General features: G+C 43.7%; 50 protein-coding genes, 1 pseudogene and 1 riboswitch (2 of these 52 only partly in view). Of the genes and pseudogenes, 11 read left to right on the forward strand and 40 right to left on the reverse strand.

Translation table 11 applies throughout. The features are described 5' to 3' along the window. The 13 genes from ACK8P5_RS20760 to ACK8P5_RS20820 all read right to left on the reverse strand — a co-directional run. A protein-coding gene (locus ACK8P5_RS20760; RefSeq protein ID WP_422658143.1) for an ABC transporter substrate-binding protein crosses the window boundary here: on the reverse strand, positions 1-965 show its 5' portion. Its footprint begins 37 nt before the window's first position; 965 of the gene's 1002 nt are visible here — the first part of the coding sequence; the start codon lies at positions 963-965; its stop codon lies off the left edge, out of view. 244 nt (positions 966-1209) lie between these two features. Next, positions 1210-1420, reverse strand: a riboswitch (cobalamin riboswitch). Between the two features lie 83 nt (positions 1421-1503). Next, positions 1504-2097, reverse strand: a complete 594-nt coding sequence (locus tag ACK8P5_RS20765) for a histidine phosphatase family protein (RefSeq protein ID WP_422658144.1) — start codon at positions 2095-2097, stop codon at positions 1504-1506. Beyond that, positions 2088-3065 (reverse strand): adenosylcobinamide-phosphate synthase CbiB, encoded by a 978-nt coding sequence (gene cbiB, locus ACK8P5_RS20770; protein ID WP_422658145.1) that lies wholly within the window; start codon positions 3063-3065, stop codon positions 2088-2090. Before cbiB ends, ACK8P5_RS20765 begins: the two co-directional genes overlap by 10 nt. Continuing rightward, entirely contained in the window at positions 3062-3784 is a 723-nt protein-coding gene (locus ACK8P5_RS20775) for an adenosylcobinamide amidohydrolase (RefSeq protein WP_422658146.1), read from the reverse strand. The genes cbiB and ACK8P5_RS20775 overlap by 4 nt, the downstream gene beginning before the upstream one ends. Before the next feature lie 16 nt (positions 3785-3800). Then, positions 3801-4892 (reverse strand): threonine-phosphate decarboxylase CobD, encoded by a 1092-nt coding sequence (gene cobD / locus ACK8P5_RS20780; RefSeq protein ID WP_422658147.1) that lies wholly within the window; start codon positions 4890-4892, stop codon positions 3801-3803. Positions 4893-5081: 189 nt separating this feature from the next. Next, a complete protein-coding gene (locus tag ACK8P5_RS20785; protein ID WP_422658148.1) occupies positions 5082-5243 on the reverse strand; it encodes a hypothetical protein in 162 nt (53 codons plus the stop codon). A 184-nt stretch (positions 5244-5427) separates the two neighbouring features. After that, a complete protein-coding gene (locus tag ACK8P5_RS20790) occupies positions 5428-7113 on the reverse strand; it encodes a methyl-accepting chemotaxis protein (protein ID WP_422658149.1) in 1686 nt (561 codons plus the stop codon). Between the two features lie 302 nt (positions 7114-7415). Then, a complete protein-coding gene (locus ACK8P5_RS20795) occupies positions 7416-9443 on the reverse strand; it encodes a glycosyl hydrolase family 18 protein (RefSeq protein ID WP_422661531.1) in 2028 nt (675 codons plus the stop codon). Between the two features lie 313 nt (positions 9444-9756). Beyond that, positions 9757-11307 (reverse strand): hydantoinase/oxoprolinase N-terminal domain-containing protein, encoded by a 1551-nt coding sequence (locus ACK8P5_RS20800; protein ID WP_422658150.1) that lies wholly within the window; start codon positions 11305-11307, stop codon positions 9757-9759. Continuing rightward, on the reverse strand, positions 11300-12403 hold the full coding sequence (locus tag ACK8P5_RS20805) for a DUF917 domain-containing protein (RefSeq protein WP_422658151.1): 1104 nt from the start codon (positions 12401-12403) through the stop codon (positions 11300-11302). The genes ACK8P5_RS20800 and ACK8P5_RS20805 overlap by 8 nt, the downstream gene beginning before the upstream one ends. After that, the gene (locus tag ACK8P5_RS20810) at positions 12400-13668 is read right to left on the reverse strand and encodes a cytosine permease (RefSeq protein WP_422658152.1); all 1269 of its coding nucleotides are present in this window, start codon (positions 13666-13668) and stop codon (positions 12400-12402) included. The genes ACK8P5_RS20805 and ACK8P5_RS20810 overlap by 4 nt, the downstream gene beginning before the upstream one ends. 125 nt (positions 13669-13793) lie before the next feature. Beyond that, a complete protein-coding gene (locus ACK8P5_RS20815) occupies positions 13794-15380 on the reverse strand; it encodes a PucR family transcriptional regulator (RefSeq protein WP_422658153.1) in 1587 nt (528 codons plus the stop codon). Positions 15381-15556: 176 nt separating this feature from the next. Further along, positions 15557-16678, reverse strand: a complete 1122-nt coding sequence (locus ACK8P5_RS20820; protein ID WP_422658154.1) for an FAD-dependent monooxygenase — start codon at positions 16676-16678, stop codon at positions 15557-15559. Positions 16679-16971: 293 nt separating this feature from the next. On the opposite strand from ACK8P5_RS20820, the gene ACK8P5_RS20825 reads away from it, so the two are divergent. Continuing rightward, positions 16972-17946: a copper amine oxidase N-terminal domain-containing protein gene (locus tag ACK8P5_RS20825; protein WP_422658155.1), complete on the forward strand. Its 975-nt coding sequence runs from the start codon at positions 16972-16974 to the stop codon at positions 17944-17946. Positions 17947-18016: 70 nt separating this feature from the next. Then, positions 18017-18244 (forward strand): hypothetical protein, encoded by a 228-nt coding sequence (locus ACK8P5_RS20830; RefSeq protein ID WP_422658156.1) that lies wholly within the window; start codon positions 18017-18019, stop codon positions 18242-18244. 67 nt (positions 18245-18311) lie between these two features. Here ACK8P5_RS20830 and ACK8P5_RS20835 read toward each other — a convergent pair whose 3' ends face one another. The 9 genes from ACK8P5_RS20835 to ACK8P5_RS20875 all read right to left on the reverse strand — a co-directional run bounded on the left by ACK8P5_RS20835 (position 18312) and on the right by ACK8P5_RS20875 (position 26812). Beyond that, the gene (locus ACK8P5_RS20835) at positions 18312-19292 is read right to left on the reverse strand and encodes a GNAT family N-acetyltransferase (RefSeq protein WP_422658157.1); all 981 of its coding nucleotides are present in this window, start codon (positions 19290-19292) and stop codon (positions 18312-18314) included. Positions 19293-19881: 589 nt separating this feature from the next. Next, positions 19882-21066 carry a DUF5780 domain-containing protein gene (locus ACK8P5_RS20840; protein ID WP_422658158.1) on the reverse strand — a complete coding sequence of 395 codons (1185 nt, stop codon included), beginning with the start codon at positions 21064-21066 and terminating at the stop codon, positions 19882-19884. 431 nt (positions 21067-21497) lie between these two features. Next, on the reverse strand, positions 21498-23126 hold the full coding sequence (gene groL / locus ACK8P5_RS20845) for a chaperonin GroEL (RefSeq protein WP_422658159.1): 1629 nt from the start codon (positions 23124-23126) through the stop codon (positions 21498-21500). A gap of 60 nt (positions 23127-23186) precedes the next feature. After that, positions 23187-23468 (reverse strand): co-chaperone GroES, encoded by a 282-nt coding sequence (groES, locus tag ACK8P5_RS20850; protein WP_054956559.1) that lies wholly within the window; start codon positions 23466-23468, stop codon positions 23187-23189. Between the two features lie 316 nt (positions 23469-23784). Next, positions 23785-24555: a twin-arginine translocase subunit TatC gene (gene tatC, locus ACK8P5_RS20855; RefSeq protein WP_422658160.1), complete on the reverse strand. Its 771-nt coding sequence runs from the start codon at positions 24553-24555 to the stop codon at positions 23785-23787. A gap of 167 nt (positions 24556-24722) precedes the next feature. Next, positions 24723-24950, reverse strand: coding sequence for a twin-arginine translocase TatA/TatE family subunit (gene tatA / locus ACK8P5_RS20860; RefSeq protein WP_422658161.1), 228 nt, complete (start codon positions 24948-24950; stop codon positions 24723-24725). Positions 24951-25150: 200 nt separating this feature from the next. Further along, positions 25151-25636 (reverse strand): MogA/MoaB family molybdenum cofactor biosynthesis protein, encoded by a 486-nt coding sequence (locus ACK8P5_RS20865; RefSeq protein ID WP_379244424.1) that lies wholly within the window; start codon positions 25634-25636, stop codon positions 25151-25153. Positions 25637-25706: 70 nt separating this feature from the next. Further along, the gene (gene moaC, locus ACK8P5_RS20870; RefSeq protein ID WP_422658162.1) at positions 25707-26183 is read right to left on the reverse strand and encodes a cyclic pyranopterin monophosphate synthase MoaC; all 477 of its coding nucleotides are present in this window, start codon (positions 26181-26183) and stop codon (positions 25707-25709) included. 14 nt (positions 26184-26197) lie between these two features. Beyond that, on the reverse strand, positions 26198-26812 hold the full coding sequence (locus ACK8P5_RS20875; RefSeq protein WP_422661532.1) for a 5-formyltetrahydrofolate cyclo-ligase: 615 nt from the start codon (positions 26810-26812) through the stop codon (positions 26198-26200). A gap of 186 nt (positions 26813-26998) precedes the next feature. Between ACK8P5_RS20875 and ACK8P5_RS20880 the strand changes: the two genes are divergently transcribed. After that, a complete protein-coding gene (locus tag ACK8P5_RS20880) occupies positions 26999-28951 on the forward strand; it encodes an ABC-F family ATP-binding cassette domain-containing protein (RefSeq protein WP_422658163.1) in 1953 nt (650 codons plus the stop codon). Positions 28952-29387: 436 nt separating this feature from the next. Here ACK8P5_RS20880 and ACK8P5_RS20885 read toward each other — a convergent pair. The 7 genes from ACK8P5_RS20885 to ACK8P5_RS20915 form a co-directional block, all read right to left on the reverse strand. Then, a protein-coding gene (locus tag ACK8P5_RS20885) for an IS3 family transposase (protein WP_422658164.1) occupies positions 29388-30544 on the reverse strand; the annotation gives its coding sequence in 2 pieces (ribosomal slippage) (positions 29388-30271 and positions 30271-30544; 1158 coding nt in all). 140 nt (positions 30545-30684) lie between these two features. After that, on the reverse strand, positions 30685-31731 hold the full coding sequence (gene tsaD, locus ACK8P5_RS20890) for a tRNA (adenosine(37)-N6)-threonylcarbamoyltransferase complex transferase subunit TsaD (protein WP_422658165.1): 1047 nt from the start codon (positions 31729-31731) through the stop codon (positions 30685-30687). Then, complete coding sequence (gene rimI, locus ACK8P5_RS20895) at positions 31728-32252, reverse strand: ribosomal protein S18-alanine N-acetyltransferase (RefSeq protein WP_422658166.1); 525 nt, start codon at positions 32250-32252, stop codon at positions 31728-31730. Before rimI ends, tsaD begins: the two co-directional genes overlap by 4 nt. Before the next feature lie 19 nt (positions 32253-32271). Continuing rightward, positions 32272-33054, reverse strand: a complete 783-nt coding sequence (gene tsaB, locus ACK8P5_RS20900; RefSeq protein WP_422658167.1) for a tRNA (adenosine(37)-N6)-threonylcarbamoyltransferase complex dimerization subunit type 1 TsaB — start codon at positions 33052-33054, stop codon at positions 32272-32274. Further along, the gene (gene tsaE / locus ACK8P5_RS20905) at positions 33047-33538 is read right to left on the reverse strand and encodes a tRNA (adenosine(37)-N6)-threonylcarbamoyltransferase complex ATPase subunit type 1 TsaE (protein WP_422658168.1); all 492 of its coding nucleotides are present in this window, start codon (positions 33536-33538) and stop codon (positions 33047-33049) included. The genes tsaB and tsaE overlap by 8 nt, the downstream gene beginning before the upstream one ends. Before the next feature lie 222 nt (positions 33539-33760). Continuing rightward, complete coding sequence (locus ACK8P5_RS20910) at positions 33761-33943, reverse strand: H-type small acid-soluble spore protein (RefSeq protein WP_422658169.1); 183 nt, start codon at positions 33941-33943, stop codon at positions 33761-33763. Positions 33944-33946: 3 nt separating this feature from the next. After that, entirely contained in the window at positions 33947-34246 is a 300-nt protein-coding gene (locus ACK8P5_RS20915; protein WP_422658170.1) for a hypothetical protein, read from the reverse strand. A gap of 147 nt (positions 34247-34393) precedes the next feature. Here ACK8P5_RS20915 and ACK8P5_RS20920 point away from each other — a divergent pair, with 147 nt between their 5' ends. Genes ACK8P5_RS20920 through ligD form a run of 3 tightly spaced genes read left to right on the forward strand, consistent with a single transcriptional unit; the run spans position 34394 to position 37133 of the window. After that, the gene (locus ACK8P5_RS20920) at positions 34394-35323 is read left to right on the forward strand and encodes a Ku protein (protein WP_422658171.1); all 930 of its coding nucleotides are present in this window, start codon (positions 34394-34396) and stop codon (positions 35321-35323) included. A 2-nt stretch (positions 35324-35325) separates the two neighbouring features. Next, positions 35326-36237, forward strand: a complete 912-nt coding sequence (locus ACK8P5_RS20925) for a DNA ligase (RefSeq protein WP_422658172.1) — start codon at positions 35326-35328, stop codon at positions 36235-36237. Then, positions 36237-37133 (forward strand): non-homologous end-joining DNA ligase, encoded by an 897-nt coding sequence (ligD, locus tag ACK8P5_RS20930; RefSeq protein ID WP_422658173.1) that lies wholly within the window; start codon positions 36237-36239, stop codon positions 37131-37133. The genes ACK8P5_RS20925 and ligD overlap by 1 nt, the downstream gene beginning before the upstream one ends. Before the next feature lie 76 nt (positions 37134-37209). On the opposite strand, the gene ACK8P5_RS20935 is transcribed toward ligD, so the two are convergent. Beyond that, on the reverse strand, positions 37210-38100 hold the full coding sequence (locus ACK8P5_RS20935) for a YitT family protein (RefSeq protein ID WP_422661533.1): 891 nt from the start codon (positions 38098-38100) through the stop codon (positions 37210-37212). A 160-nt stretch (positions 38101-38260) separates the two neighbouring features. Beyond that, positions 38261-39691, reverse strand: coding sequence for a cardiolipin synthase (gene cls, locus ACK8P5_RS20940; RefSeq protein WP_422658174.1), 1431 nt, complete (start codon positions 39689-39691; stop codon positions 38261-38263). A 223-nt stretch (positions 39692-39914) separates the two neighbouring features. On the opposite strand from cls, the gene ACK8P5_RS20945 reads away from it, so the two are divergent. Both ACK8P5_RS20945 and ACK8P5_RS20950 read left to right on the forward strand, forming a co-directional pair. Next, complete coding sequence (locus ACK8P5_RS20945; RefSeq protein ID WP_422658175.1) at positions 39915-40886, forward strand: M23 family metallopeptidase; 972 nt, start codon at positions 39915-39917, stop codon at positions 40884-40886. Positions 40887-40912: 26 nt separating this feature from the next. Then, on the forward strand, positions 40913-41332 hold the full coding sequence (locus ACK8P5_RS20950) for a bactofilin family protein (RefSeq protein ID WP_422658176.1): 420 nt from the start codon (positions 40913-40915) through the stop codon (positions 41330-41332). 119 nt (positions 41333-41451) lie between these two features. Here ACK8P5_RS20950 and ACK8P5_RS20955 read toward each other — a convergent pair whose 3' ends face one another. Both ACK8P5_RS20955 and ACK8P5_RS20960 read right to left on the reverse strand, forming a co-directional pair. Then, a complete protein-coding gene (locus tag ACK8P5_RS20955) occupies positions 41452-42225 on the reverse strand; it encodes an ABC transporter permease (RefSeq protein WP_422658177.1) in 774 nt (257 codons plus the stop codon). Then, a complete protein-coding gene (locus tag ACK8P5_RS20960) occupies positions 42218-43129 on the reverse strand; it encodes an ABC transporter ATP-binding protein (protein ID WP_422658178.1) in 912 nt (303 codons plus the stop codon). The genes ACK8P5_RS20955 and ACK8P5_RS20960 overlap by 8 nt, the downstream gene beginning before the upstream one ends. Positions 43130-43691: 562 nt before the next feature. Between ACK8P5_RS20960 and ACK8P5_RS20965 the strand changes: the two are divergent. Then, positions 43692-43886 (forward strand): annotated as a pseudogene (locus ACK8P5_RS20965) (helix-turn-helix domain-containing protein); the annotation flags it as partial. 159 nt (positions 43887-44045) lie between these two features. Here the strand turns inward: ACK8P5_RS20965 and ACK8P5_RS20970 are convergent. Together ACK8P5_RS20970 and ACK8P5_RS20975 are read right to left on the reverse strand one after the other, a co-directional pair. Then, on the reverse strand, positions 44046-44975 hold the full coding sequence (locus ACK8P5_RS20970) for an LCP family protein (protein ID WP_422658179.1): 930 nt from the start codon (positions 44973-44975) through the stop codon (positions 44046-44048). 243 nt (positions 44976-45218) lie between these two features. Beyond that, positions 45219-45644 carry a hypothetical protein gene (locus ACK8P5_RS20975; protein ID WP_422658180.1) on the reverse strand — a complete coding sequence of 142 codons (426 nt, stop codon included), beginning with the start codon at positions 45642-45644 and terminating at the stop codon, positions 45219-45221. Between the two features lie 208 nt (positions 45645-45852). Here ACK8P5_RS20975 and ACK8P5_RS20980 point away from each other — a divergent pair, with 208 nt between their 5' ends. After that, positions 45853-46221: a helix-turn-helix domain-containing protein gene (locus ACK8P5_RS20980; RefSeq protein WP_422658181.1), complete on the forward strand. Its 369-nt coding sequence runs from the start codon at positions 45853-45855 to the stop codon at positions 46219-46221. A 497-nt stretch (positions 46222-46718) separates the two neighbouring features. Here the strand turns inward: ACK8P5_RS20980 and gltB are convergent, their stop codons facing one another. The 3 genes from gltB to ACK8P5_RS20995 form a co-directional block, all read right to left on the reverse strand. Continuing rightward, complete coding sequence (gene gltB / locus ACK8P5_RS20985; protein ID WP_422658182.1) at positions 46719-51320, reverse strand: glutamate synthase large subunit; 4602 nt, start codon at positions 51318-51320, stop codon at positions 46719-46721. A gap of 339 nt (positions 51321-51659) precedes the next feature. Next, positions 51660-53927 (reverse strand): YhgE/Pip family protein, encoded by a 2268-nt coding sequence (locus ACK8P5_RS20990; RefSeq protein ID WP_422658183.1) that lies wholly within the window; start codon positions 53925-53927, stop codon positions 51660-51662. A gap of 287 nt (positions 53928-54214) precedes the next feature. Beyond that, positions 54215-54814 (reverse strand): TetR/AcrR family transcriptional regulator, encoded by a 600-nt coding sequence (locus ACK8P5_RS20995; RefSeq protein WP_422658184.1) that lies wholly within the window; start codon positions 54812-54814, stop codon positions 54215-54217. A gap of 393 nt (positions 54815-55207) precedes the next feature. Between ACK8P5_RS20995 and ACK8P5_RS21000 the strand changes: the two genes are divergently transcribed. After that, positions 55208-56374, forward strand: coding sequence for an MGDG synthase family glycosyltransferase (locus ACK8P5_RS21000; RefSeq protein ID WP_422661534.1), 1167 nt, complete (start codon positions 55208-55210; stop codon positions 56372-56374). Between the two features lie 127 nt (positions 56375-56501). Here the strand turns inward: ACK8P5_RS21000 and ACK8P5_RS21005 are convergent, their stop codons facing one another. Beyond that, positions 56502-57185: a metal-dependent hydrolase gene (locus tag ACK8P5_RS21005; RefSeq protein WP_422658185.1), complete on the reverse strand. Its 684-nt coding sequence runs from the start codon at positions 57183-57185 to the stop codon at positions 56502-56504. A gap of 43 nt (positions 57186-57228) precedes the next feature. After that, positions 57229-57671 carry the 3' portion of a cell wall hydrolase gene (locus tag ACK8P5_RS21010; RefSeq protein ID WP_422658186.1) on the reverse strand. It continues 448 nt past the right edge of the window, so 443 of the gene's 891 nt are visible here — the last part of the coding sequence; the start codon falls outside the window, past its right edge; the stop codon is at positions 57229-57231.

The following is a 57671-nucleotide window of genomic DNA, read 5'->3' on the forward strand; positions in this document are numbered from 1 at the left end:
ATTTCCTTAAGACCTTCCGTTACACGTGGTCCTGGACGACTTACTAGGTTATCATCAAGACCATAAATCGCTTCATTCTTCACAGCTGTAATTTGATCCCAACCACTACGTGCTTTAATGATTTGGTCCAAAGTTTCCTTTGTTTCCTCATTCACAACGTTCTTGGAGAACAAGATGACATCCGGATTATCTTTAATGATCTTCTCTTCACTAATTTCATTCCATCCCACCGTATCCGCAGCGACGTTAACACCGCCTGCTAAGGTGATCAGCTCATCCATAAACTCTCCACTACCTACTGTCCAGCCTTGGGAGAACTCGATATATACTTTTTTCTTCTGCTCAGGTGTAAGTGACTTTACAGCTTCCGTTACTTCTTCACGATCCTGCTTGATTTTGTCCACGACTGTCTTAGCTTGTTCTTGATGATCTGTGATCAGACCAAAAGCTTCAATATTAGCAATAACATCATCTACAGTTTTCGGATCTGTCTTGTAAATCGTAATTCCTAGATCACGCAAATGCTGAGCTGCTTCTGCACTCATAGAGATTCCTGTTACTACGAGATCAGGTGAAGCGGCAATAATAGCTTCTTCGTTCGGATTATATAGACCACCCATTTTCGGTTTCGTTGTAGCCGCTTCTGGATAATCATCGAAATCCGATACACCAATAACTTCTTCGTCGAGTCCGATTGCAAACAACGTTTCAGTCTCCGCAGGCGAGATCGATATAATCTTCTTCGGTGCTTCTTTAAATGTAAGGGACTCTCCAGTAGCATCCTTAACGGTTAAAGGGTACTCCGTCTTGAGCGTCGTTCCTTCATCAGCCGGTGGAGTTACTTGTTCTGTTGGTGTAGGGTCCGTTGCTGGTTTCGGCTCCTCATTACTGCCACAAGCCGCGAGCGCTAGTACCATTATGATCGCTAGTGCGCCTGTAGTCCAATTCTTCCATAACTGTTTCATTGTTATTTCTCTCCCCTATCTTCTTTCGAAGTATGTTTGGTGAGATGCATCTTGTAATTTCAATGAACCCTCATTTTACGAAGTCTATGCAACAAAAAAAACCTGATCTTCTCATAATTAAGAAAGAATCAGGGATTACGTCTTAAGGACTTATAGTCAGTTGATGACCATCTGTTCCACAGGCATAGTACCGAGTCATACCACAGTACTTCCACAAGCCAAACGTAATCCTTTCCTCGAAGGACTGTCGTACGCTTATAAGGCAGGTCTCCTGACTCACAGGTAATCGATATTCTCACCTTCCCATTCTACTTAGGCGCAGAACAGTGGTACATCGAGAATATCCCTGTTTCACAGTGGCGGGACCGTGTCGGAATTTCACCAACTTCCCTTTTAACTAGGAACAGAAGCACTTTACTTGGCTCTAATCCTAGACCTTATAAGTTCATATTCATTTAGATACAAGCCTTACCTCTCAACTCATGATTATAGGTTACATATGAGTAGCTTACAACCCTTTGTAACGGATATTGAAGGCTTAACCACGGCTCCCGATCCATGTCTCATCCACATGTTTGAGTTTTAGAATGAGCTGGCTTCCAGGCTCAGCTGTATAATCCCAGAACGATGAACCCGGTATAGTCATCGCTGCAATCTGCCTAATCACGCCTCCATGTGTGACGATAAGTATCCGATTGTTCTCATTATCATTGCCCATATCATGAGCTAGACTATCTAAAAATTCTGCTATTCGTTTCTGAAAATGCTCCCACGATTCACCTCCCGGCGGTGTCACAGACTGAGGATCATCCAACCAATGCCGATACAGGGGTATATGTTTCAACTGATCGTAGGTGAGACCCTCCCACGCTCCGAAATCCATTTCTCGTAACCGCTTATCGAAGACTACCTGTTCGGTTGAAGACGTATACACCTGTTCTAATGTTTCCCGGCATCGCTTTAAGTCACTACAGAATATTTGACGAAATATCATTCCTTCAAGTTCTTCCCTCAATGGTAAAAGCGCAGTCAGCGATTCTTGAAGCAGTCCGATATCGGTGTGACCTAAATAGCGTTTCTCCTTATTCCACTGTGTGGCACCGTGACGAATACATACCAGTTCTAACTCCATAATGCTCCACCTACTAGCCCAAAGATCATTAAACTTAGTAATAAAAATAGTATTGATGCAGTCAACATCAATCGATTGGTTATCAGAATATCATTCTTATTCATTGGACGTGTATACTCGCCCATGTAAGCTCGAAAAGATACGACACCATGATATACATTCTCGCCCCCAAGACGAATTCCTAAAGCTCCAGCTACAGCTGATTCTGGAAATCCACTGTTGGGACTCGGATGAAGACGTGCGTCATGCCTAATCGTTCGGTACGACCGTCTGTAATCAAGGCGGTGCATCCAGCTACTAACAACGAGCAGTAATGCCGTTATTCGTGCTGGAATGAAGTTGGCGATATCATCTAATCGTGCAGAAGCCCAGCCCAAATGGAGATATTTATCATTCTTGTATCCAACCATAGAATCCAGGGTGTTTACTGCACGATAGGCCATAGCAAGCGGAGCTCCTCCGATCAGTGCGTAAAATAGTGGGGATACGATGGCATCTACAATATTTTCCGCGACCGTCTCAACGGTTCCCCGAACGATTTCAGGTTCATCCAAGTGTGCTGTATCCCGTCCAACAATCATACCGAGTGCTTGCCGTGCGGCAGGTAAATCCCCCTGTTTCAGATGGTTAAATACGCCCATTCCTGCATCCCGCAGTCCTTTCGTAGCAATCGTTGTTGCGATCAACACAACCTCGGCTAAAATGGCAAGCCACGGATGAATGAAATACAAGCCCTTAAGTAGCGCCCAAGTAATAAGCAGCGAACCTCCCACAATCATGACTGGGAACAGGATCCCTGCTTTTTTCAGATGGCCTGGTTTAGTGAAGCGACTACGAATCCACTTCTCCAATCGCTTAATTGCATGCCCCATGCCAATCACGGGATGAGGAATCCATCTTGGATCTCCAATGATGAGATCTAACAGGTATGCCGCACAGAGGATGAATACAATGGTCCATTCCATCATGATCGCCTCACTCCCGGAGCCTTGAAGCTTTCCAGTACGGTTCCATACACGGTGCGTCCAATAGCAGCTCCGAGATCTGTAGCTGTTCCGCAGTATCTATGCTCGGCTGGATAAGCATTCGACTGACTAACTCCTAGCACGATTGAATCTGTCGTTGTCCCTGTCGCAATTAGACCATTCTCTGCATCACGTATGCCGAGATCCGAAAGGGCAGCCGTCTTCGCTTCAACAGCCGTAATAATGGCGTTCACCATCGCTGCTTGAGTCATTCTTGCATCAATGACTAACATGATGTTTATCGTTCCAGGCTGATACATCGGGTATGTGGTCCGCGCAGAACCAGCACGTGCACCGTTGGATACTCCAGCTGTCGTACAGCAAAATACGGAAGCATCTTTATCTGTTTCTTCAAGAACAGCTGCATATTCCAAGCGAACGGCTGTCAGTAAGCCTGCCGTTGATTGCAGGGAATAGTCCCATTCATGAAACAGTTGTCTTATATCTTGTTCCGGATTACTACAGTTGTACAATCGATCCACATATATATTAGCGATCCGATCAATCTTCCCCATACCTCCACCGTGTATAGCACTACTAAGACCATCTAGAAGGGTGGGAGCCTGAAGTTGTAAATGACGTTCATGCTTGGTCAAGATTAATCCGGGACAAGCCACAGATCTATATTCCATTTTGTCATTATTCAAAAAAGGTGTTGTCATGATAAAACTCCTATTCTCAACCTACATTCTTGAGTACATGCTCTATTTCGGTTAGAAATATTCGATTAGCTTCCGCATCTTTAACAGCAATTCGAACATGGTTATCTCCAAGTCCTGGATACATCGCGCAGCTTCTAATTAATATACCTCGCCGTCCAAGCTCTTGCTGCATGTCAATTGCCCGCCAAGATTCAGGGAGCTTCACCAACAAGAAATTAGCTTCTCCTGGACTGACCTCACACCCCAGTGCACTTAGCCCTTGGATTAAGCGTACACGTTGCTCCGTAATGAGCTCCATCGTACCCAGTTCAAATTCCTTATCACAATTTAGTGCCGCCTCACCCGCTAACAGTGCTAGACCATTCACACTCCATGTTACCTGCTTTCCAGTCATGAATTTAATGATATCAGGATGGGCTATCGTATAGCCTAATCTCAGACCTGGTATCGCATAAAACTTCGTCATCGACCTTACCAGTATCGTTCGCGGATAGTTATACAGTTCCGTTAATAAAGACGCCTGTTGCTCTTCTGGAATAAAGTCTATGAAAGCTTCATCGATAACAAGATAGGTATGTGATTGTTCAGCCTGTTCAGCTAACAGGCGAAGCTCTTCTAGTCGGTATTGTACGCCGTTTGGATTGTTAGGTTGCCCGAGAAACACCAGATCCACTTGCTGCATAAGCTCCCCAATGTCCTCTACCGTCGCCTTCCAATCCAGTTCTGGTCTACCGCGTACCGATTGTACTTCGATATCAAACTGTTCCGATAGTTGGCGATATTCAGAGAAGCAAGGTTCTACAATGCCCACCGTTTGAGGATACAGTCCCAGAAGAATGAGAGACATACACTCAGCTGCACCATTGCCTACACAAATGTGTTCTTCACGAATTCCCAGTTTATGTCCTAGAATCTGCTTAAATTGACGGTGTCCGGGATCTGGATAACGAATAATTGAGGATAACGCTTGTCCCAATTGCTCAAGCACTTGTTTAGGTGGCCCAAGCGGATTAATATTGGCACTGAAGTCGAGGAATTGGCTCTCTGCTATTCCATATGTCTCTGCTGCCGTTTCTAAATCTCCCCCGTGACCATAACGTTCTAACATACCGATTACGCTCCTGACTTAATGAATTCAATGATGCTATTATCGCGCTGAAGCTTCGAATGCGTCAATGAGAAGTCATAAATGAGCATAGAAAAAAAGCTTCCCTGTTCCTGACTTATAGGAAGCTTAGTTTTATTGTAAACACTTGATTCACTCGCTGAAAGGGTAATCGCAGCATTCCTGATTACTCTATCCACTGCTTACAAATTGGACTACTCCGACCGTAACCAATAACAAAAATATAGCTAATACAATAATAAGCAAGATTTTCAATACATTCATACCATTAGATCGATTCTCAAGCTGCTCTATTCGCTCTTTAAGTTCTTGCACTTCCCTCTCTTGTCCCATGTAATCCTCCTTAGATTCACATTGTTACCTCTTAAGATCCTCCATTTATATGGAGCACACACAGCAAATATACCATATATATCCACGTGTTGGATTCTACTAGTGGTCTCTATCACATGAATTAAGGATATAAAAGAAGCTTCCCAGCTAAAGCTTGTGGGAAGCTTCTAAGTTATGTATGCTACTACAACTTAAATCTACTAATTGTTTCTTGTAACTCAAGAGCCATGCTACTTAGGGACGCTGCTGCTGCGGAAACCTCTTCCATTGAGGCATTTTGCTCTTCGGCGGAGGCTGCAACGTTCTGCGTATTCGCAGCTGACTGCTGCGAGGTATTCGCGATGTCTTCCATCATGCCTACCATACTCTCGGAACTTGTACTCACGCGATCTATGATCTCTGCCACTTCCTGAGATTCTACAGCAATATGTTCTACAGAAAGCGCAATATCACGGAATGTTTCCCCCGTTAGATGTACCCTCCTGATCCCTTCATTGACGACAGAGGCTCCTTCCTTCATTGAGACCACTGCGGTATCAGATATCATCTGAATTTCTTGGATTAACCCCTGAATGTGTTCTGCTGCTTCATTCGAGCTTGAAGCTAGTTTTCTTACCTCTGCTGCGACAACAGCAAAGCCTTTCCCCTGTTCTCCAGCCCTCGCCGCTTCAATACCTGCATTCAGCGACAGTAAATTCGTCTGTTTCGCAATATCTGTAATCAAGTTAACGATTTGACCAATCTCTCTTGATTTTTCCCCCAGCTCATTAATAACTCCGGTTGTCCCGTCTACTGCCTGCTGTAAGACATTCATCTGTTCTACAGTATCCTTCACGACTTGATTTCCAGAATTGGCTTTATCATTAGCTGCTGTTGTTAATTGGGTCATCGATCGAATCGACTTCGCCGCTTGATTCATTTTATTTGAAATTTGACCTGCAGCTTCGGCAGCTTCCATTGAGCTCGAAACTTGCTTCTCTGCTCCTGCTGCCACTTCCTGTATCGCTATATTAATTTGCTCTGTTGCTTTACTTGTCTCCTCAGCGCCAGCAAATAGTTCCTCAGAGGTTGCTGCGACTTGTGACGTATTTAATCCCACATGGCCAATCAAGTCTTGTAAGTTCTTCTTCATCAAATTGAAGGACTGCGCCAGCTTTCCAATCTCATCGCGGTTTTTCACTTTTATATCTTCTTCATTCAATACACCTGATGCAATCGCCTCAGCAGCCTTGGACAACAACCCCATAGGTCTTGATATCATCCTAGAGACGATCACACTAATCACGGTAGCCATGATGAGGGCCGCCACACTTAGACTTATGATCATTCGATTCACCGAATGAACAAGTTTTGAATTCTCTACGCTTCCTTCGTTCATACTTTCGATCTGGGCAGATACCAATTTCTCTGCCATCCCTCGTATTTCCCTCGCCAAAGGTGCTGCCTCTTCTGTTGCTACTCGCATCGCTCCATTAGGGAGGCTATAGATTAAACCCTCCACTTGTGCAACCTTAGTACTAAACTGCTGATTTAACGCGGTTATCTGTTTCATCATTTCAATATGTTCTGGGAGGTGTATCAAATCATTGGTTTCCTTAATGGACTTCTCCATCCCGGAGGTGGCTTCCTTTAAAGATTCATAAGCCCCTTCTTCCTTCAGTAACATGGCGCGTAGAAAACTAATTTCCTGAGATGCGGAGTTTTGTATATCCTTAGCATAAGACAAAATAAGTGCTCTTCGATTAAGCAAGTCAGAGTAGGAGGAATCAAGCCTATCAATTTGAGAATAAGTGATGTAGCTAACGATCCCTAGTAATAAGGAAATACATAAAAACCCCGCTCCTATTTTTTTGCCCACTGAATTAATCATGCTGTCCACTCTCCTGAGATGAAATCAATATTGTAGTAATCCTTAAATAATATCGACATTTCATCTTACAAATTTTAGGTCTTCTTATAGACACTTCAAAATACACTTTATCGTTGTGAAAGATCATTATTTTCGGTCGTCAAGCTGGTATCAAATCAGCCGAATTTGTAAGAGCATAATAGTTAGCAATAGCCAACTAGATCAGCATACAGTAAACGCTTGGACGTATATTAGTCCAAGCGTTTTTTTACTGAGCTGACACTCTTTATACATTACATGACTGCCCAAGCGAATTTATCATCTTAATGTGGTAGGTCTGTGTTTACAATGGTTTGTAAGGTTCTGTTTCTATCCGCATTTAATTCCCAGAACATTGCACCGCGCAGCCCTTTCGACTTGATAAACTCATTCTTCAGATGAATCGATTCTTCATCATCGTAAGAAATAAAAATTTTGGTAGATGGATTATATAGGAATGGGGTCTTCGTCACACTGTTCCAGTACCGGGTATATCCTTTACCACCCACAGTATACTTACCTGTGGAATCAGCCGATAGCAGACCAGTATCTTGCATAAAGGCAAAGTCATAGGTCGATCCAGCGGAGCCTCCCGTCGCTTCACCAGTACAACTTTGATACAATCCGTTATTATTAGGACCTGCATTGCACCCTTTCCAGCCATAACCATAGAATGGTTCTCCAACAACTATCTTTTGGGCTGGGATACCTTTGTTTAAGTAGTTGGTGACTGTGGAACTAAGGCTGAATTGGCTGTTGCCATTCGGATTAGCTGGGTCATGATAAAGCGGTGCTTCGGCAGCACTCGTTGCATCCCACGGCCCGTAGTAATCGTAGGCCATGATGTTAATCCAGTCTAAATACTGCGAAGCATTCAATAACCAATTATTTGTACCGCCTGCATCCGCAAGAAAACTCGAATTCGCGCTTGAAGCAATCGTAATATAGTAGTTTTTACCGTCTTGTTGTCCGGCTGTATCTAGCGCCTGGCGAAGTGTCTGCAGAAGCAGGATATAATTCGCTTTATCAGCGTTACGTTGACATGTTTGACCGGCTGCACAAGGCACACCAATACTGTTCGGATATTCCCAGTCAATATCAATTCCATCGAATTGATATTGGCGCAGGAAATTGACAGCAGAGGTAGCGAAATTACCTCTTGTTACAGGGTCATTGGCCAGATTAGAGATCTGGTTAGACCACGTCCACCCTCCCACAGCAGCGAACAACTTAAGATTAGGATTCGTATTCTTTAATTGTCTTATCGCAGCCAGTTGGTTATACCCGCCATCTGCTGTACCATCTACATAGGGATCTCCAAGCACGATGGAACCGTTCGGTGCATTACTTGCACTTCCGTCGCCATTTTGACAAGTCCAGGTATTTGGATTCGGTGAGCTTGGAGAAGGATTACCGTGTCTGCCGTTCCAGCAAACATCAAGGAAAGAATAGTTAATAGCTGTTACTTTGGTCGTATCGATTTTATCTGCCGTAAAAGAAGGGGAGTCGTAGGTAGTCCAGCTTGGAAAGTAACCAACGATTTCGTATTGGGGTGTGTTTTGATTCTGGGGATTTGTTGTCACTTGGAGCGCCTGACTAGCTGCTGAAATATTACCTGCTGCATCTTTGGCTTTCACTGTAAAAGTATAAGTCGTATTCGCCGTCAATCCTGTGACGGTATAAGAAGTTGTATTCGACGAACCAGCGAGCGTCGTGTCATTATAGATCTGGTACCCTGTTACGCCGATGTTATCTGTTGAAGCCGTCCAGCTTAGAGATATTGAACTTGTAGTTATGGTAGATGCTGTTATATTACCTGGCGCTGTTGGTGGTACTGTATCTGAAGCGATCGCACTAGTCGATACGCTAACTGATGTGCTGGGTGCTGAAACATTGCCAGCGGCATCCCTTGCTTTAATTGTGAAAGTATACAGTGTATTAGCAGTCAAACCCGTTACTGTGTAGGAAGTCGTTGTTGTAGATCCAGCTAATGCGGTACCGTTGTACACATCATAACCAGTGACACCCACCTGATCTGTTGAGGCGCTCCAAGTTAATGTAACAGAATTACTAGTGACATTGCTTGCATTAACACTGGTTGGAGTCGTTGGTGGCTGTGTATCTGTAGAAGCTGTTTGTTTGCTCCACAGTGCAGGTACGTTTGGTGGTTCCCAGCCAACAAGAGAGGTATGTCCCTGTACACACTGATAGGTATCTGTTCCGTAGGTAACAAGATCGCCTGTTTTATAGGCCGTATTCGGTGCCCAAGGTGCAGCGCCGAAGGCTGTAAGCGGTATGCCCGTGAAGACCATAATCAAGACCAAAAGCAAGATTGCACTAACTTTTTTAACTTTATTAACTTTTTTCAAACTTTACCACACTCCATTCCATTTGGGTTACGATCCTAAAGGTTACGCTTAGTCACCATCCTTCTCGTATCGCTCTATGTAATCGGCTAGGTGAATTGAAAGCGCCCATAAGATATCAGAGGTTATGATAAAATTTTATATATTATGCAATATTTTACATAAAATGATTAAACGGTCTAATGTCCTGCGTGTTTAAACGTGAGCATTACAGCAAAAAAAGCAACGCTATTTCATTAGCGCTGCTTTTTCACTGTTTCTAACTCATTTTACCTACCACTTTGACTCTTAAGCGTGTTGCATTTTCCGGATGATAGGCTAGCGGCGTCTCTTCGACTTCAACCAGTTTAATCGTATTCGGATCAGCGCCCGCCATAACTGCCTGTTTCACCGCTTTGTGCTCAGCATCCTGAAGTGATTGTTCTCTCGGTTCGCGTGAATAAATGTAGATTTGTTCATACTGTCCACTAATTTGAGAGATTGATGCCCCGATGGCATTCGCAACTCCGCCGTTCTCCACTTTCACAATCTCCGTTACCCCAGGAATCTCATCTGGAATAATAACGCTACCCCCACCTACGAGTACGACCTGTACATCTTCGGAAGAAGTCTTCATCTTATCAACTGCGTTAGATAGGATCGAAGAAATCACAGATTGCACTTGTCTCGCAAATTCTTCATCAATATGACTTACTAGATTCTTGTCTCCTACCTCAAGTAGTCCAAGTCGAACCGCGATGTCCGTCGTAGTAAGCGTACTTCCACCAAAGACGAGTGCCTCTTCTGTGATCTTATAGCCTACGCTATCTGGCCCCACTGTAATTTTCCCGTTATCCACACGTACAATGCTTCCCCCGCCAAGTCCTACGGAGATAATATCCGGCATTCTAAAATTCGTGCGAATATCTCCAACTTCCACTGCGACAGAGGACTCTCTTGGAAATCCATCTTGCAAAACACCGATATCCGAAGTGGTACCGCCGACATCAATGACCATCGTGTTTTTAATGTTCGCTAAATAAGAAGCGCCTCGAATGCTATTCGTCGGCCCACAAGCAATCGTAAGAATCGGGAATTGTTTCGCATATTCAATCGACATGAGCGTACCATCATTTTGACATAAGTACACTTGTGCGTCTTGAATCCCTTCGGCTTCTAGCGCATTCGTAAATCCTGTAGCCGTAGTCTCAATGACTTGGCATAGAGCCGCGTTCAGTATCGTTGCATTCTCCCGTTCAATCAGACCGACAGACCCGATTAAGGAGGAGCAAGAAACCGGATAGTTCTCCCCGTATGCTTCCCAGATCATATCTCGAACCTTAAGTTCTTGGTCATTTTTGATGGATGAGAAAACGCCAATAATCGCAATAGACTCTACCTTTTCACGCCAATCGGCCAAAAGATCTTTAATCTCCTGCTCGCTCAACTCCCCCAGCAATTGACCATCATATTCATATCCACCATGAACTAATGCATAATTTCCTGATAGTTTCTCAACCATGTCTTCGGGCCAAGCCGTATAGGGAAGTACAGAAGCTGTAGCAGGGTATCCTAAGCGGATCACGCCTACTTTCGCTAATTTCTTCCGTTCCACAATGGCATTCGTACACTGTGTTGTACCGAGCATGGCATGAGTGATTTTCGTTTTATCAATGTTCGCTTCTTTCAACACATTCCGCAGCGATGTCTCAATACCCGTCTTAATATCCAGTGTCGTTGGAGATTTAATGCTATGAATCAGTTGGTTATGCTCGTCCAAAATGATAGCATCTGTATTCGTGCCGCCTACATCGATTCCGATTCTATACATGTTTAGCCACCGCCTTACCTACCAGTTCCTCGATCGGAACGTAATCGTAATCATACCCAAAATACTTCGGCCCTACCGTTTCAATGCCGATGTCGGTTCTCCACTTCGGATGGGCGGGAAGCCCAATGACGCGGACACGTTTACCATATTTCAAGCTCTCCGTTGTCACGGGAAGCAAAGTTTCATAATCGACCAGACAGATTAAATCCGGTGTCATTGCGATAACCTGACCATTCATCTCGGCAAGGAGGTTCTCGTTCTGGAAATAAACCTTCATCTGTTCTTCTTTATTCGTTTCAATGCCTTCCAAGTTCATTTTCCCGAAATTGAAGCCGCCCTTGGTTTCTCGGATGACATCTGTAATTTTTCCTTGGAACAGCTCATAGCCTGATGTCAGATTCAACAACTGCTCAAGCTTGTCTTTTGCATCTCTATTCTTAGATGAAATGATCTCTCCGATCTGCTCAGATAGAGTCACGATGTTGTGAACACCACTCTTCTTGATCTGAGCACCCGTCGTCGGATATAGGCTCACTAGAGCACTAGCTCCCATCTCCACCGTTGCTGTACGAGCTAACCGTTCGGTCCACTTATTGTCGATCGTCTCGAAGATACCGATGTTTCCTTTCTCGTCCGAGATGGCAAGCGGCGCGGCCGAAATGCCATCCAGGTTAAAGGTCACCATCTGAAGTTCCGGAAATGCTCTGCCCATCCCATCACAGTCGATAAGTGGTAAATTCAGCTGTGCAGCAACAACGATGGGAATCATCGAATTGACTCCGCCCGCTTCCATCGGAAACGTGCCTGTAATCTTGTCTTTGCCCAAATACTTGGCTAGCATCTGAAACACCTTAACAAACTCGTCACCTTTCGGGAACTTCTCAACTAATACCGAAGGTGCCCCCATCATGGCAGCAGGAATGAAGAAGTCTTCATCTTCAATCTCATCCACGGAGTATAGTCTAACGGGTCCGTGTTTTTCGATAGCCGAAAGCGCCATGAGTTTACCGATATAAGGATCTCCTCCTCCACCCGTTCCTAAAAATGCAGCACCTACAGCAATATGTTCAATTGATTGTTTATCTAAATATCTCATTGATTTCCCTCCATGATGACAGACTTTGTAGCCGTGATTCTATAACCGACGATATACAGAACAAATGAAATGATGATACCGAGTAGCGGCTGGTTCGATACTTGTGGCAAGCTTGGGAAAAAGGACAACACAACCGGCATACAAGCGATGATCGAGCCAATCAGCCATGAGAAGACACCAAGGCGATTCATGCCCTCTGTTTCCTTCCAACTATTCTTATCCCCTTTGTTCATAATCCAGTAGGATGCAATCATAACCCCTGCGACAGGTGGAACCATCGCTGACAAGATCGACATCACCGGCGTGAAGTAATTCAAGATACCGATTACGGCAAGTACCGTCCCGATGAGTCCAGCAACCCCTACAGCCCACTTCTCTTTCTCTTTGGAAATATGAAGGACATTGGTAAGTGCAAATCCACCCGAGATAGCGTTCACCATGTTCGTTTTCCACGTAGCCAGAATCAATACCGTTCCCCCAATAAATGGTGTTGTAATATTAATAAAGACAGCCGCAATATCACTAGTCTGGTAAGCAAAGGATAGTATTGCTCCCACAATAATCATGAGTACGCCGGAAGGAACAATGCCGATCAATGCTGCTTTGAGCACATCCGAACGCTTTCTTGAGAACTGTGAATAATCGCCTGCGATAACCGCTCCTAAGGCAAATGATCCAATGGTTACTGCTAATCCGTCCATGAATTTCATCTGTTTCTCAGGCTGGTAACTCCAAATGTTCTGGATCGAATCCATTGTGAACGCTTGGACTAAACCATATATACATACAACGATCAGTAAAGGCACTGCTATATAACTAAGTACCCGAAGTACTTTAATACCGTACAACGCTGAGACCACCATGACCAAGCCACTAATGAAAGAAGCAAGGGGTACGGGGATATTCATTCCATAATCCGCTAGCAGATTTGCCAGGGCAGCGCCGCAGACATTAGCCTGTATCCCGAACCAACCGAGGCAAGCAATGGCGAGAATAATGGATAAAATCGTTCGCGAGCCTTTTTTCCCAAATACCTGAGCTGCGACTTGAACGGTCGATTTGCCTAGATCCGTACTTTGAATCCCCTGAAGAATCATTAAGGCTACGATAATGGCGTATCCCAAAAACGCGATTAACAATGTTTTGGGTAAGCTCATGCCAGATATGAGCGTATTCCCGACCAGCAGACCGGGTATACTGATCACCGCTCCAGCCCACACCATCCCTAGGGTGAACCAAGACTGGTGTTCTCCGTCCTTTCTCATGTCATTTCCGCCTCCTCGAAAAGTAAATTTCACTTAGTATAGATGGAATCATAGGTTTACGTCTTTTTCTAAAACGAAAAAAAAATCCGTGATTTTTGTCTGTACGACAAAAGTTACGGATTACACTAGCTATGAATAAGTCGATAAATCATGCAAGCCATGTACACATCGTAGGATTCAGAGTTGACCGTTACATCGTAACCAATTAACTCGCTAATCTTCTTAATGCGATATTTCACCGTGTTTTTATGGACGAATAGCATTTTGCCGCAGACATCGAAATTCCCCTTTGCATCCAGCAAAAAGGTCATTAAGGTCTTAAGCGAATCGTGGTCGCTCATAATTGGCTCCATGACAGCCATCCATTCCTCCAGAGCTTCTTCTCCCTGTACACTCAAATCAATAGCTTGCTTCATTGAACGGATCTCCGCCGCCGTAAATAATTTACGATGTTCATAAATGAGATGGACCTTACGTCCAACACTGTTCACGAGTTGATACATACGCCGCACGTCTTGCGTATTTCTCATCCGCGGAGCATAGACCATTTCAGAAATCAGCGCAGATGAATGGGTCGTATCGATATACTCCGCAGCAATTTCATACTCGTTGTACTTGTAAGAGCAATTCCCCATGAGGGCGATGATACAATGGTCAATGGTTTGGATAACCGATGTTTTGTAATATTTGAACAGATGCTCTTCCAGCTCTTCGCGAATTCGCTTCTCTTGCGACAAATCATGAATGTACACGAGCCACATCATTTGAATGGAAGAGACATCAATATGGAGCAGATGAGCCAGTCTTCGCATCTTCTCACTTTCATCATTAATGATCGCTTTGACTAAGGCATATTCGCTAACCTCGTTGTGCTTATCCCCCCACAAATTAATCGCCACCTGTACAACCTCGCTGATCTTATCCATGGTCTTCGCAGGCAATTTGGAGTTCTCTTTGATCAAAAATAGATAGAGCACTTCCCCGTTCTTCTGATGAATGCTCTTGTATTCCACAAAACCATCTGGAATCGACGGTTCTTGTCCTTTCGTCCCTTGTATCAAAAAGGGTGCATAGGTCTCAATCAGAGGGACCACATCTAACGACGAATTACGCGGCCACATCACTTGATTTACAATCTCCATATGGGTGTTCGTCAGGATGATATTCGCTTTCAGCCGATCAGACAGAATTTTCAGCGTCATTTCTACGCTTCGCGTGTGCTCCGGCAACAGCGATACCTTCTCTAACGCTTCATTGACAAAATTATCATTGATCGTCTGATTGTTCAGAATGATCGATTCCATCACTTCATAGATCACTTCGTTATAACGAAGTGACGAATCATTCTCCGGCATGCAGATGATGATGAAATTTTTGGACTCAGCTAATTTCAGCACCTCTTCAGCCACTTCGGGAAGGATGATTCCAACATAGTATAGAATTAACCCCACTTCTCCAAGTCCGTGTAAGTATTCAATCGTTTCGCACTGCTTCGCAACACTATCTTTAATGGAGTAAAAAGAACTGATCACAATCTCTTCTGCATACCATTCTTCTTGGATGGAATGGACGATCCGAGAGGAATATTCTGCATTCGAAACCTCTAATACAGATAAAGAAGATATCGTACGCTGAAGATTATTTTGCCCCGTAAGTACCTTAGCCCCCCGAAAGGAAGGCAGTTGCAGCATATCTTGTACCGTGATCCCCATGTTCATCACCACTTCTTCTCTGTTGTTATCTCATGTTGTTATTCTTATATCCTTATTACATCATATTCATATTATAACCCTTACACTATAAGCTAGGTATCTTAATCCTGCTCTATAAAATGAAAAGAGATCTGCCACGAAGTTAAACAACGTAATGGAAGACCTCTTTAAGTAAACTATTGCCTAAACGTCTGGCTGAAAAATTGCCCTGACAGTACCATTTGACGCACTCTCTCTAAACGAAGAGATTCATACTTTCTCAAAGCTTCAATCGCCTTATTGGCATGTATGCCCTTCGAAACACATTCACCTAACACTGCAGCATCTTGTAGCGATTCATTAAATCCGCTGGCCGTAACAGGTGCAGGTACATGAGCCGCATCTCCAACCAAGCCGATTCGTCCTATAACAAGATTGTCAGGAACATATTCTTTGATCGGTATGCCAATGATATTACGCGTCTGAACAGCATGACGCATGACGGATGACCAAGGCTCAGGCCATTTCTCAGAAGCTTGGTCCGCTAACTCTATGAGCGTCTTTTCAGGTATATCTGCGCCATTAAGAGAGTGAACCACAACACTTCCTTCTATACATCCCAAGTGATACAGTAGATCATTGCGGGAATTATCGTACCATGTACATCCAATCCGCCGATTTCCTAAACCAGATGAGCTATCCTCTCGTTCAATAACCGATCCGAATAAAAAACCGTTGCTGCTATCTAGCATCGTAACTGGTGGATGATTTTCCCGTGGACGATACTTCTCAGGTAAGTCTTCCTCACGCATCGAAGAAATCCATACCATATACCCGGCGAATCTCGCATCTGGTTTATGTGGTGCAACATGACGCCGGACCAAGCTAGAATGTCCATCTGCACCGATCAAGATATCGCCCCGAATAACCTCTCCAACATCAGTCTCAACCCAAGCGGTATCAGCATCCTGATTGACTGATTGAACACGAGTGTTATACCGTAAGGCGATACTGGGATACCTCAGAACTTCTGCACGGAGACGAGACTCTATCGATGACCACAGCTGTATAGAACTCCTCCCTCCTGAGACCAGATCTCTTAAAAATCTCGCGGTTCTGGATTCACCATACTCTCCACCGTCTACCCGAATCCCAGCCCCTGTGCGCTGTCCCTCCCCAACCTTATCAATGATCGTTACATGTATCCCTTCCCTCGAAAGAGCTATGCCAGTCATGAGACCAGAAAGCGACGCCCCTACAATAACAGCAGATCCTTCTCTATCAACATTACGATTTTGATGTAGATTAAATATATTCATCCGTATTCCCTCCCGTTGTTATATGCAAACTTCACTAGTAAATGTGATAATTGTTTAAAAGCGATATTCCATCTGAGGAATTAATACTGATACGGAGGATTTTAAAGCAGATGGAGGAGAATTTGGCTGGGAGTGAATGAAAGAACAATACAGACATAAAGATATGTATCAGAATATCCCCAAAAATATAATGGTATATTATCCTTTATATAGTTACAATAACGGTAGCATAAATTACTTACTGTAAATGGAATATCTGGTACGACTAATTTCATATGAAGGAGATTCATGAGATGAAGAGAAAAATAGCCATTGCCGCTACACTTCTATTTACTCTGGTAACATCCTCCGTTAGTGCAGACCCAAGTAAAAATGTTGTCATTGACGGACAAACTGTTTTATTTGATCAGAAACCTATTGTTACACGAGGTGTAACAATGGTGCAGTTTACACCCATTTTTAACAAACTAGGAATTACCTCCTCTTGGGATCAGAAAAAAAAACAAGTTACAGCTAGAAAAAATGGTACCAAAATCGTATTAACTGTTGGAAGTAAAAATGCTTATATTAACGGAAAACGCATTTCCTTAGAAGTTTCTCCTGTAGTCATCGAGGGAAAAGTTTTCGTGCCACTTAGGCTTATAAGCGAATCCACCGGTGCCAAACTGATCGTTCGAGATCATGGAAACACAATTGAAATAACGAGTACTGTATATAATAGCGAACCAGAAATATCGTCTTCAGTTGTTACTCCTACTCCTACCCCAACTCCGACACAACAGTCTTCAGAAAATCCAACAGCATCTACAGCCACTGATGAACAAATCGAAACCTATCTTAATTCAAAATATTCTAAACTTAGAATTGATGAAGATTCTTATGATGTCAAACTTACCACTCTCACTAGTTCCTCAGGCTTCTCCATTGGTATTCACATGAATGATATGAATCAAATAAGTACAATAATAAAGGCACCGAGAAATAATTTATCATACATATTTAAATTAACTAAAGACCTTGCAAAGGATCTATATGAGAAATATAACAAAGAAGATTTTAGCGTTTATATATACCTCTCTTTTGATGCGCCCATTTATCCGGAGCCATTCAATCCTGAAAATATAACAAGCAATACAGATGGAACTTATCATCTTAAACAGCCTCTTTATCTTGCCCGTTATAACTACCTTGAAGAGGGTGCTTCATTCTACGCGATAGACTTAGATGATAATGATGAGCAAATTTTATTTTATGAAGCTGGGTTATAGAAGCTAACACAAATGCAAATCCTTCTCTGTTCGGTTACAATAAAACAAAACGGAATGTGGAGGCTACATCATGAATATGGAAGAAGAATCAAAACAACAAGCCATACCGGCGGAAGACGATCAGGGGAATTTCAAGCTGCTTGACGTGGAACGCATCCTATCGATCTCGTCCGAAATCGAAGGTGACGAAGATAGTGCGGCGATTTTTCATTATGACGATGGCAAGACGTACAAATACGTACACAGCGAGAAAGCCATGAAGCAGTTCGGCGAATGGATTCAAAAAGGGGAAAAATAAAAACAATCATAAAAAGCTGCCATAAGGCAGCTTTTGTTGTAATTATAAGAACGTTTTCTTACCTACCTTAAATCTTACATACCATTTTATAGTTCCCTGGAACCGCGTTAAATCCTAGCAGATCACGGTTGATACGAAGCATGGGAGCGTTCATCGAATCGTTATGAGTTCTCAGAGAAGTAGCCCCCTCAGCACGCGCAGATTGAATGCCCAGAAGTTTTAACGCGAGACCAATCCGCTTCCCCCGGTATTCCGGTAAGACGCCAGTATATTGATGATACATCGCATTAATTTCTTCGTTCTTCTGCAGCGTCACTACGCCGATGTAACCTTCTCCGTCTTTGGCGATATGTATGTATTTAGGCTCCACGCCAGGCATATCAAGGTTCCACTTCCGCCACTCTTCAAACCAAGGAAAGTCCTCGTTATATCCCGGAATATCCTGATGGGTTATGCGGTATAGGTCATAAAGCTTTCGTTCATTCTCCTCACCAGGCTCATCCGCCAGCGTTACAAACCGAATGCCGGACTGCTCAGCCGTGCCAATGCACTGGAATAAATCTTCATTCGAAAAAGAGGATAACCCCAGCACGGATTCGAAGGTATGACGCTCCTGCTCATAACCCCTCCGCTGTGCAAAACGGAGTGAAGTCTCATCATCCTCTTTCATGAAGCAAATAAGTCGAGATGCTTTTACCTTTTGAGCCCATGAGCTCACTTCATCGTACAAGGCCCTGCCGACTCCATAGCCGCGTTCCTCCGGATGAACGACCAACGTGAGATTCAGATTTCCCGGCTCACCCCAAGGTGCGCGCCATATGATCGTATATCCAATGACATCCCCCTGCTCGTTCTCTGCCACCCACTTCGGACGATCCCAGCCCATGAGTTCGCCGTCCTCGTTATAATGCAGTTGCCCTGGCGGAATGCTCTCCTCATCCGCCTGCAACTGCTCAGCCGTTATGGGCACCGACCACAAAAAGTTGATCAGCGAGGCTGCTGCTGGATAATCTTCCTTGCGTAATGGGCGAATCGTAAATTTAGACAAGATAAGCATTCCTCCAAAGATATATTTGGTTTTATTTTCCTTATTATCTCATGTCTTGAGATGATTTTGGGGTAGAGTTTAATTCTTAATTGTTTTTACCTCAAGAATTAATTCAATATCGGCTAGTAACATCTGAAACATTATCATTCGATCGCAAATAATGCACCGACTGCTTCATTTCATCAAATTTCCTCAGTTAATCTATAGTACATATCACAAGCATTCCAAAAAAAAGAGACACCTCAAAAGTTCGGAGAACTAATAAGATGACTCTAAAAACTATTAATATGTGGTCAAAATATGGTCGTTGCCACCTATCAACCTATTCAAATCCTTGATACAACAGGGTTATAAAACCCTTAATACATTAAGCCGGACATTCCAACATTCACACTACTCTCTTATACACCATCCAACTCTACAGAAGATGCTAGACAAACTGAATAGACTTTAACATAAAGTAACCACAAGGACGCAAAAATACCTTGTGGCTTTCGATTCTTAAGATAAATATCACTTTTTGATAGCAAACAATTAACAAAACAATAAAAATGACAAATATATTAATAACGAGTTAACCGCTTATCTGTTAATGGAGGGGTTTTCCTTTATTTTCAGTCAACCAGTATTCATAGTAAGGGTTCGTCCACTTTGTATCATCATAATATTCCACCTCAATGACACATGCAAGTAAAGTCTCAGTCTTCTCTGCGGCTGAATCACTATAAATGCTCCAACCCGAACCTTGTCCATAGGTTGTATTAGGCTGTATGTTTACCGCTTTTGCATTACCTTTAGTAAGATGGTCATTTGAATCAAGATTGATCGGATAACCTTGATTATCATAAGCTAACCAACCAACCACATAATTTTTCACAACTTTATTTGAGTTATTCTTGACAATAACTTGTGTATGGTAAAAATCTATATATGTACCAGTTCGAACAATTATAGCAGATTCTACAGATACTTCTTGACTATTTTTTAATTCTTCCATCTTCTTTTTTCTTTCAATAGCCTTTTTCTCTTCATTCAGTTTTTCATAACTAGCTTTTTTTGCAGAAACATCCGAATCATTTGGTATTAAAACTAACGCATCGCTTAAAATGCTGATTGCCTTATCATAGTCATTGTTGGTAGACAACTGCTTGGCATCTTTTAAAGCATTAGTTTTATACTCTGTTATATATGTAGAAATTAATTCTTGAGCCTTAGCATAATTTTCATCGTCCGTAATTACTTTCTTAAATTCACTAATGCCATCTTTATAGTTTTTATTTGCGATAAATTCCTGACCTTTTTTAAATGAAGTTCTTGAATCATTTAGTTTATCAATACTAATGATTGTTGCTTCAACGTCAGATTTTACTAACTCTAATTTCTTTATGGTGTCTAGCGAAATAGATGCTTTTTGATAATTAATTTTATTATTCTTAAAATCCTGATTGATTCGCTTCAATTCATCTTTCATGAAATTTTCGGCTTTATTTTCCTGTTCGGAATCACCCTTGATTTCTTGACTATAAATGGTATTTGCATCCAAATATTGATTGCTTTCTACGGCATTTTGAAATTTTGTTATTGGATTGTTTAGGAGCAGTAAAATTGTTACTAAAATAACTAGAGCAAGTATTCCACTACCACCAAGAACCAGAAGTTTCTTACGCTTCATTAAGTTAGTGTCATTACTAGTAGAAATTTTTTTTCCGCATTTTTTACAGAAAACACTGTCATCTTCAAGCGCTTCATTTCCACATTTATTACATTTTATCAAACCAATTCCTCCTAAGATGTCTTTGTAGGCATATATTACCATGTTCTATCAATTCAGGTCTAGTAGACTATAATTTTCAAAAAAATAATTAGTTCAAAAGTTTCATAATCTAAAGAGGGGGGATTTAAAAATTAAATTCTCCACTAATCGCTTTCATGTCGTCAAATTTATTATCAGTGCAATACTCAACAAACTCACCAAGCATGGTTTGATAATTCGTAATATTTTCTTTAGTTGTATTGTTGAACTTACGATCTTCCAAAAAAACTGAAATACAAATTTTAACAACATAAAAAACCACTCCTTAATAAGATTATTAAGAAGTGGTCTTTGTTTCATTTATAATAAGCAACAGTGACTGCTTCACAAATCCCCGTCTAATCTAGACGAAAATTCATTCTGCTAGGCACATGATCTAAGGCTTAGTTGCCTTACATCATGCCGCCCATTCCACCCATGCCGCCCATGTCTGGCATAGCTGGTTTTTCTGGTTCTGGCTTGTCAGCAATTACTGCTTCAGTAGTCAAGAACATAGCCGCAACGGAAGCTGCGTGTTGAAGAGCGGAACGAGTTACTTTAGCAGGGTCAACGATACCTGCTTCGAACATGTTCACCCAAGTATCAGCTGCAGCGTTGTAGCCAATGCCGATCTCTTCTTTCTTCAGACGCTCAACGATAACGGAACCTTCTTGACCTGCGTTAGCAGCGATTGTGCGGATAGGCTCTTCAAGAGCACGTAGAACAATGTTCACACCTGTCTTCTCATCGCCTTCTGCTTCTACTGCTGCAACAGCGCCATATACGTTCACGAGTGCAGTACCACCACCGGATACGATACCTTCTTCAACCGCAGCGCGAGTTGCGTTCAGAGCATCTTCGATGCGGAGCTTGCGCTCTTTCAATTCTGTTTCAGTTGCTGCGCCAACTTTAACTACGGCTACGCCGCCAGCAAGTTTAGCAAGACGCTCTTGCAACTTCTCTTTATCGAACTCGGAAGTTGTTTCTTCGAGTTGGTTACGGATTTGCTTCACGCGAGCAGCGATGTCTTCTTTGTTACCAGCACCGTCCACGATGATTGTGTTCTCTTTAGTTACGCGTACTTGACGAGCAGTACCCAATTGATCGATTGTAGCGGATTTCAGGTCAAGACCGAGTTCCTCAGTGATCACTTGGCCGCCTGTCAATGCAGCGATATCTTGCAGCATTGCTTTACGACGGTCACCAAAGCCAGGAGCTTTAACAGCTACAGCGTTGAATGTTCCGCGCAATTTGTTCACGATCAGCATCGCTTGAGCTTCGCCTTCGATGTCTTCAGCGATCAGAACAAGTGCTTTGCCTTGTTGTACGATCTTCTCAAGGATCGGCAAGATTTCTTGCGTGTTTGTAATTTTCTTATCTGTGATCAGGATGTATGGATTCTCAAGAACAGCTTCCATTTTATCCGTATCTGTAATCATGTATGGGGAGATGTAGCCACGGTCAAATTGCATACCTTCTACAACTTCCAGCTCAGTCAAGAAACCGCGGGATTCTTCAACCGTGATAACACCGTCTTTGCCCACTTTTTCCATAGCTTCTGCAATCAGTTGACCAACTTCTTCGTCAGCTGCAGAGATCGCAGCAACTTGAGCGATGGATTGCTTGCCTTCGATTGTTTTGGAAATGTTCTTAAGTTCTTCAACAGCTGCACGAACCGCTTTGTCGATACCTTTACGGATAACCATTGGGTTAGCGCCTGCAGTTACGTTCTTCAGACCTTCACGAATCATCGCTTGAGCAAGAACCGTTGCAGTTGTAGTACCGTCACCGGCAACATCATTAGTCTTTGTAGCTACTTCTTTAACAAGCTGAGCACCCATGTTCTCGAATGCATCTTCAAGCTCGATTTCTTTAGCAATCGTTACACCGTCATTCGTGATGAGCGGGCTTCCGAATTTCTTCTCCAATACAACGTTACGGCCTTTCGGACCGAGCGTTACTTTAACTGCGTTTGCCAATGCATCAACACCACGAAGCATTGCGCGGCGGGCGTCTTCACTAAACTTAATATCTTTAGCCATGTTATAACATACCTCCTAATGGATTATGAAAATTTAACATTCTTATATTCAGGTTGTGAATTAACCCAAGATCGCGTGGATGTCGCTTTCTTTCATAATCAAATATTCTTTACCTTCGTATTTGATTTCTGTTCCAGCGTATTTCGAGAAAATAACACGGTCGCCTTCTTTAACTTCCAAAGCTACACGTACACCGTCTTTCAAAGAACCGCTACCTACTGCGATAACTTTACCTTCTTGCGGCTTTTCTTTAGCGGAGTCCGGAAGCACGATCCCGAATGCCGTGGTCTCTTCTTGTTCGATTGGTTCTACCAATACGCGTTCACCTAAAGGTCTGATCATGAAAAAATAGCCTCCTTATAAAAATTATATTGTTGTACTTTCGTTCAAAGCTTTATGTATTAGCACTCAACCATCGTCAGTGCTAACAACCAACTTTATGATACTCAAGTTGCCTGAAGATTTCAAGTCTTTTACGATATTTTTTGATCAATTTTTGATCCGATTATCGAATAGAAGGTTGTCCTCCAGACTCCTCTTTCCATTCTATCCACAGCTTTTTATTTTATGCCTACCGTTAACTTCGGATTACGCAAAAAAAAGAGCATCCCCATTCAGGACACTCTTTCCACATAAAAAAACCTAAACTCTTGCGATATTATTCGCCATCCACCCGCGTGTACCGGCTTTCCAGCTCCATATCAGCTTGTAATTGCTTACGATAGATCGTCGCTGAGAGGAACACACTAAACTCATATAGTAGAAGTAACGGAATCGATACTAGAAAATCAGAAATGAAATCCGGTGGAGTGATGATTACTGCTATAAATACAAGCGCGAAGTATGCCAGACGACGCATTTTCTTCAGTCTTAATGGATTTAAAATACGAATTTTCGTTAAGAACATCACAATCAGTGGTAACTCAAATATGAGTGCTAAAGGAAGGACAAGGTTAAACATAAAGTTAAAATAATTCGTAATTCCATACGTTTCTTGCAGGCCCATGCTCTGCGTAATGGATGTCGTAAAGTGTAGTGTCATTGGGAAGACGATGTAGTAACCAAACAGAGTTCCCATAATAAAAAGTATAAAGGCATATGGAACATAGCGTATCGCAGCCTTCTGTTCCACTTCGCGCAGGCCTGGCTTAACAAAAGCCCATATTTGATAAAATATAAACGGTACCGATATAACAAGCGAGAATAGTGCCGCGATCTTCATATAGATCCCAATACCATCCCAGAAAGAGAACGCATTCAGTTCAAATCTCTGCGCTTGCTCCGATTCCGTCAAATATCGATAGATCGGCTCCGCTATAAACAGACCAGCAATCAATCCGCCCACAAACACGACAAGTACAATAATAATTCGCTTGCGAAGCTCACTCAGATGCTCCACAAGCGCCATCTCTTCCATTTTCTCCGACACGCTAGATATCACCTCATCTGTATCCCGGCAGCACAAGAAGAAACGGCAGTCTCCTCACTTCAGCAAGAGTTCCGTTTCTAATAAAATAATTGCACAGTCTTGGATGAAACTTTGTTATTTTAAAATAAAATCCCTCCCGAAGGAGGGGTTCACTTCACGAAAAGTACCTATTCGGGAAGGCGTTTATCTTCAGCCTTAGTCTGTGCAGCAACTGGCTGTGGAGTCTCTTGTTTCTTGGAAGCTGGCTCGTCCTCAATAATCTCACGTGCCCCATCCTTAAACTCACGGAATGTTCTACCTACAGCTCGTCCTAGTTCAGGAAGCTTGTTCGGACCGAACAGCAACAATGCTAAGATGACGAGTAAAATAATACCCGGTACACCGATTGGACCCATACCTATTCTCCTCCTTGTCCTATTTGAATGAAGTCTGAATACAATACAATCAGGCAAGATCAAATAGGTTGTAACATCAAAACTTGAAAAATAAGCCAATAAACGTGTATACCGTCATCATACCATAAGAAAAATCACATATATAGTACGGAAAATTGAACATTTTCTGTACATTTATTACTTATAAACATAATTATTCCTTATTCTCGGTATTGTCCTGTTACCATAAGAAGGGCTTCCGGCAATTGATCCATGACAGCAGCCAAATTCTCGTGTACTCCTTTTGGAGATCCCGGTAAGTTAAGAACCAAGGTCCGTCCTCGAATTCCGCACACCCCTCGGAATAACATAGCACTTCGATTCTTCTGCATCACTGTAGCTCTCATTGCCTCCACAATACCAGGTACTTCCCGTTCCACAACCCGCATCGTAGCTTCTGGTGTTACATCCCTAACTGCCAATTCCGTTCCTCCAGTTGTAAGCACCAAGTCCACTTGAAAATAATCCGTCAGCTCAATCAACGCTGCAATAATCTCATCTTCTTCATCGGGAACAATCCGATATTCAATAATTTCGCCGCCCAATTCCTCTTCAATTAGTTCCCGAATAACTTGGGCGCTCGTATCCTCGCGTTCCCCCCGTGAGCCTTTATCGCTCGCCGTCAGGATCGCCGTCTTCCATAACATGAGTACCCTCTCCTTCCCCTTCTAACGAATCTATATTCAATAATAAAAACACGAAAACAATGATTCCCTGCTAGTTCCGCTCGCTCAGGTAATCCCCGCTCTTACCACCCGTCTTACGAATTAATTTCGTCGGACCGATCTCCATATCCTTTTGCATAGCCTTGCACATATCGTATACAGTCAAAGCAGCTGCAGATACAGCCGTTAGGGCTTCCATCTCTACCCCCGTCTTTCCTGTTGTTCTCACAGTTGCTTCTATATATAATTCATCCAGGTCGTTATTGCCAAATTCCACATTTACACCCGTAAGGGGAAGTGGATGGCACATCGGGATCCAATCTGATGTCTTCTTGGCAGCCATGATAGCCGCTACTTGCGCTACTGCCAGTACATCGCCTTTTTCAATACCGCCCTCTTGAATGCGGCGCAGCGTTTCTGGATACATCTTTATTGTTGTTACTGCAGTGGCGCTCCGGGATGTAATGTCTTTATCACTTACGTCCACCATCTTCGCTCTACCTTGCTCATTAAAATGACTTAGTTCCATTCCATCACCTTCCGCTAGAATCCAGACTTTATGTAACCATTCTCTGTTATAAGCCCATCCAGACGCAAGTCATGATATTCCATCGGCACTTGGTTCGTAAGCTGTGCTTCATACCCGAGGCCGATCCATAAGGGCGGCTTGCACTCCTCGTTCATCTGTGTTGTCAGCAGGATCCGATCCCGAAGACGATCATAATATCCGCCTCCATAACCGAGCCTGCCACCTAATCGATCAAATGCAAGTCCTGGTACCCATATGATTTCTGGAACAAAATTCGCTAAACATTGACTTGCATGTGTTGGATCTGGCTCAAGAATACCATATGCCCCTCTAATCAGTTCGTCCTTGCTATGGAGCGTGTACAGCTCCATCATTCTGCTCTCCTTGATACTCCTTGGTACAATGACATCCACACCATTCTCCCACGCCCATGTAATTAGCGGCCATGTATCGAGTTCCGAACGAAACGGAACATATACCAGCATACTCTTCACATGATGTAGCATCAGAAATTCAGCCGCATGACGGCAGACTTGACCCGAAATCTGGTCTCGAAGGCTGCTTGTCATAGAATTTCTTAGTGCAATATGTTGTGCTCGAAGTTCAGTTTTGGATTCAGAAATGTTCAGGGCAAGTCTTTCCTCTCTTGCTTATAATTATGTTTAGTTTACCATTGTTCCTCCCATTCGCCAAGAATGTCGGAAGTCACCTTCAATCGGTCGCTTGTTTACTATTTTTCATGTAAACTTACACTATCATCATCTGAATTTTATCGATGAATTATGAACTATATATAGATGGAGGTTATAACTCTCATGCTGCTGCAAGCCAATGGCATTACGAAATTATATGGAGTCACCCCTGTGCTAGAGGGAATCAATCTGCAGGTTCTGGAACGCGAGCGAATCGGACTTGTTGGGGTCAATGGCGCGGGGAAATCAACACTTCTTCAGATTCTGGCTGGAGAGCTGTCACATGACGGCGGACAAATCTTTAAAGCTAAAGAAACAACAATCGGATATTTAGCGCAAAACAGTGGACTCCACTCAGACCGATCCATCTGGGAGGAAATGCTCGATGTGTTCACACCACTAATCGAGGCCGAACGCGAACTTCGGCTGATGGAGCAGCAAATTGCTGATCCAGCTTCCAGTGAAGATCCTAAACGCTATCAAGACCTGCTTGACCGATATGCTATCCGATCTGACTGGTTTAAAGATCAAGGCGGTTATGAAATGGAAACACGGATCCGCAGTATTCTCCATGGGATGGGTTTTGGTACCTTTTCACCAGATACTCCGATCTCCACTTTAAGTGGCGGTCAGAAGACACGCCTGGCCCTCGCGCGCATCCTGCTTCAAGCTCCTGATCTGCTTATGCTCGATGAGCCTACGAACCATCTGGATATCGCGACATTGACGTGGCTTGAAGATTATCTCCGCGGATATTCAGGTGCGTTACTCGTAGTATCCCATGACCGTTACTTTCTTGACCGCCTCGTTACTACTATCGTGGAAATTGAGCGGCATCAATCAAAACGCTATACCGGAAATTACAGCAAGTATATTGAACTGAAAGCTGCTGAATATGAGTCACAACTAAAACAGTACGAGAAGCAACAAGATGAGATCGCAAAAATGGAAACTTTTATTCAGCGTAACCTTGTTCGTGCTTCTACGACAAAACGTGCTCAGAGTCGCCGTAAAGCGCTGGATCGGATGGAGCGCATGGATAGACCCATGGGCGATCTCAAGAAAGCTCACTTCTCCTTTGAAGTTGAGTACATGTCTGGTAAAGAGGTCCTGCAGGTAAAAGATCTATCCGTCTCCTTTAAGCCAGGAGAAGCCTTGTTCCAAAACGTATCTTTCGATCTTCGTCGAGGAGAAACCGTAGCATTGATTGGACCGAACGGAATCGGGAAATCAACGCTGCTTAAATGCCTGATCGATGATATGAAACCCGCCTCCGGCACTTTGCAATGGGGAACAAAGGTTAAGATCGGTTATTATGATCAGGAGCAGTCCGAATTGAACCCGAAAAATACCGTACTTGAAGAACTATGGAGCGCCTATCCTCACATGGAAGAAGCACGTGTGCGCACTGTACTTGGTAATTTTCTATTTAGCGGGGAAGATGTCCTTAAGAAGGTCGGTTCTTTAAGTGGTGGTGAAAAGGCACGCGTATCTCTGGCAAAACTCATGTTATTAGAAGCCAATATGCTCATTCTGGACGAGCCTACCAACCACTTGGATTTGTTCAGTAAGGAAGTTCTCGAATCTGCGCTAATGGATTATGAAGGCACTCTATTCTTCATTTCACATGACCGTTATTTCCTGAATAAGATGGCAGAACGCATCGTTGAGCTGCATCCTGACGGGGTTCAACATTTCCTGGGTAATTACGACGATTATACAGATAAACAGCAAGAAATTGACGAAATGAATAACGAACCTTCCGAACCATTTGCGCGCCCTGGACTTAAGCAGGAGACCGCTCAAGAAGCCACTCCTGAGAAACAAGGTGCCTCGTCTTTCGAAGCAGACAAACAAGCCAAGCGTGAAGAAAGAAATAGACAACGAAAGCTCGTTAGCTTGGAAGAGCAGATTCATACATTAGAGACAGAAATCGCAAATCTAGAAGCAGAAATGGCTCTGCCTGAAATTTATCAGGACTATATGGCTCTGCAAGATCGACAACAAGCTGCGGATACAAAGAAAGCTTTGCTTGAAGAGATTTTTACAGAATGGGAATCATTGTTGGAGGCATAATAAAGCTACTAAAACAAAAAGACAAAAAATGTTCACAAAATAGTTTCAAATCTAACATTAGAGTTATACACAAAGTTATCCCCAGATTAAGTGCATAAGTATGACCGAAAAATGGCCTATTAGGCCATTTTTTTGTTGTTAAACTAGCTTTTGAGTATGTATATCCAAGTTTATCCACGAAGTTATACACATTATCCACAATTTTGACAGATGTTTTTGAAACTTTTACTCTCTATTTTCAACGACTTCCAAACCGTGAATTTATCCGTGTTTTTATGATTTGCACACATTTTTGAGGGGACATGTGGATAACCTTGTCCACAACTTGACAGATTATTGATCCATTTATACAGGGCACATCCTTCAATAAAAAAAGCCCGCCCTCTCTTGGGACTGACCCCTGTTAATGAGACAGGGATCAAAACACCTTGCAAGTTTAAGCAGCCAGTTGCCGAAAATGAATCGGTGACTGGTTGTTTAGTTTTGTTTGAATGCGAATTGAGTTATAGTAAGTAATGTAGTCTCGAACGGTCTTTTCGACGATTGCCGTCGTCGTACAGGTTAAACCTTCGAGGTAGAACGTTTCAGACTTTAGTGTGGAATGAAACGATTCGATGGGGGCATTATCAGCGGGCGTACCCTTACGGGACATGCTCATGGTAATGCCTTTTCCCTTTACTGCTTCCTGATAAGCCTGGGAGGTGTACACGCTGCCTTGATCGCTATGGAGTATGGCGCCCGGCAGAGATGGTAATTGATTGAGCGTTTCTAGTACAAATGCGGTGTCTTGCTTGTCAGCTATACTGTATGCCACAATCTCTCCATTAAACAAGTCCAAGATACTCGACAGGTACAACATTCTTCCGCCAAAAGGCAGATATGTAATATCTGTAACGAGTTTTTGCATGGGTGCATTAGCTTTAAATTCACGCTTCAGCAAATGTTCTGCTATATAGGCTGGCTGTCCTGTAGTCTTGCGTTTCTTCACTTTGACACGACACTGCAGACCCTCACACTGCATAATCCGCTGTACGCGTTTGTGATTAATCTTATACTCTCTTCGAAGCAACGCTGTGATCTTTCGGTATCCATAGCGAAATCTATGTTGTTTACTGAGTTCATAAATTTGCTTTACCAAATCGTCCTCGTATTTACTCTCTAAGTTAGCTTTCCAGCGATAGTAGGTGGCTCGTGGAACCCCAATCCATTTCCCAATCCATTTGCACGCTTGTGTCACACTAACCTCTTCTCGGATCGACTCAACCCATTCCACTACGACTTTTGGAGATACCTCCTTTCCATTTCCTTGAACTTTTTTAGCAGATCTACCTGTTGTCTCAAGAACCTATTCTCTGCCTTCACTTTCTCTAACTCTGAGACGTATTCTGGTCCTTTACCGTAACTGTACTGTTTACCGACAGGTTGCTCCAACCGTTTCAGCTCACCACTGCGGTACCATTTCATCCAGGTCTTCACTTGTGTCTTATTGCGTATATTCAGTTGATCCATGACTTCTTTCACTGGAATGCCAGCCAATCTCATTTCAATGGCTTTCATCTTCACTTCTAGTGGATAGCTAACTCTTGTTGCCAACGCAAAAACACCTCCAAGGTTGTCTCCATATCTTACGACATGGTTGAATTTTCTTGAAGGTGTTTTAATTTGTCTCACATTATGGGGTCAGTCCCCTTTCATTACAAGAGAAGACAAGCTTAATTTAATCTGGTTAGATCCTATAGCTTATTAGAAGCCCATTCCTCTAATGGCAACTGAGGGTCTGCCTTCATATCAAGTGGCGTCGAAACTCCCTCTTTCCATTTTAGATGTGCCGCGGCACCAATCATAGCTGCATTATCTGTACAGTATTGATGCGGAGGAATGGTTAGGGGAATTCCTTCCGACTTACAGCGTTCCGAGAGAAGACGACGCAGCCCACGGTTCGCAGCAACCCCTCCGCACAGTAGAAGCTGCTTCGCTCCATAAGCCTTTACGGCACGCACTGCTTTTTCCACCAGTACTTCGGTCACCGATTCCTGAAACCCTCTCGCGATGGCCCCAGTTCTTACTTCCTCCCCGCGCATCTTACTCTGATTCACTACATTCAATACAGCCGATTTCAGTCCACTGAAACTAAAGTCATAGGAGTCTGCCTCTAGCCAGACACGTGGAAGCGATACAGCGTCCTCTGCTTCCAATGCCAGCTTGTCTACATGAGGTCCGCCAGGATAAGGGAATCCCAGTGCGCGAGCCACTTTATCATATGCTTCGCCGACAGCATCGTCACGTGTACGGCCAATGAGTTCAAAGCTTCCTTCAGACTTCATGTATACAAGTTCTGTGTGTCCTCCAGATACAACAAGTGACATACACGGATATTCAATGGGCCCTACAATCCGGTTAGCATAGATATGTCCTGCAATATGATGAGTTCCAATCAGCGGTTTACCGAGTGCATAGGCCAAGCTTTTGGCCGCTACAACACCAACCAACAAGGCACCAACAAGACCTGGACCTTGCGTTACAGCTACCGCGGACAAATCCTGCATATCAATGCCCGCTTCCTCCACAGCTTCCTCTATGATCATCGTGATACATTCCACATGCTTACGTGATGCTACCTCTGGTACGACCCCACCAAAAGCCTTATGCGTTTCGATCTGACTAGCAATCACACTGGATAATACTTCATGTCCATCTTTTACAATCGCAACCGATGTTTCATCACAACTCGTTTCAATAGCCAAAATCAAGCTATGATTCTCTATGTTCTGTTCATTCATGATAGAACTTCGCTTCCTTCCTCGCCGCCGTCTTCACGGTAGGTGGGCAAATCCGCCCACATAATCAGCGCATCCTCTCCATTATCGGAATAATACCCTTTGCGGATGCCTGCAGGCTTAAACCCTTTTTTAGTATATAAACGTTTAGCAACCTCATTGCTTACTCGAACTTCAAGTGTAATCCGTTCCATTCCGAGAAAGGCTGCGGTCTTCATCAACTCACTGAGGAGCAATTCCCCCCATTTACGACCCCGATATGCACTTAACAATGCAATATTGGTAATATGCGCCTCGTCGACAATCGTCCACATTCCCGCATAACCAATGGTCTTGCCTTCATACTCCATAACCATATAACGTGCAAAATGATTCATTTTGAGTTCATTATGAAATGCTTCCTCTGTCCAAGGAAGGGTGAACGCATCCTGCTCAACGACCATAACATCAGGTATGTCTTCGATGGTCATCATGCGGAAAGACAGACCTTGCTCATTGACCTGTGTTCTGTATTCCTGTTCCATGATCGATCCTACGCTCCCTTCATTTCTTGCGCAGCAGGTTCGCTTCCGCTTCCGAAAGCTGTGTATAGTTAGGTATGAGTCCGTGTGTAGGATCAGAGTCTCCGATTCGTAATCGTTCAGCACCTAAAAGACCAACATAACGGCCTTCTAACTCGTAAGGCAGGATGTGCAGCGGACCTTGGTACACTTCACGAAGACGTTCTGCCGCTTCTGCATGTACTGTAACATCACCAGTAAACCAGATTGAGGTCGGCTGTTCTTCTCTACTAAGAGATTTCAGACGTTCTGATAATATTTCAACCCATGTCGCCATTAAGCGAATCGCATCTTCCTCAAGCCGCTCAGGCATAGTCGCCGCTTCACCAGCGAATAATGCAGTATACACTTGACCTCGTCTTGCATCAAGCAATGGGATAACCCAGTGTCTTTCATGACTTGAAGAAGTTGCTTCAAGTCCTGTTGCTAGTCCTCCCCAAGCGATCGCATGGAGACTCGACACCCCAACTAAGGGAATCTTCTTCGCCCAAGATAACGTCTTAGCCGCTGTAACCGCCATTCGAACGCCTGTATATGAACCTGGCCCCACGCCAACAGCAATGCCATCTATCTCATTCATGGTCAGACCCGCTTCTTCCACTGCACGAGCTATAACCGGGTGCATATGAACCGAGTGATTTCTCTCCCCGTTGGCATTGATTTCTTTCAATAATTCATGATTATCCATCACGGACACTGCAAGTGTAGCTGTTGACGAATCCAACGCCAAAAACCGCTGCCGCGGCTTCGTATTCTGATTATTCATTGATGCTTACCCCATTTTCATTCAAGTCACGGCACCACTGGCTATAAGGCTCACCATAGCTCTTAATGCCGATTATCCGCTCTGATAAGCCGGTTGTTTCTATTGAAATGTGAAGATAATTCTCCGGCAAAAGTTCTGTTATTAAACTGCTCCATTCCACGAGACAGACGCCTTCACCGAAAAAATATTCGTCTAGACCAAGCTCATCTGCTTCATCCATTGATAATCGGTATACATCCATATGATAAAGAGGCAAGCGCCCCTCATACTCTTTAATGATCGTGAATGTAGGACTATTCACCACACCGCTGATCCCGAGGTGTTTAGCAAAACTTTGCGAGAATGCCGTCTTCCCCGCTCCCAAGTCGCCGTCCAGACCAATGACCGTTCCCGGAAGCGAACGCTCAGCCAGCCAAGCTGCTAATTGTTCCGTATCCGTCGGATTTTTGGACATGTAACGGAAGTCATAACCGCTTTCTGTCACGTGTATACCCACCTTTTAGACATAAGAATTCTGCATCATTTCCGTTTATGCAAAATACTTTGACATCCTTTATTATCTGATTTAACTTGTCCTTAATTATATCGGTCTCCTCACCAAGCCGCAAGAGAAGTCAAATTTCGATTCACAGTATAAAAAAACACCTGCTCTCGTAGGACACCACTTGATGGCGTTCCTCCAAAAGCAGATGCTTCCTAGACTCTTCTACTCTCCTTCTTCCAAACGCTCAACACTTACCGTCATCGTATTCGTTGGTCTAGAGCCTACCTGAACGGTTGCCATACCATTGGCTGGATCGATTTGCTCAATCCATACGGGCTCCCCCTCTAATTTCACTTTATACGTATCCTCTGATTTGAAAATCTGTACAGCTCTTTCCATTTCCATACGCTATTCGTTCTCCTCTCGCATGTCTGTATTCCTTGGTGTTTCATCCACTGTTATCATCGTATCGGTTGTTGTGGAACCAATCATTCCATTATGCTCCGTCACATTACCACCACCGAGCCCTTCATTCACCATCCGATCAATATCAAACATCGTGGACTCACGACTCAGCTCGCTATCCTCTGAAGTTAAGTTATTCCAATCGAGCATTTCTCCATTTACTAGCCCCGTCGTATCTATTGCTCCCGAGTCCAAATCCTTATACTTCAATTCTTCTTCCTTCTTATCGTTCTCACGGGTCATGATTGCACCTCCTTACATCGGGAAACCCCTTCGTTCCATCGTCAATATGCCACAAAGTTCTGTCGTTTATACAAAGTCAATGCAGAACACATACTAGAGTCTTTTTTTGGGCAAACTAATAAGAAAAATGATAGGGAGGAATCATAGATGCATACCGTATGGAAAGGCGCAATTAGCTTCGGACTTGTCCACGTTCCCGTCAAAATGTTCTCCGCCACGGAGGATAAGGATATTTCAATGAGATATGTGCATAAGACTTGTGGAAGTCCGCTCTCCTATGTTCGTAAATGTCCCGTTTGTGAGGAAGAAGTCGGCTGGGAAGAGATCAATAAAGGTTACGAATACGAGAAGGGGAAGTTTGTTCTATTTGAAAAGGAGGAATTAGAGCAACTTTCTGAACAAAATAGTAAGAATATTACCATTTTAGATTTTGTAGATTTAACAGAAATCGATCCAATCTATTTCCAAAAAACCTATTACCTATCTCCTGATCAAGCAGGTGCAAATGCCTATCGACTTCTACTGGAAGCGATGCGACAATCCGGTAAGATCGGTATTGCCAAAATCGCAATCCGCTCCAAAAGCAGTATGGCTGCGATTCGTGTCATCGAGGAATGTTTAGCCATCGAAACGATATTTTACCCAGATGAGATCCGTCCCATATCACAAGTCCCCAACCTGCCGGAGAATGCTGAAGTAAATGAGAAGGAGCTTACGATGGCACGTATGCTGATTGATCAGCTATCCACTCCCTTCGATCCTAGCAAATATACAGACGATTACCGTGAACGCCTACTTGAGATGATCTCCAGCAAAGTAGCAGGCGAAGAAGTTAAGATTGCCCCTGCCCGTCAAGAGACGAATGTCGTTGATCTCATGGCTGCTCTGCAAGCGAGTATTGAAGCGGTTAAACCGATTCCTACAGATCCTGGTACGACACCGAAACCTAGAAAATCAGCCCGAAAGACTGCTGCTAAAGAGCCTGTAGCCAAAGTGAGCGGAGAAGCACCAGATGCCGGAGGACCGAAGCCGAAACGCCGTACAACGAAATCCAAGAAGACAGATACGGTCTCTTAAGTATGCTTGATCTAAAAAGTCTTCTCCCTAGAGAGCCCATGGCACCACTCTCGACGGAATCCATTCCAAGCGGAGCGGAATGGGGGTTTCAATTAAAGTGGGACGGCGTGCGCATACTGGCCCTTCTTGAAGCTGGAGAGGTAACGCTTGTATCCCGTAAACTACTTAACAAGACGGCACTCTATCCCGAAATTATACAATCCCTGTCGGAGCTTAAAGGCAAGCGACTTCTTATAGATGGAGAAGTAGTATATTTCGATCCTGAACTGGGCCGACCTGTATTTCAAAAAGTTCTGCAGCGGGAACGCTCGCGTGCGATCAGCACGAAAGCTCCACACTTTACGTATGTCCTGTTTGACATTCTGATTGATGGTGATCAGGACTTGCGACAACTTCCATATGTTGAACGTCACCAACGATTGCAAGAGATCGTCGCGAATAAACCTGGTCTGCTCGTTGCAGACTTGTTCCGTGATGGACAGTCCTTGTGGAACTGGGCCAAAGAGCGAAGTTGGGAAGGAATTGTAATAAAGCGGCTATCCTCTCCTTATCGTGAAGGAAAGAAGCATCAGGACTGGTATAAGAAAAAAATAGCTATACACTTAGCGACAGAAGCAATCGCCATCATCATCCGGGATGGGCGCGTAGCCAGTCTCGTCATCACAGGAGAAGACGGTTCATACATCGGCAGAGCCTCATTAGGTCTCAATGAGCAGACCAAACGTCAGCTGCTTCAATATGCCGAAAGACATCAGGGGAGTGCAAGGTGGAATGAACTGCATACCGATCTGAAGAAGGAGAAACTGATGTGGCTCCTTCAGCCGTTAACCGTTCATGTAACCTTCTTGGAGTGGAGCCAGGACGGCATGATGCGTCATCCTAAACTGCTCCGTATTGAAGGGTTGGATTCCTAATGAGGAAACAAGTTAAAGGAACACTCACCATTGAAGGACAGAACATTCAAATTACGAACCCAGATAAGCCCTTATGGCCAGAGGTTGGGATAACCAAAGCGATGTACCTGCAGAAACTGGCGGCACTATCCCCCTTCTTACTTCAATATTGCCGGGGAAGATTGCTGACAACGATTCGATATCCACATGGGGTGCCCGGCGAATTTTTCTATCAGAAAAACGCGCCCGAGCCAACCCCCGCCTTTGTCAAAACAGCTCCACATGAAAATATTAATTACGTCCTGTTAAACGGACTGCCTGAGTTGTTGTGGCTTGGTAATCTAGCTGCACTTGAATTCCATCCCTCACTGCATTTAGCAGGGAGTACACTTCCTTGTGAGTGGATGATCGACCTTGATCCCACCCTACCGGACGAACCACGTATTATGGAAGCCACATCGATTGTTGGCAGCGTATTAAGTTCGCTGGGCATCTCCTCTGTGCCAAAAACATCAGGAGCGACAGGCGTTCAAATCATCGTACCCATTCCAGAAGGCATTACATTTGAGGAGCTTCGGACACTTGGACAATTCGTTGCTCAATATGTGACCGAGAAGCATCCGAAACTGTTCACCATTGAAAGACTCAAGAAAAACCGAGGAGACAAAATATATTTCGATTATCTTCAACACTTCAGTGGGAGAACACTCGCTGCTCCCTACACACCAAGAGCTCGCCCGCTGGCTACCGTGTCCACTCCGTTAACCTGGGATGAGGTGTCTCGGAACGTTTCACCAACCGATTTTCACTTGCTTAATATTGAGAACCGATTGCGGGAAAAAGGTGACTTATTAGCCTTACTACCTCCTCAGCCTATTGAACCGATTCTGCGTCATTTGAATTCGAAGCGTAAATAGGGCTGCTACACAAGATCCCAGATCTCGCGAAGCAGCCCTATTCCCATCGGCTATATTACAAAACTCATCATAAAATTTAGTGAATATCCTTCTTCTTGAAGCGTCCGCCCTTAACGTCATGGATATTACCAACCGCTAGAAACGCCTGAGAGTCCCAATCTTCTACGATTGATTTCAATTTCGCTTCCTCAAGTCTTGTTATGACTACAAATATAACTTTCTTACTATCTCCAGTATACGCACCTTCGCCGTCCAGATACGTTACACCGCGGCCTAAACGCTGTGTAAGCGCATCCCCAATCTCTTTATATTTCTCGCTGATAATCCAGACCGACTTCGACTGATCAATACCTTCTATTGTAATATCAATCAGCTTGAATGCCAGATAATAAGCAATAAGAGAGTACATTGCATGGTCCCAACCAAAGATAAACCCTGCACTACCAAGAATAAAGAAATTGATAAACATGACCACTTCACCAACAGAGAATGGTGATTTCTTGTTAATCAGAATGGCAACGATTTCAGTACCGTCAAGCGAACCACCTGAACGAATAACGAGTCCGACACCGATACCAAGTATAACACCACCAAATACAGCAGCAAGAAGCGGATCAATGGTAAGTGGGGACACAGGATGGAGAATATAAGTCCCTACCGACATAACCAAAACGGCGAAAAGAGTGGACAATGCAAACGTTTTGCCGATTTGCTTATACCCCATAAATAAGAATGGAAGATTGAAGAGAGTCAAGAACACACCGAGTGGTATATGGGTGATAGATGAAACCATGATCGAAATCCCGGTTATTCCTCCATCAATGATACGGTTTGGCACGAGGAAAATTTCCAAACCAACGGCCATGAGAATAGCTCCAAGCGTTAAAAAAATAAACCGGCGGAAAAGCCTTGCTTGGAGAGATCTCGTAGATGGCTTTTCCGGCTGTGGCTGATTTATCTGAGGTATTGGCGGCTGCGGTGTTGGCTGCGGCTGCGATATTACATTCAATTCGCTGGACATAAAATTCCCCCGATCATTTTACAATAAAGCCCCATAAATACTTCAAGCTTTATCCCTTAGTTTATTTTACCATAAAATGATGGGCGCGATATAGTAATCGCAGAGATTAAAGTAACGGAGAAAGCATTCGGCATAATATCTCCGAAACCTTCTGCAGCCGTCCTCTTTCATGAAATACATGGGCATCAATCTGATGACTATTGCTCAGGTCTTCTTCGAAATCTATAACCAATCGATTAATTGGCTCCTGATCGAACAGAACTGCAGTTAGTTCAAAATTACAGAAAAAACTACGCATATCCATATTCGCTGTACCTACTGAGCCGATCAAATCATCTACAATCAGCACTTTTGCATGGATAAACCCTTTACGATATTCATAAAATTTCACCCCTGCAGTCAACAGATCCTCGACATAAGATAAGGATGCGAGCTTAACTAGCCGCGAATCCGCCTTATCCGGAATAATAATTCGCACATCTACTCCACTAACAGCAGCCGTCTTAAGTGCCTCATATAATCCCTCATCAGGAATGAAGTAAGGCGTTGTGATCCAGATCCGCTCCTTCGCTATAGAAATCGATCCGAAGCACATCTCCTGAATAGCATTCCAGTTCATATCTGGACCACTGCTCAGAATTTGTACCTGCTCTCCACCTGTGCATTGGTGTTCTGGAAACAGACTGAGATCCACAATCTTTTCTCCTGAAGCAAGCTTCCAGTCTTGAAGAAATACGTTCTGTAGAAAATAAACCGCATCCCCCTCCACTTCTAGATGCGTATCTCTCCAGTATCCCATCTTTGGGTACTTACCCAAATAATCGTCACCAACATTAATCCCACCTAGAAAACCAACGGTACCGTCAACGACTACGATTTTACGGTGATTCCGATAATTGATCCTGCGATTAAATACCGAAACCATGGCCGGGAGGAAAAAATGAAACTCCACGCCTGCCTCTTTAAATCGGCGAATAAATGAATTCTTGAGCTTATAACTACCTAAACCGTCACAAATAAGCCTTACCTTAACGCCTTCCTTCGCTTTACGAATCATGACATCTTGAAATTTCGTACCAATGGAATCATGCCGAAAAATATAAAACTCTACATGGATATGGTCCTTCGCATTCTCCATTGCTTTCAACATCGCGGCATACGCCTGCTCACCATCCGTTAACACCTTACTGCTATTACATCCAGTAATCGGGCTTTCTGAGAGATGATTCAGCAAGTTGAACAATCGCAAATTGTGATGGAAGTCAGGATTATGCATATCTGACGCTTGATGCACAACAGCTGCTTCCTTCCATAAATGCTCTCTAATCTCCTGAAATAGACGTGTACCTCGGTTACGAATCTTTAGACGGTGCTGATAGTCTTGTGCGACGAAAAAGTATAGCACAAAACCAACTAACGGTAGACAAAATAAAATAAACAACCATGCTACAGCCTTGGACGGATTTCTGAATTCCAGCAACAGCACCGCAGCCATCTGGCATATGAATGCTATAAGCGCAAGCAGAAGCCACATCATAATGGCAGCCCCCTAACTTGAATGAAAAAGATGATAGTTACATCATTGACCATTCATTTATGTATTTATTCAATACATACCCATTCAGATCCACTTATGAACACTACCGCATCTTGTAATATTTTTGACATGTTTCTCACAAAAGTAGAATACATAGAGAATAGAAGCCGTCCAACTCAACATCGTTACCATGTATTACATAGAAAGAATGAAAGGGGATGCCATGAAGAACAAACGAAGGAAACAGCGTTTAACCTTGCTGGTACTCCGTGACGCTCAGCAGTCCGTTAAACAAGTTCATCTGTCCAAGCCTTTGATGATTGCCGTACCTGCGGTTGCCCTCCTATCTATTTCAAGTCTGATCGTTTCTATGCAGATTCACTCTGCTCGCACCATCTCTCAACTCGAACAAGAGTTGACATTAAAGAGTCTAGAGTCGCTGAAGATGGAAGTTACCGTCACCAATAAAGAAGAGGCCATTGAACGGCTCAACAAAGCGATCATTCAATTGTCTAGTGAAGCGGCACAGACCAAGACACAAATGAAGAGAGTTAAAGAGCTTGAGTTAGAGCTTAAACAGTTTATTCAAAAGCATGGCTCCACAGGTGAAGAAATCTCCTCAAGATCTATCGACAGTAACAACCATGTTGGCGGTGAATATATTGCGGTTCACGAGAACGAAATGCTGCATCTAGCAGAGGAAACACAAGATGACTTTGAGGCCATACAGAATCTGATCAAGACCATGGAGAGCCACATTCCAGAAACACTTGATCAAGCAGTGGAGACACAAACCAGAATTGAGGGAAATCCAACACTGTGGCCAACCCACTCCAAACGCCTCACCTCTAGCTTCGGATATCGTAGTGACCCCTTTAATGGCCGCTCGGCTTACCATGCCGGCATTGATATCGCAGGTGAACGTGGTGACCCTATACTAGCTGCGGGCTCAGGCATCGTAACCACCGCCGAACGAAGCAATGTTCGAGGAAACTACATCATCATTCGTCACCCCAATGGACTTGAAACATGGTATATGCATCTAGATAGTCTGGGGGTTACCATTGGAGATCAAGTGGAACAAGGTGAACAGATAGGTAAGATGGGGACCACAGGACGGAGTACAGGACCACATCTTCACTTCCAGGTTGTCAAGAGCAGCCAAACGGTAAACCCGTTGCAGTACGTTCAATAAATGATCAGTTAAGGGGGAGAATATTCGTGAAAAAAACGAAGAGAAAAAAATTCACATCTGCTGGAACAAGCACACTAATCAGCCAAGGCAGTCAGATTGAAGGCAAGCTAAACTGTGATGCTGATCTACGAATTGATGGGAAGTTCAACGGCTCCATCGAAAGTCAGGGGAATGTAACCATTGGCGAAAGTGCTATTGCGCGTTCCAATATCACAGCTAAAGAAGTGATCATTGCAGGCAAAGTGTTCGGGGATATCTCAGCTGAAGGTAAACTCACGATCACTCCAACCGGGCAAATGCATGGGGACGTCATTGCCTCGTCTCTCATCATCATGGAAGGCGGCGTCTTGAATGGAGCGAGTCATATGGAGCATTCGGGCACTGATCATGATTCCAGTAAAACAACGCTTGAAGCCTTCTCTATTCATAGATCTGAGGCGGGGTAAATCTCATAATTATGACTTCCTACATCATTACATTCAAAGAGCCCCTTCAACAGCGGTTCTGCGCTGTCGAAGGAGCTCTTTGAATGTATCCACCCTTACGATGCTGTATCAAGGTTTTATCAAGATGCTACATCCCTTTTGGTGAAAGCCCACCATGATACCAAGGCAAAAATTAAACAATAAACTGCAATTAAGGTAATAGAGAAACTGAGCCCAACTCCACCAGGACCGATGGAAGAATGAATATAATTGCTTAGATCCATGTGTAGGATCAGAATATACTTCGCCCACTCATAACTATCAGGACTAAATAAGGTGCCGAATAAATCTTTCGTAAAGAGTAGCATCAGAGACAACCCGATCGCAAGAGAAGCCGAACGGAATACCGTAGAAATCATAAATGCGATCAGCGATATGATAAATAATTGAATATAGTCGGTAAGGAGCAATAGCACTATTCCATCGAATCCCGTCACCTCTGGTCTCAAAGATATTGGTGATATACTCGGGAACAACAGAGCAGATGTTGTGAGTCCCACTATCCCTACGATGCCTGTACCAAACAAGGAAAACAGAATCATCGACAAAAACTTAGACAGTAATATTTTCCCCCGGCTCCAAGGTCGGATGAGAAGAAGCTTGATTGTCCCCCAAGTAAACTCCCCTGCCACTAGGTCGGCTGCAATAACAACCGTAAATATGATGTTCAGCATAAAAGTGATACTTTCGATCAAGAAAAATGAGCTCCAGATGTCAACTCCTATACCCATTAGACTAATAAGCACAGGTAGAAGTACATTAAACAAAGCCAAAATCCCAAGCATCACCCATGTACGAACACGGCTATAGATCTTCATATTCTCATTGGCAACCAGTTTCAAAAAGTCAGTCATGGCGTTCACTTCCCGTCATTTCCAAGAATTGATCCTCAAGTGATGTGGTAATTGGCTGAATTCCATACACTTTTACGCCGGCTCGAACGAACTCCGCATTAACCTCTGCAACGATGTCCCGATCACCACGAATGATTACCCGATTACCGTGTACTCTGTACTGGACAACTTCAAGGAGCTGCACCGCACGTTCAATATCATGAACCTCAAACGCCGTTTCCTCAAAGGATCTTTCTCCTTCATCGGTACGAAGTTGTCTTACATCAATCAGTTTGCCCTTCTGAATAATGCCGACCGTATCACACATAAGCTCCATTTCAGACAGTAGATGGCTAGAAACGAACACGGTTGTGCCCTCTTCACGACTTAACGCACGTAAATAATCGCGAAGTTCCCTAATTCCCTGTGGATCTAGTCCGTTTGTCGGTTCATCTAGAATAAGAAGCTTCGGGCGATGAAGCAAGGCCTGGGCTACACCTAACCTTTGCCGCATCCCAAGTGAATAGGTGCCTACTTTGTCATGAATCCGTTCGGTAAGTCCAACCAATTCAATGACTTCTCGAATTCGCTCTTCCGTTATATTGGGCATCATACGAGCATAGTGTATCAAATTCTTATACCCTGACAAAAACTTATACATTTCTGGGTTCTCGACAATAGCACCAATTAGTGAAGAGGCCTTTTCGTAGTCCTTACGGATACTATATCCCCCGATAAGAATATCCCCTTTAGTAATGGACATCAGTCCAACCATCATCCGAATCGTTGTTGTCTTCCCTGCACCATTGGGTCCCAAGAACCCAAACACTTGGCCTGCTGGAATATCTAGCGTAAGATCCTGAACTAACGTTTTTGACGAGATCACTTTCGTTACACCCATCAACCTAACAAGCGGTTCTTGCATGCATCTTAACTCCTTTACAGCCTGTCTTATGAAAAAACTTCAATATTATCCACTTATCGTATCATAGTTTCAATACTCCGTGTTTCCATTAACGAAGACAGCATTACGACTTAACTTCGAACATGAACAGCAAATTCCAATAGGAATATCATCTCTAAAGAACCCTGTGCGAAATACACGTGCACTTCCCTCCTGGGCAACGAGTTGACAGCAACATATACAGTACATTTTCATTTCCTTCATAACCTGCAACTCCTTCTTCCTGAAGACACTCCCCCTGCGATACAATTCGTATCCTACATGGAATGTATATAATTCGACGAATGATGTCAACCATTTCGACATTGTTTCAAAACTATTCCATATCGTATATTTATTTCATTTATATCCAGCTTATTTGTAAACGCAACCATTTTACATGATTTTTTTTGTTTTTTATTAAAAAAGTCATAATAAATATTGACGATATTCGTTATATGCGATACATTTTGTATCATGCAGTGTTTACTTCTGGTTACCTGTTTTTTACTGGATTTGGGACATAAGGAGGTGGAGATACACGTTGTATGGACATCGAATAGCAGAAATGAGGGAAGAGAAAGGATGGACCCAAGAAGAACTTTCAGCGGCGATTGGTATAAGCCGAGCCTCGCTTTCACATTATGAAAAAGATCGTAGAAAACCAAATTTAGAAACATTGATGCGGCTGGCCGATATATTCCACGTCTCCATCGATCACATTATTGGAAGAAGGAATCACACCCGCTCCGAATCAGAGAGTACACGCCTGCACCATAAGGATTAAACTGCAATCTGTTAATCGAATACAACCCAAAACAAGACCCCACCATGGCCTAGCCAATTGGAGGGGTCTTTATTTTAGCTTTTATGATCGTTGATTAGGTATCTGAGTTATTCATTCCATATGTACTTTTAACAATGAGCTAATTTCGTCACGCTGCTCGTCACTCACTATATAATACCAGACACCGTTTATTTTCTCGCCTCGGCCTTTCACCTCTACCTGTTCGATTCGATTTAGCTTCGTCCGATAATCCAGCATAAACGACTTCATTTCATCAAAACTAATATCTGTCTTCACACTGGTTCCAATTTCATCAAGTATAGACTCCAGTTTAAATACCGTCGAAACATTCAAGGATTTTGAAATTAAATCAAGTAATATCTCTCTTTGCCGTTCATTTCTTCCTAAGTCCCCTCTTGGATCTTCAAAGCGCATGCGCGAGAATGCTAATGCTTCAGAGCCATTGAGGTGAATTTCACCTTTAGTAAACTGATACCCTTCATAATCAAAAGAAAAGGGGTTATTTACATCCACTCCCCCTAAGGAGTCTATGATGCGTGAGAATCCTTCCATATTGACCTTTAGGTAGTAATTTATCGGATATTGAAGAAATTCCTCAACGGTTTGGATCGACATATCAACACCACCGAAAGCAAAAGCATGATTAATCTTATCAACCATACCATGGCCAACAATCGTTGTACGGGTATCCCTTGGAATATTAAACATCAGAATGGATTCTTTAGCAGGGTTTACCGCTAGCAGAATCATTGAATCAGAACGTCCACGATCATTCGCACGCTCATCCACACCGAGAACAAGAACAGTAAAGGGATCGAGTTTCTCAGGATCTACAGCATTTTTTTTCTTGTCCTTGACACCCGAATTAACGCTTACAGGGATAGACGGTAGCGGTTTCCTTTCTTCATAGATGTGGTGCGCTGTAGATTTAACAGATTGGTATACATAAATACCATATCCCGAAACAAGTACCAGAAGGAACGCCACCACAAATGTAGCGTACTTTATCTTTTTGGACATCCTAAACTCCTCCTGTTATTCGTGCGCTTTAAGTACCTATTTTTTTCGAGACATTTCATTGAAACATTATGTATCGACAAAAAGGACCTATACCCTCGCTTCTTCTACTTCTCTAGTGGGTATATGCCTATAAATTAATCCAGCGCCTTCTATGAAAAGAGGGCGCCAGGATATAAGGTAAAAGAACTAATGACCAAGCAACGTAAATATAGTAAAATGTTTGTAACTAAAATTTTTGAATAATTATTGAATGATCGTGCTCATTAGACGCCGGCTTGTGCTGACCGTGCCGGTGTTTGTGTAAAATCGAATCGGAGTATCGTTGAAATGGTGAAACATCATCCGATTTAACATACCTGTGATCCGAAGCTTTTCATTCTCTGATACGTCTAATTTAGCAGTATAAAGACTGCTATTTTGCCAAGATTCTCGCGTCAAGGAACGACCAGAAACCAGGATTTGATCATAGGAGTCATCCAATTCATAACAGAGATTTACATTGGACGTTGTCGGTATTTCCCAATCACACAGAAACAGAATTTTCTCCGTGCTGAATTCAAGAGGGGTAACCTGATGCGTGCGTCCATTGATTTTTAGCATCCCAATCGCCGTTAGACGTACTCCAATGCTTATTTGATGATGTTCTTTTTGGGACATCTGACTATTCATCTAACTCCTTCTTTTCGGCGAATTTCTGGTATGAAACATCCTGCTTTCGGATAGTATGATACTAAACGTCACACCGAGATACATTATGTATCTGTTGATTATTCCCATTTTACGATACATCTTGTATCTAGTCAATATGAAATGCATATGGATATTTTTCATCCAATGCATCTAAAGAGTATCCCCAGCAATCGGAGGAGGACCATAAATGACTTACGGAAATCGAATAGCAGAACTACGGGAAAAGCAGGGCTGGACCCAAGAGGAACTTGCATCTACTGTTGGGATTACACGAGCTGCTTTATCTCATTACGAAAAGAACCGACGCAAACCAGACTTCGAGACGCTGACACTTCTCGCGGATCGCTTTAACGTTTCTATTGACTATTTAATTGGTCGAACGAAGCATGAGAAAATGTCCATGGATACAGAGGTCCGCGATTTTGTTGATGGCTTAGAGCTTTCAGATCAAGATCTTCTAGAGCGCTTCAACCTCACTGTCGATGGTCGAAAATTGACCGAAGAAGAAGCTAAACGTTTCATTGCCTTTGTAAGAATGGAAAGAATGATGAAATAATGAAGTCAGCACTTCACAGAAAAATCCCCGGCAGGCTGTAACGAAACAGTCCACCGGGGATTTTTCTCCCTCCAATTCGGGATTACAATTTTCAGCTTTTTCTCTCTTCTTCTGATACCAGCCATTTGTCGGGATGGATACCCATTTGATCTAGGAGCTTATAGATGTCAAGGTCTTGCTTGGTATTCTGTGATCGTCTTTCATTATGCCCTGATCCGGTCTCTTTCTCCACATTCATCTTACACTAACCTCGCTTATTTTCTACTTTTTGCTTGGCAATCCATCCCATATGTATATTTCTATGATGTTCACTCTCTTTTACTTACTTATCGATATTATACCTAACCCCAGTCTATGATGCTGTCGTCTGTTGGAACCATTGTCCTAGAAGATTGGTTCTAATTTTGTCGAATAAACAAACACCCACAGTGAGTTCATAAAAGAACGCGCTGTGGGTGCATAAAAATTGCGTATATAGGTCTTTGGTACTATATCAATTAATTATTTCCACCCGTACGTGCTAACTCGCGCATATTGGCTTCAAAGGCAGCTAACAAAGCAGTATCTCCTGTAAACCCTTGTTCTTGTGCTTTCTCAATCTGAAGTATCATTCGCTTATAATCTTTCGGGATCACACGTACGAACCGTCTAATCGATTGATCCCAATCCGAAAGAATCTTCATGGCTAGCATGCTGTCTGTATACATGGAATGTCTTTGGATCATACCAAATACAACTTCTATTTCGTTCGGATCTTCTAAATGCTCCAACAGGACCATCTCTAGATTACTTCGCTGAATCAGAACTCCTTCTGGGTCATATACGTATGCAATACCGCCTGACATCCCTGCTGCAAAGTTACGCCCTGTATCACCAAGTACAACAACCCGGCCTCCTGTCATGTACTCACAGCCATGGTCACCCACGCCTTCTACGACAATATGAGCACCAGAGTTACGAACAGCGAAGCGTTCCCCTGCAATACCGCGTATATAAGCTTCACCGCCGGTCGCTCCATAAAAAGCGGTATTCCCCGCAATGATATTCTCTTCGGCAGCAAAGGTAGCCTTAGGTGAAGGCTTCACAATGATCTTCCCTCCGGAAAGTCCCTTACCGATGTAGTCATTGCTATCGCCTTCCACAGTAAGTGTCATTCCTTTCGGCACAAACGCACCAAAGCTCTGTCCAGCTGAGCCTTCAAAAACAAACTGTATCGTATCTTCAGGCAAACCCGATGCTCCATATTTACGCGTGACTTCACTACCCAGAATGGTGCCTACCGCTCGATCCACATTCGTGATAGGGAATCGTCCCTCTACTACTGTCCCTGATTCCAATGCAGGAACTGCACGATCCAACAGGTAACGCATATCAAGCGTTTCCTCAAGACCATGGTTCTGCCGCTTCGTGCGGAATCTGGAGCTACCTTCTGGAAGATTCGGTGAATGCAGGAGTGCTGAAATGTCGATCCCCTTCTTCTTCCAGTGACCGTCTGCTTGAACTGCATCCAGGCAATCTGTCCGACCTACCATCTCTTCAATCGTACGGAATCCAAGCGAAGCCATTAACTCGCGTACATCCTGAGCAATAAATCTCATAAAGTTAACGACATGTGCAGGATCTCCGGTAAAGTTCTTCCGCAGCTCCGGATTTTGTGTAGCAACACCCACAGGACATGTATCCATCTGACACACACGCATCATGATACAACCAAGCGCGACGAGTGGAGCTGTAGAGAAGCCATATTCCTCAGCACCAAGCATTGCAGCCACAATCAGATCACGTCCACTCAGCATCTTCCCATCCGTTTCAAGCACAACACGATCACGCAGATTGTTCAGAATCAATGTCTGGTGGGTTTCAGCAAGTCCAAGCTCCCACGGCATACCTGCGTGGCGAATAGAGCCTTGCGGAGATGCACCTGTACCACCGTCATAACCACTAACGAGAATAATATCCGCACGTCCTTTGGCTACACCAGCTGCTATTGTACCTACCCCAACTTCAGAGACGAGTTTAACGTTAATATCTGCCCGCGGGTTCGCATTCTTGAGATCATAGATCAGCTCTGCCAAATCCTCAATGGAGTATATATCATGATGTGGAGGAGGTGAGATGAGACCTACGCCCGGGGTTGAACCACGGACTTCAGCAACCCAAGGGTATACCTTTCGTCCTGGCAATTGTCCACCTTCACCCGGTTTCGCTCCTTGTGCCATCTTAATCTGAATTTCATCGGCATTGACCAGGTAATTCGAAGTTACACCGAAACGTCCGGAAGCCACCTGTTTAATCGCACTCCGGCGTGAATCACCGTTCGCATCTAGTACGTATCTTGCCGGATTCTCTCCACCTTCACCTGTATTACTCTTGCCCCCGATACGGTTCATCGCAATCGCAAGGCTTTCATGGGCTTCCTTACTGATTGACCCAAAGGACATTGCTCCGGTCTTGAACCGCCGTACAATACTCTCTATAGGCTCCACTTCTTCAAGTGGGACTGGTTCACCTGCAGGCTTAATCTTGAGCAATGCTCTTAAGGTCAGGTGCTGCTCACTTTCACCCTGTACCAACTGGGCATACTTCTTATATAAATCATAATCATTCGTGCGAACAGCCTGTTGAAGAAGATGGATCGTTCTCGGGTTAAAGAGATGTTCCTCCCCATCGTTTCTCCACTGATAATCGCCACCTGAATCCAGTACCTTATCATTGCCATCCTTGTCAGTAAAAGCACGGTCATGATGCGCCAGCGTCTCAGCAGCGACTTCTTCAAGTCCGATACCACCGATTCGGGATGGTGTCCACGTAAAATATTGATCTACAAACTCCGATTTCAGACCGACCGCTTCAAAGATCTGTGCACCACGGTACGATTGGATAGTGGATATCCCCATCTTAGAGAGTACCTTCACAACTCCTTTACTAGCAGCTTTAATGAAGTTCTTAACCGCCTTTTCATGAGAAATACCACGGAGCATTTTCTCCTGAATCATATCATCAAGCGTTTCAAAAGCCAGATACGGATTCACAGCGCTCACGCCATAACCAAGCAAGAGCGCAAAATGGTGAACTTCACGAGGCTCCCCGGATTCGAGCAAAATACTTACTTTGGTCCGCGTGCCTTGACGGATCAGATGGTGATGTAGCGTGGATACGGCAAGCAGTGATGGAATTGCTGCGTTCTCTTTATCCACTCCACGATCGGAGAGAATCAGAATATTATGACCTTTATTAATAACGCGATCTGCCGCTTCACACAATGTCTCCAATGCTTGACGAAGCCCTTCTGCACCATCCGCTGCTGTGAAAAAGATAGGTATCGTCATCGATTTAAAACCTGGACGATGTACATGTCTTATTTTGGCGAAGTCTTCATTCGATAGAACCGGCGAATCCAACCTTATATGACGACAACTCTCGGGCTCCGGATTCAGCAGATTACGCTCTGGTCCGATCGTTGTAGCTGTAGACGTAATCAATTCCTCCCGGATGGCATCAATTGGTGGATTCGTAACTTGTGCAAACATCTGTTTGAAATAGTTAAACAAGCGCTGTGGACGCTCAGATAACACGGCCAGTGGGGCATCGTAACCCATAGATGCAAGCCCCTCAGCTCCGGTAAGTGCCATCGGTTCAAGTACCTTACGCAGCTCTTCATACGTGTAACCAAATGACTGCTGTAACTGACGTACATTTTCATGTTTCGGATTTGGAAGCTCTAGTGCTTCTGGAAGATCTTCCAGATTTACGAGATGCTCATCCAGCCAATCACGATAAGGCAGCTCAGAAGCGATACTCGCTTTCACTTCTTCATCAGATATAATGCGCCCTTCTTTCGTATCTACAAGGAGCATCCGTCCTGGACGAAGACGATCCTTATAAAGGACATTCTCCGCCGGAATATCCAGAACACCTGCTTCAGAAGAGAGGACAATCAGATCATCCTTGGTAACATAGTAGCGAGATGGACGGAGTCCATTACGATCCAGTGTAGCACCAATCTGAATGCCGTCAGTAAAGGCCATTGCTGCCGGGCCATCCCATGGTTCCATCATCGTGCTGTGATATTCATAAAATGATTTTTTCGTATCATTCATACTTTCATGGTTGTTCCACGGTTCTGGAACCATCATCATTGCCACATGCGGTAATGACCGTCCACTTAAATACAAGAACTCAAATGTGTTATCAAACATGCCAGTATCCGAACCGTCTGGATTAATCACCGGTTTTACTTTTTCCAGATCATTACCGAACAGCTCACTCTGGAACAAGGACTGACGCGCATGCATCCAGTTCACATTCCCGCGCAGCGTATTTATCTCTCCATTATGGATCATGAAACGATACGGATGAGCACGCTCCCAGCTTGGAAATGTGTTCGTACTAAAACGAGAGTGAAGCAGCGCTATGGCCGATTCCACCCTAGGATCCTGCAGATCCAGATAGAACTGTCCGACCTGAACAGTCGTTAGCATGCCTTTGTATACGATTTTTCGACATGAAAGACTGGATACATAGAAGGTGTCGCCTTCCGGTACACCACTATAGCGAATAGCCAACTCCGCTCTTCTGCGGATGATATAGAGCTTCCGTTCAAAGCTGAGATCGTCCTGTATGTCTTCGCTGCGTCCAATAAATACTTGGCGGACATATGGCTTAGCAGCCTTTGCAGATTTGCCGAGCATTTCATCGTTTGTTGGTACATCACGAAACCCAAGTAATAGCTGTCCTTCCTCGGCAATAATGGTAGCAAGCTGCGCTTCATGGTCTGCACGTACCTCTGGGTCATGGGAAAGGAACAACATCCCCGCTCCGTATCTGCCTTGCTCTGGTAGTGTAAAACCAAGACGCAGTGCCTCTTGAACAAAAAAGCCATGCGGGATTTGCATCATAATTCCTGCACCATCCCCAGAGTTTGGCTCACTTCCTTGACCTCCACGATGCTCCATGTTGCTAAGCATCGTAAGCGCCTGACTTACAATTTCATGGGATGGTTTTCCTTTAATATGAGCAACAAACCCCATCCCGCACGCGTCTTTCTCAAACTGCGGATCATAGAGTCCTTGTTTCTGGGGAAATTCAGTATGTTTCATAATATGCAACCTTTCCTGTTACAGATTGATACTGCAAAAACTCAGAAATAATGAAGGATAGATAGGCTGGCTAAGCCTGCCGGTTGAGGATATACATGCATCAAGATGCATTAATGTACAAAAAACACAAAGAGGACAAGTTCGAAATTACACGTCAAGTTAGATTAGTGTAATCATTTTAGCACCCCAGTAATATCAGTGCAATTCAAAGTTTTTATGAATACGATAAGAATTGTTTTTGTGACTACTCTCACAATATTAGAGGAAAAAAGATGTATTATAATGCAAAAAAAAGAACAAAAAAGACATTCCGAATGATTCGGAATGTCTTCATTTTTTTTACACGGCAGGAGCCGGCTCTTCTGTTTTCACTTTTTTCTTATAACGGTGGGTTAAGAAATAAATAGAGGTAATGATGAGGAATACCACCCCGAAGGATGCGAGCACTCCTGCATCTCTCCACATACTGCTTATGTCACCTGTCGATATCACAGACTTGAATCCGGATACGCTGTAAGTCATAGGCAACAATGGATTGAGTGCCTTCATCCAGTTCGGAATTAGTTCCAGTGGGAACGTACCTGCACTGGTCGTCAACTGAAGAATCAGGATAACGATCGCGACAAAGCGTCCAGGCAGATCAAGCCAAGTTACCAAGACTTGAATCAAGAACATATACGACAAGCTCGTAATGAATGCAAACAGATAGAACATCGGTACATTTTGCACATCAAGCTTCAAGCCATATAGCATAAGCACTACGGCGAGCAATGCTTGTATAAGACCCATTCCAGCAAAGGACAATGTCCGGCTCACAAAACGGTTAAACCCGCTAGCGCCTGGAACAGAAGTAGCATAAATCGGCATAACGATTGAAGTGATCAATGCCCCAACAAACAACCCTAGCGACAAGAAGTAAGGAGCAAATCCTGTACCATAGTTAGGTACTTCATTCACTTTATGCTCATCGACTTCGATAGGTTCTGCAAACATGTTGATCGTCTTATCCGTTGCCTTTACTTCACTCGTCTTATCCGCTGCTTCATTCAGCTTCTCAGCGAGTTCACCAGAGCCATCTTTCAGTGTACCCATACCATTTACCAGTTCTCCTGCACCAGCATGCAGCTGTTTCGAACCGTCAGCCAGCGTCGTAACACCGCTGCCTAACTTGTCTGCACCACTCGCAAGTGTCTGAATACCTTTGTTCAATGTGGAAGCACCGCTCGCAAGCTCCTTACTACCTGTAGCAGCTTCACCAAGCTTCGTAGCGAATAGTTTCAGACCTTCAGTAAGCTGACCTTGACCTGCGGTAAGCTGTTTCGCTCCTTGAAGCAGTTGTTCACTACCAGAAGTCAGTTGCTTTCCTCCCGCAGCAAGTTTCTCGGAACCTGCGCTGAGCTTTCCAGCACCTGCGCTGAGCTCAGTCGTTCCTTTCTGTAGCTCAGAAGCACCTGCTGCAAGCTGCTGTTGTCCTGCGTTCAACTCACTGCTTCCGTTAGCAACGGACTGACTCGCAGCAATAAGCTTTTGCACTTCTGGAGAAGCTGCAAGCTCAGGATTGCTTGCCGCCAATTGCTTAAGGCCTTCAGCCACAGCTTTGGATCCTTGCTCAAGTGAAGCCGTTCCTTCAAGCGATTGTTTCAATCCTGCATGTAGGCGTCCAGCACCTTCTGCCGTAGCCTGAGCACCTGCTTTTAACGAAGCAGCGCCACTCTGGTTCGCTTGAAGCCCCTCGGACAACTCACGAGTACCAGAAGCTGCAGATTCAAGTCCAGCTTCAAGTTTCAGCCCACCTTGACGCGCAGCCTCCGCCCCAGTCTGGAGTTGCTTGTGGCCATCTTGCAATTGTACTAAACCTGATGAGAGGCTACCAGCACCTTCATTCAACTTCCCTGCTCCTGCATTCAGATCCTTAACACCTTTGGTTAGAGGTGCAATACCTGATCGCAGTTCTTCGGTACCGCTAACCAGCTTGGACAGGTTCTCCTTCAGTTTCACAGCACCTTCATCCAGCTTTTGAGCACCTTCAGTAATTTTATTCGCTCCATCGCCAGCATCTTGAAGACCACCGGAGATTTTCTCTACTTGATCAAATAATGTTTCGGTATAAGCTTCTGTCACTTTAGCCGATACCTTAGCCTGGATTTGCTTCACGGCAGTTCCACCGATCTGCGAAGCCAGGAAGTTATAACCTTCGTTCGGCTCGAACACAAGCTTAGCCGGTTCCGGCTGGTCATCCATTACGGTTGTTGCCTTCTTTGAGAAGTCTTCAGGAATCATAATGGTCATGTAATATTTATTACTAGCCATTCCCTCTTCCGCAGCAGTCCGGTCAACAAATTCCCAATTAAAATCATCACTCTTCTTGAGCTCATCGACAAGATCAGCACCAGCAGTCAGTGATTTCCCTTCAAATTCTGCTCCCTGGTCATTGTTCACGATAGCAACAGGAAGATCATCCATTTTTCCGTATGGATCCCAAAAGGCTCCGAGGAACATGCCGCTGTACATGACCGGGATGAACAGCACCGCAATGAGTGGAATCAAAATCTTTCGATTCCGTGCCGCAGCGGCAATGTCTTTAAAAAATACTGATAATGACTTCATCCAGTCTCTCTCCTTTTTTTATAGATACAGCAGCCTTGTGCCGACATCCTTGTCCTCTAAGGGACTCTTTGTATATGATTTGTGTCTCTTGACAAACTCACTGACCATTTATCTCATTTGGTCATTTTAAGCGAAAAAAAAACGACTTGCTTCATTCATTGTAATCCCCTAATACAGACCCGCACTCGTGCTTAGCGTACACTGCCATAGGAGACAAGAAAGGCTTTCGACACTCCGCTGTCGCGCAAGTCTCTCCTGCCCCTAGATCTCTAACTTCCAGCTTGCTCTTATGAAGTCGGCTTCGCTTCTCGCGTTGCTCTCAACCCATCTGCCAAGAAAAGGAGCATATATTCTTTAATTTGCTCTTTATGAAGCGGCTCTCGCAAATTGTTAAAATCCGCTGTCAATGCTCCATAGAGCTTTAGCATCACAAAGGATACCACCTTCGAGTCACAGGGCTTAATCTCACCATTCTGGATGGACTGATCCACCAATCTCTGCAAGTACCCTACGATCACATTCTCCACCTTAGTCAGACCATCGTTCGCCTTAGGTGTACCTAACTCCCGCTGTTCTTGTGAGAGCTTAATGAACAACGAATGCTCATCTCGGAACTCCAGTAAGGCGTCTAGCACACGATACAGATTATCGAAGAAGTCCCGATCCTCACGCATGATCTGCTCAGCTATGCGCTTCATCTCCAATATCGCCGCGTGTAGAATTTCATCAAACAGCTCTTCCTTGTTCGTAAAGAATGTATAGATCGTACCCTTTCCTACATTAGCTATCTTCGCCACCTGATCCATCGTCGTTGCTTTATAGCCAAATAACGCAAACGATTTTGCGGCAGCTTCCAGCACCTGCTTTCGACGATCAACCGCTGGCATGCTTAACCCCTCCTTGAACATTTAAAACTGTCTCTCAAAAATGACTAAAATACAATTTTGGTCATTCGGTCAAAAACTACTTTATCAGAATCCTCACAATATTGCAATATTCCTTTTCAAAAAAACAATAATTATCACTGCAGGAGTAATCATATCCCCCAGCGTTTAATAAATAGAAGAAAATAATTGAAATGCTTCACGAACTTGAGCGTATATTTAATCTAGATAAGTGATTTTCACGATATGTTTTACAATGGATAAAATTGCATAAGACCAAAGAGCGAATGGATTCGTTAATATATTGTAATTCATTTAGATGTATTTTTTGGTGTTGCTCTTCAAAAAACGATTCCTGTTTTGTAAGATAGAGGGAGAAAGATGTAGGTGAAATTTATGCAAAAAACTAGAGTGCTCCTTTTCTCGGAGGGATTCGGTACAGGTCATACCCAAGCGGCATACGCTTTGGCTGAGGGTCTTCATAGGAAAAACCCCCTCATCCAGTGCCGTGTCATAGAGCTCGGTAATTTCTTGAACCCTACCGTTGGTCCACTAATCTTATCGGCTTACCGTAAAACGGTCAGTGTACGTCCGCGTCTTGTGGGTATGCTCTACCGATCACAATATAAAAAGTCACTGAATCGAATTACACGCCTGGCCCTACACCGAATCTTTTATGCGCAAGCTGCACAGGTCATTAACCAGCTAAAGCCAGATGTTATCATCTGCACACATCCATTTCCTAACGCTGTTGTATCTCGTTTAAAGCGCCAAGGATTAAACGTTCCACTGTTCACACTTATCACAGATTACGATGCTCATGGTACTTGGGTCAACTCAGAGGTAGATGAATATCTTGTCTCTACTCCTCAAGTCAAAAAATTATTGATCAAACGAAACATTTTACCTGAGTACATACATGTTACTGGCATTCCCGTTCATCCAAAATTTTGGGATCAGGAGAACAAAGAGCAGCTTCAAGCGGAGTTAGCGCTCAGCGATATGCCCACCGTACTTATTATGGGTGGTGGTTGGGGACTAGTCTTCAACAAAGATCTCCTTTTGAAGCTTGCTTCTAAAGCGAATGACATCCAGCTCGTATTTTGTATGGGACAAAATAAAAAACTCATTACCAGCATGAAGGAAAATCCACTATTCCGTCATCCGAATATTCATATTATGGGTTATCGTAAAGATATTCATAAGCTAATGGCTGTGTCAGACTTACTTATTACGAAGCCAGGAGGAATGACATGTGCTGAAGGAGCCGCTAAGGCAATCCCTATGCTCTTCTATGAGCCCATTCCTGGGCAAGAGGAGGAGAACTGCCTCTTCTTCGTTAATGAAGGCTTCGGAGAGGTCCTTGACTCTCCTGAGGTAATGGACAAATGGCTCAACTTATTATCGAAGCGTTATGATATGGTCTCTGATTACCGCAAGCAACTATTACACCGCAGACTTCCACACCTGGATCCAGATAATTGCGCGATTCAGGTACTCGGTATGCTCTCGCATGATGGGCTCGATACGATTCCACCTGTCGTTCATCTGATAGCTGATTAGACATAATCGATGATGTGATAGCAAAAAGACTGTTCCACCAACTAGCATGATGCCTATGCAGTGGAACAGTCTTTTCTTTTCTATTCTAATACATATCTAGTATTTCGTTTCTATTATATAGAAGAGATTAAATTTCAATGCTCTCACCAGGCTTCAGTGGGTAACCCTCCACACCCGTCTGTCTCAACCGGTCGCAGAATAATGAAGAATCCTGCGCAATGTCCGGGAAAGTATCATAATGTACGGGTATCACCCTCTTCGTACGGATCCACTGCGCGGCAAGCAATGCATCATCCGGCCCCATGGTTAGCATATCCCCAATAGGGAGCGCGGCACAATCGATCGTATTCATCTCACCAATCAGGCGCATATCACCGAACAGACTTGTGTCTCCTGCATGGTAGAACGTTTTGTCACCTATGGTCAGTAGAATACCTGCGGGCTGACCCGCATAAATCCACGTATCTCCAACGGAGATCGATGAGGAATGGAATGCTTGTGTGAATTTCACGTTGAATCCATCAAAGGAAAAACGACCACCAATATTCATTCCCTGAGATTTTACGCCCTGGTTAGCACAGTAAACTGCCAGCTCGTATACAGCAATGACAGGACAATCATTCTGCTTAGCAATCTGAATGGTGTCCCCAAAATGATCAGCATGCCCATGGGTAAGAATAACCGCATCCACCTGAATGTCTTCTGGTGAGATCCCTGAATTGGTATTGCCTGATAGAAACGGATCGATAATGATGCGAATTCCATTTTCCTCCACTAACGTACATGAATGGCCGTAATACGTAATTTTCATAGATCGAAAACACCTCCTGATTATAGTTTACCCAAATTCAGGTCTACTTGTAAAAAGAATGGTTCCCTATCTTCTTCGAAAATGTTCTGGAATGATGTACAGTCAGGTCTTCAGCCAGCTTTAAAGACAGGAAGAAATAAGTGTCATCACTAACTGCTTTATGACCATTAAGCGCAGCAGTAACAGCCTTTATCGTCTCCTTGCTAGGTGTAACACGATCCATACGCCCATTGGCTACCGGACTAAATTGATATTTTTGATATATTACTTTTCTAATGGTATCGGGAAAATTGGCTGACCGCAGCCGGTTTAAGACAACATTGGCAACTGCCACTTTGCCTTCGTACGGTTCGCCCTCTGCTTCTGCCATTACAATCTTTTGGAGTAGAAGCAGTTCTTCAGCCGACAAAGCGTATTCCCAGGTCGCTTTTTCTTTTTCGTCCTGAGTTAATGTCTTTGTTCTCGTGAAGTATAATTTAGCGGGGG

It is taken from the genome of Paenibacillus sp. EC2-1 (genome assembly GCF_049311625.1).
GTDB lineage: Bacteria > Bacillota > Bacilli > Paenibacillales > Paenibacillaceae > Paenibacillus_AQ.

Bases quoted from the DNA above. Each gene is read 5' to 3' on its own strand.
- ACK8P5_RS20765 (WP_422658144.1), bottom strand. From the start codon at position 2,097: ATGGAGTTAGAACTGGTATGTATTCGTCACGGTGCCACACAGTGGAAT.
- cbiB (WP_422658145.1), bottom strand. From the start codon at position 3,065: ATGATGGAATGGACCATTGTATTCATCCTCTGTGCGGCATACCTGTTA.
- ACK8P5_RS20775 (WP_422658146.1), bottom strand. From the start codon at position 3,784: ATGACAACACCTTTTTTGAATAATGACAAAATGGAATATAGATCTGTG.
- cobD (WP_422658147.1), bottom strand. From the start codon at position 4,892: ATGTTAGAACGTTATGGTCACGGGGGAGATTTAGAAACGGCAGCAGAG.
- ACK8P5_RS20785 (WP_422658148.1), bottom strand. From the start codon at position 5,243: ATGGGACAAGAGAGGGAAGTGCAAGAACTTAAAGAGCGAATAGAGCAG.
- ACK8P5_RS20790 (WP_422658149.1), bottom strand. From the start codon at position 7,113: ATGATTAATTCAGTGGGCAAAAAAATAGGAGCGGGGTTTTTATGTATT.
- ACK8P5_RS20795 (WP_422661531.1), bottom strand. From the start codon at position 9,443: ATGGTCTTCACGGGCATACCGCTTACAGCCTTCGGCGCTGCACCTTGG.
- ACK8P5_RS20800 (WP_422658150.1), bottom strand. From the start codon at position 11,307: ATGTATAGAATCGGAATCGATGTAGGCGGCACGAATACAGATGCTATC.
- ACK8P5_RS20805 (WP_422658151.1), bottom strand. From the start codon at position 12,403: ATGAGATATTTAGATAAACAATCAATTGAACATATTGCTGTAGGTGCT.
- ACK8P5_RS20810 (WP_422658152.1), bottom strand. From the start codon at position 13,668: ATGAGAAAGGACGGAGAACACCAGTCTTGGTTCACCCTAGGGATGGTG.
- ACK8P5_RS20815 (WP_422658153.1), bottom strand. From the start codon at position 15,380: ATGGGGATCACGGTACAAGATATGCTGCAACTGCCTTCCTTTCGGGGG.
- ACK8P5_RS20820 (WP_422658154.1), bottom strand. From the start codon at position 16,678: ATGAATATATTTAATCTACATCAAAATCGTAATGTTGATAGAGAAGGA.
- ACK8P5_RS20825 (WP_422658155.1), top strand. From the start codon at position 16,972: ATGAAGAGAAAAATAGCCATTGCCGCTACACTTCTATTTACTCTGGTA.
- ACK8P5_RS20830 (WP_422658156.1), top strand. From the start codon at position 18,017: ATGAATATGGAAGAAGAATCAAAACAACAAGCCATACCGGCGGAAGAC.
- groL (WP_422658159.1), bottom strand. From the start codon at position 23,126: ATGGCTAAAGATATTAAGTTTAGTGAAGACGCCCGCCGCGCAATGCTT.
- groES (WP_054956559.1), bottom strand. From the start codon at position 23,468: ATGATCAGACCTTTAGGTGAACGCGTATTGGTAGAACCAATCGAACAA.
- tatA (WP_422658161.1), bottom strand. From the start codon at position 24,950: ATGGGTCCAATCGGTGTACCGGGTATTATTTTACTCGTCATCTTAGCA.
- ACK8P5_RS20865 (WP_379244424.1), bottom strand. From the start codon at position 25,636: ATGTTATGGAAGACGGCGATCCTGACGGCGAGCGATAAAGGCTCACGG.
- moaC (WP_422658162.1), bottom strand. From the start codon at position 26,183: ATGGAACTAAGTCATTTTAATGAGCAAGGTAGAGCGAAGATGGTGGAC.
- ACK8P5_RS20880 (WP_422658163.1), top strand. From the start codon at position 26,999: ATGCTGCTGCAAGCCAATGGCATTACGAAATTATATGGAGTCACCCCT.
- tsaD (WP_422658165.1), bottom strand. From the start codon at position 31,731: ATGAATGAACAGAACATAGAGAATCATAGCTTGATTTTGGCTATTGAA.
- rimI (WP_422658166.1), bottom strand. From the start codon at position 32,252: ATGGAACAGGAATACAGAACACAGGTCAATGAGCAAGGTCTGTCTTTC.
- tsaB (WP_422658167.1), bottom strand. From the start codon at position 33,054: ATGAATAATCAGAATACGAAGCCGCGGCAGCGGTTTTTGGCGTTGGAT.
- ACK8P5_RS20910 (WP_422658169.1), bottom strand. From the start codon at position 33,943: ATGGAAATGGAAAGAGCTGTACAGATTTTCAAATCAGAGGATACGTAT.
- ACK8P5_RS20915 (WP_422658170.1), bottom strand. From the start codon at position 34,246: ATGACCCGTGAGAACGATAAGAAGGAAGAAGAATTGAAGTATAAGGAT.
- ACK8P5_RS20920 (WP_422658171.1), top strand. From the start codon at position 34,394: ATGCATACCGTATGGAAAGGCGCAATTAGCTTCGGACTTGTCCACGTT.
- ACK8P5_RS20925 (WP_422658172.1), top strand. From the start codon at position 35,326: ATGCTTGATCTAAAAAGTCTTCTCCCTAGAGAGCCCATGGCACCACTC.
- ligD (WP_422658173.1), top strand. From the start codon at position 36,237: ATGAGGAAACAAGTTAAAGGAACACTCACCATTGAAGGACAGAACATT.
- cls (WP_422658174.1), bottom strand. From the start codon at position 39,691: ATGATGTGGCTTCTGCTTGCGCTTATAGCATTCATATGCCAGATGGCT.
- ACK8P5_RS20945 (WP_422658175.1), top strand. From the start codon at position 39,915: ATGAAGAACAAACGAAGGAAACAGCGTTTAACCTTGCTGGTACTCCGT.
- ACK8P5_RS20955 (WP_422658177.1), bottom strand. From the start codon at position 42,225: ATGACTGACTTTTTGAAACTGGTTGCCAATGAGAATATGAAGATCTAT.
- ACK8P5_RS20960 (WP_422658178.1), bottom strand. From the start codon at position 43,129: ATGCAAGAACCGCTTGTTAGGTTGATGGGTGTAACGAAAGTGATCTCG.
- ACK8P5_RS20970 (WP_422658179.1), bottom strand. From the start codon at position 44,975: ATGTCCAAAAAGATAAAGTACGCTACATTTGTGGTGGCGTTCCTTCTG.
- ACK8P5_RS20975 (WP_422658180.1), bottom strand. From the start codon at position 45,644: ATGAATAGTCAGATGTCCCAAAAAGAACATCATCAAATAAGCATTGGA.
- ACK8P5_RS20980 (WP_422658181.1), top strand. From the start codon at position 45,853: ATGACTTACGGAAATCGAATAGCAGAACTACGGGAAAAGCAGGGCTGG.
- gltB (WP_422658182.1), bottom strand. From the start codon at position 51,320: ATGAAACATACTGAATTTCCCCAGAAACAAGGACTCTATGATCCGCAG.
- ACK8P5_RS20990 (WP_422658183.1), bottom strand. From the start codon at position 53,927: ATGAAGTCATTATCAGTATTTTTTAAAGACATTGCCGCTGCGGCACGG.
- ACK8P5_RS20995 (WP_422658184.1), bottom strand. From the start codon at position 54,814: ATGCCAGCGGTTGATCGTCGAAAGCAGGTGCTGGAAGCTGCCGCAAAA.
- ACK8P5_RS21000 (WP_422661534.1), top strand. From the start codon at position 55,208: ATGCAAAAAACTAGAGTGCTCCTTTTCTCGGAGGGATTCGGTACAGGT.
- ACK8P5_RS21005 (WP_422658185.1), bottom strand. From the start codon at position 57,185: ATGAAAATTACGTATTACGGCCATTCATGTACGTTAGTGGAGGAAAAT.